The following is a 57,671-nucleotide window of genomic DNA, read 5'->3' on the forward strand; positions in this document are numbered from 1 at the left end:
GAGGAGAACTCTCTAGTTTAGAAGGAAAGCAGATGAAGAATAAAAAGCATCTTTTTAGATGGAAGAGAGGCCCGAACCGTGGATAGAAGCGGTCAGGGCCTTTTTTATTCTTGCCTGGTGGAAAACCAGAGATATGAAGAGGATAAAGGAAAAGTAGTGAGGAGAACTCTCTAGTTTAGAAGGAAAGCAGATAAAGAATAAAAAAGCATCTTTTTAGATGAAAGAGAGGATCGAACCGTAAATAGAAGCGGTTTGAGTCTTTTTATATTTGAGAGGTATGTTTCTGTTTCTTTTAATGAAAAATAACGTGAATAATGCTTAGCTTTCTGTTTTATGCGAAATATATTCTAGACAAAAATACATTTATGTTTTAAAATTAGTACCAAGTCATAATAATTGATATAAAACGGAGGGCTGCGATGTGAACGTGGGCATTTTAGGGATCGGAAGATATGTGCCAGAAAAAGTAGTCACAAATCACGATTTAGAGAAAATAATGGAAACATCCGATGAATGGATTCGTACGAGAACGGGAATTGCAGAAAGACGCATTGCCGATGATACAATAGATACTTCATATATGGCCGTAGAGGCTTCTAAAAAAGCACTTGAAGATGCAGGAATTAGCGGAGAGGATATCGATCTTATTTTAGTAGCAACAGTAACACCAGATCGTGCTTTTCCAGCAGTTGCTTGTGTAATTCAAGAAGCAATAGGAGCGAAACATGCAGCTGCAATGGATTTAAGTGCAGCATGTGCTGGTTTTATGTACGGAATGATTACAGCACAGCAATTTATTCAAACAGGAACGTATAAAAATGTATTAGTAGTTGGTAGTGATAAACTATCTAAAATTGTAGACTGGAACGATCGAAATACAGCAGTACTATTTGGAGACGGAGCCGGTGCTGTCGTAATGGGAGCTGTTTCAGAAGGTAAAGGCGTTCTATCTTTTGAATTAGGAGCAGACGGAAGTGGTGGCAAGCACCTTTATCAAGACGAGTATGTTATGATGAATGGCAGAGAAGTGTTTAAATTTGCCGTTCGTCAACTTGGTGATTCTTGTCTTCGCGTTTTAGATAAAGCTGGTCTTACGAAAGAAGATGTGGATTTCTTAGTACCGCATCAAGCAAACATTCGTATTATGGAATCTGCAAGAGAGAGGTTAAATTTACCACAAGAAAAAATGAGTATGACGATTGAGAAGTTCGGTAATACATCAGCTTCTTCAATTCCGATTGCAATGGTAGAGGAATTGCAAAACGGACGTATTCAAGACGGTGATTTAATTATACTTGTTGGTTTTGGCGGCGGATTAACATGGGGAGCAGTTGCTCTTCGTTGGGGTAAATAAGGACTGAGAGAAAAAAAGGAGTGTATTTTGTATGGAAAAAAAGAGGGTCGTAATTACAGGACTAGGAGCTGTTACACCGGTCGGAACAGATGTTGAAACAGCGTGGGAAAACATTAAAAAGGGTGTATCTGGAATCGGGCGACTTACAAGAATTGATCCAGAACTATTTCCAGCAAAAGTAGCAGCGGAAATTAACGACTTTGAAGTCGAGAAATATATTGATAAAAAAGAAGCGCGCCGTATGGATCGCTTTACACAATATGCAGTGGCAGCAGCGAAAATGGCAGTTGCAGATGCAAAACTTGAAATTACAGAAGAAAACGGACCTCGAATTGGTGTATGGATTGGATCTGGTATTGGCGGTATGGAAACATACGAAGAACAATTTAAGATTTTTACTGAGAAAGGCCCACGCCGCGTGAGCCCATTCTTCGTGCCGATGATGATTCCAGATATGGCAGCAGGTCAAGTATCAATCGCAACAGGAGCAAAAGGAATTAACACTTGTTCTGTAACGGCTTGTGCATCTGGTGCAAACTCAATTGGTGATGCATTTAAAGCAATTCAGCGTGGTGATGCTGATGCAATGATTACAGGCGGAGCAGAAGCACCGCTAACAAGTATGGCATTCGCAGGATTTAGCTCAGCGAAAGCATTAACATTTAATGAAGACCCAGCAACGGCTTGCCGTCCATTTGATAAAAACCGTAGCGGTTTCGTAATGGGTGAAGGTTCAGGTATTCTAATTCTTGAAGAATTAGAGCACGCATTAGCACGCGGTGCTCACATTTACGCGGAAATTGCTGGTTATGGTGCAACTGGAGATGCGTTCCATATTACAATGCCTGCTCCTGGTGGGGAAGGCGGAGTGCGTGCAATGCGTCAAGCTTTAGCTGATGCAGGCCTACAGCCAGAAGATATTGATTACATTAATGCGCACGGTACAAGTACTGATGCGAATGAAAAATATGAAACGATGGCAATTAAAGAAACTTTCGGCGAGCACGCGTATAAAGTAGCGATTAGCTCAACGAAATCAATGACAGGTCACTTATTAGGAGCAGCTGGTGCTGTTGAAGCGATTTTCTCTATTAAATCAATTACAGACGGAGTAATTCCTCCAACAATTAACTATGAGACACCAGATCCAGAATGTGACTTAGATTACGTACCAAATCAAGCGAGACACCAAGAAGTAAATGCAGTATTAAGTAACTCATTAGGATTCGGTGGTCATAACGCAGTGTTAGTATTTAAATCGTATAAATAATCGATGAAATAAGGAGTTTTTTCGCAATAGATTGCGAAAAAACTCCTTATTTATTTTTACGCCTTTTTCTCCTGTAGCATATACATAAGAAAAAGGAGGGATAAAGATGGGGATTGTTGAAACAGCTGAATGGCTACATTTATATTATGGACGGCCAGAAAAACTTTGTGAGAAATTTACGAAGTATATTCCGTTGCCAAAAGAAAGGTTGTATCGCTTTTTAATTTCAAAAGGGATGTATCGCCCGATCATGCGCGGAGAAAAGGAAATTAAAGAATTAGAGGAAAAGGAAATTTGGAAAGAATTGAGCCTGGAGTATGATAAACTGAAAAATTGGTTAAAAGGTCCAGATGTCCCTGTCTTTATTTTATTATCAGATTCCTATAATCGAACTGTACAAGAAGAGTATAACGGTAGGGCTGGATTATCTATGCGTCATGTTATTTTCTTATTCGTATGTGGGCGGAATTCGGTAGAAGAATTAAAAGTGTTATTGGCGCATGAATATCATCACATATGCAGGTTACATCAAATTGAGACGAAAGAAACAGAATATACATTACTTGATACGATGATTATGGAAGGGCTAGCGGAACAAGCAGTAACAGAAAGGTATACAGAAAAAAACAATGCACCGTGGACGGCGTATCTTTCAAAAGAAGAGGCTGTTTATTATTGGAAAAATGTTGTACATGAAAGAATAAGTATAAAACGAGGAACAAGGGAACATGACATCTTATTAAATGGCTTTCACTCTTATCCGAAGATGCTTGGCTATGCGCTTGGATTTCATATTGTCAAAGATTGTGTAACTTTGGAAGGAGAAGATACACTTTCTTTATTATCTATAGATGCAAAAGAAATATTGAATAAAGCAAGTACATTTCATATATAAAAAAACAGGAGTTCTATTTCCTGTTTTTTTAGTATTAATAGAAGAAAAAATAATAATTAGAATATATTTCCTCAAGTGGAATAAAGTTAAGCAAAAATGAACATAATGATTGGTACAAACAGTAGTGAAGTGAGGGGTAGTGAATGTTATATCTACATGATGTATGGGTAAATTGGTTTGAAGGTGAAGAGAATGGGTATAACGTTTGTCATTTTTACGAATGGCGGAAAGATGATACGATTGAGCTATTAGATCAAGTGCCATTATTAAAAGTAGATGCCACATTATATCATTACATCGAGAACGAATTGTTAGAGCTTCCGCAAAAAATGCTGGAAGACGTACATCATAAGGCTTATATTCGTAAAAATCATGAACGTTTGCAGCAAGAGTATTGCTTTGTTGTTACAGATGGGAAAGGCATTATTGCCATTGACACAATTGGTTACAATGTACCAATTCGCAAAAGTAGACTTATACCACGTCAAGAGCAGATGGTATATGAGATGGTAGAAAACGTACAAGCAGAAAAGTATGAGTTCCAAGTAGAAGAAACAGAAAAAGAACATCATATTTTATCACCATCGCCTTTCATTATGAATGGCTTGACTCGTAAAGAAAGACAGCTAAAACAATTATTATTTATGGCGTTAGATCAATTACATACAACGAAAAACACAGCAGAAATTCGCTATTGGTTCACAGAGTGGGATCCATCAGCATATGGAATGGTTCAACATATGGAATTTGAAGATATTTGGGCTAAGCTGTATGATGAAGCGAAAGCTGGCTGGTCTGATAAGCACGAACAATTATGCGAGCGTCTCGTAAAAGGACAGCCATTTTTTGAAAAGTTATGGGAAATGGAAAATGAGCAAAAGGTAAATTAAAAAACCGCCAATTGGCGGTTTTTTAATTTTGTAGAAATCTAGTTCCAGCGGCAAGAATGTTCGGTGGCTTCGCGCCTTCCTGCGAGGAAAAAAGCGCCTCTACGTCAGGAGCTCCATCCCCCTCACATTCTAAACGAGCCGCCTCCGCTTTATATGTAATCCAGCTCTGGCTCCTAACCCTTCGCGTCTAAGAACCTTCCCCACAAGAAGGTAAAAAGCACCTTCTGTGGGAAAGAACCTTAGCCGTCAGGGCTAAGCAGTCGCCTCCGCTTTTTGTAGAAATCCAGCTCCGGCAGCGAGCTCTTCGTGTCTAAGAACCTTCCGCATAAGAAGACAAAAAGCGTCTTCTATGCGAAAGAACCTTATCCAGTCAGAGCTGAACGAGCTGCCTCCGCTTTATATGTTACCTACGTTTTCTGCTTAGTCCCATTGCGTTTTCTACTTTGCGTAGTTGTTTGAATGCAACGCGGTTTGCTTTTTCTGCACCTTTGTCTAGGATTTCGTCTAGTTCTGGTGAGTTGATTAGTTCGTTATATTTGTCTTGGATTGGACGAATAGCTTCTACGACTACTTGCGCTAGGTCGCCTTTGAAGTCGCCGTATCCTTTTCCTTCGTACATTGCTTCGATTTCTTCAACTGTTTTTCCAGAGAATGAAGAGTAGATTGTTAATAAATTAGAGATACCAGGTTTGTTTTCCTTATCAAATTTCACAATACCTTCAGAGTCAGTTACAGCACTCTTAATTTTCTTTTCAATTGTTTTTGGCTCATCAAGCATACTAATCATTGATTTTGGATTCGGATCAGATTTACTCATTTTTTTCGTAGGCTCTGTTAATGACATAACGCGAGCTCCTACTTTTGGAATGCGAATTTCAGGCATTGTGAAGATTTCGCGGTAACGTTTGTTGAAACGCTCTGCTAAGTCACGTGTTAATTCGATATGTTGCTTTTGGTCATCACCAACCGGCACGATTTCAGTGTTGTAAAGTAAAATATCAGCAGCCATTAATGGTGGATACGTAAGTAATCCAGCTGGAACTGAATCTCTACCAGAAGCTTTATCTTTATATTGCGTCATACGTTCTAATTCTCCAACGTAAGCAACAGATTGCATGATCCATCCTAGTTGAGCGTGTGCTGGTACTTCTGATTGTACAAATAAAGTAGCTTTTTCAGGATCGATGCCGCATGCTACATAAAGTGCAGCAAGACTGCGGATGTTTTTACGAAGCCCGACGGGATCTTGAGGTACTGTAATCGCATGTTGGTTTACAATACAGAAATAACAGTCGTGTTCATTTTGAAGCTCTGTAAACTGCTTCATTGCTCCTAAATAGTTTCCAAGTGTAATCGTTCCACTTGGTTGAATACCAGAAAAGATAACTGACATAAGTAATTCCTCCTAAAATAGAATGCGTGATGTGGGGAAGAGAAGGCAAACAAAAAAGCCCATTCATCCCAAAAACTATAGGGACGAATGGACCGTGGTACCACCCTAATTATTTCACTACTGTGAAATCTCTCTAATCCATAATAACGTTTGGATATAACGCCAAAGCCTACTACTTTCGGTTCGGTTTGGTGCTCAAAAGCCCATTCCATACTGTACAATTACTTGTTCACACCAACCACAAGCTCTCTGAAATTGCCTCAATATGTACTCTTCTTTATCATCGCATACATATAAATTTATTTATTGTTACTTGAGCTCTTTTAATATGAAAGAACTAAAGTTTTATAACAAAATGTTTTGCTGATTATTATATCATATGGGATAGTGTTTGCAAACTACATCAAAATAGTAAAGCTAATGAGGGTCGAGAACAACCCAAGGAAGATACCTGTAATACAAATTGGATATGTCCATTTGAATGAATATGTTTTATAAATACGTTCTTTCTTATCTGTAGGTTCCTCGACTTCTTCAATTAAAGAGTCAATCTTTTTGTTCGTACCAAATACTCTTTGGAATGCGTAAATGGTTACATTGAAAAAACCATTTTGAAATATGTATAAAAAACCGCCGATAAGAATAAAAAACAGTGCAATATAAAACAAAATGTTGACAAAGTTCAACAAAAATTGAGATGAAATGAGGAATGCACCAATACTAGAAGCAATCATCGCTATAAAAATTAGTATACAAGTATGAAAAAAAACTTTATTCAAAATATTCCCCTCCGTCAAAATATTACTAGAATTATTATACTATAAAAGCTATAATAAGTACTAGGATTAATTTTTTTGAAAATTATACGCAATTAAAGGTCTGATTTTAAGATGATGGTAGCAATGTTAATGTATCCCTTTACGAAAAATTAAAAATATAAATATTTTATTAAAAATTTTAACAAAAAAACAAAAAACTATATTCACAATTGTTATATTATATGTATAATGAAAATTGTAGAAACTTGGAGATTATTCTTTCAATTCTACTTTTTAACAAGTGAGGGTACAGGAAGTGCAATTAGGGGAGGCAACACAACATGAAGAAAAAGATACCGTTATTACTTGCATCAACTTTAACTGCAAGTATGTTGCTTAGCGCGTGTAGCTACCAAAAAGATGACGCAAAAGCAAAAGGGAAAGAGAACGCTACGAGTAGTAGTAACGGAAAACAGATTCTTAATTTAACAGAGTTATCTGAAATTCCGTCAATGGATGCATCATTGGCATCTGATTCTTCATCTTCTACAGCATTAAATAATACGATGGAAGGTTTATATCGTATTGGCAAAGATCAAAAGAGAATGCCTGGAGTTGCAGAAGATGTCGAAAAGCTAGATGATGGGAAGAAATACATATTTAAATTAAGAAAAGATGCGAAATGGTCGAATGGGGAACCTGTAACAGCTAAAGATTTTGTGTATTCATGGAAAAGAGCAGTAAATCCAGATACAAAAGCAACGTATTCGTACATTATGTTCGATATTAAAAATGCAGAGAAAATTCATAAAAAAGAATTACCTGCTGACCAATTAGGTGTAAAAGCGATTGATGATTATACATTAGAAGTAGAATTAGACAATCCCGTTCCTTACTTTATCGATTTAACAGTTTATCCAGTATTTTACCCACTAAATGAAAACTTTGTAAAAGCACAAGGGGATAAATTTGGTTTAGAGGCAAATACAACATTATATAACGGTCCATTCGTTATGAGTGATTGGAAACATGAACAAAGTTTCCAATTCAAGAAGAATCCTTCATATTGGGATAATAAAACGGTTAAAATCGAAGAAATCAACTTTAATATTGTAAAAAATACAGCAACTGATGTAAATTTATATGAGACAAACGCGATTGATCGAGCGGCTTTAACGTCTGAATTTGTTGATAAGTTTAGAAAAAGCCCAGAGTTCCAAACAAGAAAAGAAGCAGGGGTTGCTTACTTAAGATTTAATCAAAGTAATCAGTACTTAAGTAATAAAAACTTAAGAAAAGCAATTTCAATGTCCTTTGACCGTGATAACATTGCAAAAGTTATTTTAAATAACGGTGCAATTGGAGCTTACGGATTTGTTGGAAAAGATTTCGCTGAAGGTCCGAATAAAAAAGATTTCCGAGCTGAAAATGGAAAGCTAGTTGAAACAAATCCAAAAGAAGCGAAAAAGCTTTGGGAAACAGCGAAGAAAGAGCTTGGAACTGATAAAATCGAACTAGAATTCTTAAACTTTGATAATGAAGATGCTAAAAAAGTTGGGGAATTCTTAAAAGGTGAGATGGAAAAGAACTTACCAGGTTTATCAATTAAAATTAAACAGCAACCATTCGCACAAAAAAATAAATTAGAAGATTCTCAGCAATATGATATTGCGTTTGGTATTTGGGGACCAGATTTCCCAGATCCAATCTCATATTTAGATATGTTTGTTACGAATGGTTCTCAAAATAAAACAGGGTATTCTAATCAGAAATATGATGAGTTAATCCTAAAAGCTAAAACAGATACAAAAGATTTACAAGCTCGCTGGGACAACCTTCTAGAAGTAGAGAAGATGTTAATTAAAGAGGATGCAGTTATCACTCCAATCTTCCAAAAAGGTTCAGCGTATGTAGTAAAAGGTGCCGTAAAAGATATTATCCCAATTAACTATGGTGGTAAATTAACTTACAAATGGGCATCTGTTGAACAAAAATAATCTTTTTTTCCATCGTTTACAAGGGTATATGCCTATGATGGGCATATGCTCTTATTTTAAAAAAATAAAAGTAAGAATATTTTAAACTATCTTATTGCTTTTGAGAAAAACGGGGAGGTGCTTGATATGGGACGTTATGTATTAAAACGTTTCGTGTACATGGCTTTGACATTATTTTTAATTACTACACTGACTTTCTTTTTGATGAAATTACTTCCGGGTTCTCCGCTTAAAAACCAGGAGAAGCTATCACCGGCACAAAAAGAAATCATTCTTGAAAAATACGGATTGAATGATCCGGTACCAGTTCAATACGCACGTTACTTAGGTAACCTAGCAAAAGGTGATTTAGGGGTATCATTCCAATATGATAACCGCCCAGTAACAGACATGATTGTGGATCGTATTGGACCATCAGCCCAATTAGGTTTACAAGCGATTATATTAGGAACATTTATCGGTTTAATTTTAGGTATTGTTGCCGCACTTCGTAATAATACGTGGGTAGATTATAGTGCAACAGTTATTTCGGTACTCGGAATGTCGGTACCATCATTCGTATTCGCCGCATTACTGCAATATTTCGTAGGGGTAAAACTTGGCTGGTTCCCAGTAGCATTCTGGAAAGGACCAGAGTTTACTGTAATGCCTACAATTGCATTATCGATGGGAGTTATCGCAACAATCGCACGTTTCTCTCGTGCAGAATTAATTGAAGTTATGCAAGCCGATTACATTTTAACAGCGAAAGCGAAAGGAATTAGCCAAGGCGTTATTATTGTCAAACATGCACTTCGTAATGCGTTAATTCCAGTTGTAACAATTTTAGGACCAATGGTTGCGGCATTAATTACAGGAACACTTGTTATCGAGCAAATTTATGCTGTACCAGGACTTGGGGAACAATTCGTTAAATCGATTACTTTAAATGACTATACAGTTATTATGGGAACTACGATTTTCTATAGTGCAATCTTCATTTTAGTTATTTTCATTGTCGATATTTTATACGGAATTATTGATCCTCGTATTCGTTTAGCGGGAGGGAAAAAATGATGAAAGATGTACAAAAATTATCTCCAGATTTATTTCAACAAGCCAATCAAAATAATGTTGATAATGAAGTCATTGCCCGTCCAAGCCTAACGTTTTGGCAAGATGTAAGAAGACGTTTATTCCAACATAAAGGTGCGATGCTTGGCCTTGTATTATTAGTTATCATTGCACTATTAGCGATTTTTGGACCGATGGTAAGTAAACACTCGTATAAAGAGCAAGATTTAGGTCGAGCGAAATTACCACCAAAAATTCCAGTTATTGAAAATGTTCATTGGTTACCATTTGACGGTACAGATCAATATGGTGTTGACCAATATGAAAAACGTGATATTAAAGAGTACTTCTGGTTTGGTACAGATGATCTTGGCCGTGACTTATGGACAAGAACATGGGAAGGTACACGCGTATCATTATATATCGCTCTTTTAGCAGCAGCAATTGACTTAGTAATTGGGGTTGCATACGGAGGTATTTCAGCATTCTACGGCGGTAGAGTAGATAACATTATGCAACGTATTATGGAGATTATTAACGGTATTCCATACTTAATCATCGTTATTTTAATGGTAATCATTATGGGATCTGGTATTTGGTCAATTACACTCGCGATGGCGATTACAGGTTGGATAGGGATGTCGCGTATTGTTCGTGGACAAATCTTAAAGTTAAAAAACCAAGAATATGTATTAGCATCTCGTACATTAGGTGCAACAAATACACAATTAATTGTGAAACATTTAATTCCAAACGTAATGGGACCTATTATCGTAATGACAATGTTTACAATTCCATCAGCGGTGTTTGGTGAAGCGTTCTTAAGTTTCATCGGTTTAGGAATTCAGCCGCCATTTGCGTCACTAGGTTCTCTTGTAAATGATGGTTATAAATCTATTCAAACGTATCCGCATATGATGTTCATCCCTGCGGTTGTCATCAGTATATTAATTTTAGCGTTTAACTTAATGGCAGACGGATTACGCGACGCGTTAGATCCAAAAATGCGTAAGTAAAAGAGGGGAGAGGCAAAGATGAAAACATTGTTAGAGGTAAAAGATTTACAAGTCTCCTTTGATACACATGCAGGTGAAGTACAAGCTGTACGCGGCGTTACTTTTGATTTGAAAAAAGGAGAAACATTGGCGATTGTAGGAGAATCTGGTTCAGGGAAATCAGTTACTTCTAAAGCGTTAATGGGATTAATTCCGAATCCTCCTGGACGCATTAAAAATGGTGAAATCGTATTTGAAGGTCGTGACTTAACGAAATTAACAGAAAAAGAAATGCAGCAAGTACGCGGTAAAGATATCGCGATGATTTTCCAAGATCCAATGACATCATTAAACCCAACGATGACAATTGGAAATCAAATTATGGAAGGTCTAATTAAACACCAAGGGATGAGTAAAGCAGATGCACGTAAAGTTGCTTTAGAATTAATTGACCTTGTAGGTATTCCAAATCCAGAAGCTCGTTTAAAACAATATCCTCACCAATTCTCAGGTGGTATGAGACAGCGTGTAGTTATTGCGATGGCGTTAGCTTGTAACCCGAAATTATTAATTGCCGATGAGCCGACAACAGCGCTAGACGTTACGATTCAGGCGCAAATTTTAGAACTTATGAAAGACATTCAGCAAAAAACAGAAGCAGCAATCATTTTCATTACGCATGACTTAGGTGTAGTAGCAAACGTTGCGGACCGAGTGGCAGTTATGTACGCTGGTAAAGTTGTTGAAATTGGAACTGTAGATGAAATTTTCTACAATCCGAAACATCCATATACTTGGGGTTTAATCGCATCTATGCCAAGTTTAGATGGTTCAGAAGAAGAGTTATATGCAATCCCTGGAACGCCTCCAGATTTATTGAAGCCGCCAAAGGGAGATGCTTTTGCACCACGTAACCCACAGGCACTGAAAATTGATTTTGAAATGGACCCACCTTTATTTAAAGTAAGTGATACGCACTATGCGGCAACTTGGTTACTTCACGAGCAAGCTCCAGAAGTAAAACCGCCAGCAGTCGTTGAAAAACGCATTCTTCAAATGAAAGCAGGTGAACAACATGACTAAACAACGTGAGAAATTAATTGAAGTAAAAAATGTAAAGCAGCACTTCGACGTGAGTGGTGGTGTTGTCAAAGCGGTTAATGATATTTCATTTGATATTTACCGCGGAGAAACATTTGGTCTTGTAGGAGAATCAGGTTGTGGTAAATCGACAACTGGAAGAACGATTATTCGTTTATATGATGCAACTGCTGGTGAAGTATTGTTCGATGGTGAAAACGTACATGGTAAGAAATCACGCGCAGAACTGAAGAAATTCAACCGTAAAATGCAAATGATTTTCCAAGATCCATACGCATCATTAAATCCTCGTATGACAGTAGGGGATATTATCGCAGAAGGTATTGATATTCACGGATTAGCGAAAAGTAAAAAAGAGCGCATGGACCGTGTTCATGAACTATTAAACACAGTTGGTTTAAATAAAGAGCACGCAAACCGTTTCCCACACGAATTCTCAGGTGGACAACGTCAGCGTATCGGTATCGCTCGAGCGCTTGCTGTAGACCCAGAATTTATCATTGCCGATGAGCCGATCTCAGCACTTGACGTATCGATTCAGGCGCAAGTTGTAAACTTACTGAAAAAGTTACAAAAAGAAAAAGGTTTAACATACTTATTCATCGCCCATGATTTATCAATGGTAAAATACATTAGTGATCGTATTGGTGTAATGTACCGTGGCCAAATCGTTGAGTTAACAACAAGTGATGAATTATATGCGAATCCAATTCATCCATATACGAAATCACTATTATCAGCGATTCCACTTCCAGATCCAGATTATGAGCGCAATCGTAAACGTATCGTATATGATCCATCACAGCATAATTATGGTAGTGAAGCACCAACAATGCGTGAAATTCGCCCGGGACATTTCGTACTATGTTCGGAAGCGGAGTACAAGAAATATAAAGAGATTTATCAATAAGAAAAAGAGCCATTCTTCTGTTATGGAAGGATGGCTCTTTTTCTACTATATAAAAGAATTGTATACATTTGTCGGTCAGTCGATATATTTAAAGAATCGCCGATATAAATCTCATGTATCATTAGTGATATCCATATGCAAAATTACTGAACTTGAACAGAAACATTCTCCTCTTGTTCTTCAGGTTTAACAAGTGCATAACGCTCCCATGCTCTACTTTTCCAGCGGAAGAACATAATAATGGCACGTGTCCATTCGTCGATGGCGATTGCTAGCCAAATACCAACGAGCCCCATATCTAAATGAAAGGCGAAAAAGTAACCTAGTGGTAAACTCATTAACACCATAGAGAATGCACCGATTAAAACAGGATATTTTGCATCACCAGCTGAACGAAGCGAATTAATGATGACGATATTCATCGTACGTCCCGTTTCAAGTAGTACACTTAGTAAAAGAACACTTGCGCCTAACCCGATAATGTACGGATTATCTGTAAACAGTCCCATTAATTGTGTACGGAATGTAATAACGAGAGCGACCATACATAAAGTTACACCAATCGCCCATTTTACACTTTTCCACAAGCGTTCGTATGCTTCATCTTTTTCGCCACCACCAACGAGGCGGCCAATAATAATGGCTGTTCCCATACCAATTGCAATAGCGAATAAATAAGTGAACATAGAAATGTTCGTAGCGTATTGTCTAGCCGCTAACGATTCCGTTCCTAAATATGTTGCATAGTATAAGAAGACAATTTGACAAGCTTGATACATAACTTGCTCAAAAGCAGATGGAATCCCGATTTTTAAAATTTTCCCGATATATTCTTTTGATAAGGTGAAATAATATTGTAATTTTACACGATATTCCATAACGCGGTATAGTAACCAGAAGAAAACAATAAGCGCTATAAGTCGGCTGACAGCAGAAGAAATGGCAGCCCCTTGTACACCGAGCTCAGGGAAACCAAATTTCCCGAAAATGAGTACATAGTTTCCAGCGATATGAATCATATTCATTCCGAGTGAAATAAACATCGCTTGCTTTGTGAAACCGTGTACACGGATAATTGCGGCTAATGAGTTAATAATAGCTTGTAGGAAGATGGCTCCTCCGACGATAGATAAGTAGTTTTGCGCATACGTTAGTACATCGCCTTGTAAGTTCATTGCGAGCATCATATGTTTCGAAAATAAAAGAAAACCAGCGCTTATAACGAGCCCAACTATTAAATTTAATGTGACGGCTAATGCTGATATTTTAGATGCTTCCATAAAGCGTTTGGAACCGAGGTATTGAGATACGACGATAGCTGCGCCGTTTCCGATGACTTCTAGTACCAAAATAGCGATATGGAGGTATTGATTCGCTGCACCAACCCCAGATACAGCATCGTCTGATAATGCACTTAACATGAAAGTATCAGCGATCCCCATTAACATAAAAAGAAAAACTTCTAGAAAAATAGGCCATGTTAATAAGAATAAACTTAATTTCTCAGTAGGCCCGTTTTTTGCCTGAATTGCTGCCATGTCCGTCCCCTCTTTACCGATATCTATTTTTAGCAAAATGTATCGTAACATACTTTCTTAACCTTTGCACTCATTTTAGCCTACATATTTTTATTATGAAGAGAGTGCTATTTTATGATAAAAACAAAAGGATAATTATACATAAAGTATTATGAGATATAAAATTCATTTTTCTCTGATAATTTAGAAAAGTATAAAAAATATTGTTTTTAACACTTTAGTAAGAATAATCAGCAATATGAAACGTTTACAAAGATTTATTTTTTAACAGGAAATTTTAATGAAATAGAAATATAAATATACAAAAAATATATTTGTGTGTATAATATGAATTATTAGAACATATATATATTTCTTTCTGTTTGAAAATGAAAGGGCTAACATTTTTATGGAGGGTGGAAGTATGAAAAAAAAGATGCCAGTTTTTGTAGTATCAACAGTAGCAATGAGCATGATGTTAGGGGCATGTAGCTACCAAAAAGATGAACCGCAAGCGAACGCAAAAGGGGATAGCGGGAAAAGCGGTGCGAAGCAAGTTATTAACTTAATTGAAACGCAAGAAATTCCAACGATGGATCCAGCGTTATCAGCTGATGCAGTTTCTTCAAGAGTAATGGGTAATACGATGGAAGGCTTATACAGTTTAGGAAAAGATGATAAGCTAGTTCCTGGTGTAGCGAAGGAATTCCAAAAATCAGAAGATGGTAAAAAATATACATTTAAATTACGTGAAGACGCAAAATGGTCAAATGGTGATCCTGTGACGGCAAAAGATTTCGTATACGCATGGCAAAGAGCGATTAACCCAGATACAGCTGCGAAATCAGCGTACATTATGTATGATATAAAAAATGCAGAGAAAATTAATAAAAAAGAGATGAGTCCGGATCAATTAGGGGTAAAGGCGATTGATGATTATACATTAGAAGTGGAATTAGATAATTCAATTCCATACCTTGTAGATTTAATGGTATATCCAATCTTCTATCCTGTGAATGAAAAGTTTGTGAAAGAGCAAGGTACGAAGTTTGGTTTGGAAGCGAATACAACGCTTTATAACGGACCATTTACATTAAGTGATTGGCAACATGAACGTAGCTTTAAAATGACAAAGAGCGCGTCATATTGGGACAATAAAGAAGTGAAGATTGAAGAAGTAAACTTTAATATTGTAAAAGATACATCTACGCCAATTAACTTATATGAAACAAATGCAATTGATCGAGCGTCGTTATTAGCGGAGTTTATTGATAAATATAAAGGAAAACCAGATTTCCAAACAGTAGAAGATACATCTGTATTCTTCCTTCGTTTAAATCAAAAAGATCCAGCTTTAGCAAATAAAAATATTCGTAAAGCAATTTCACTTGCTTTTGACCGTAAGCCATTCGTGGATACATTATTAAATAACGGTTCTAAGCCAGCAACAGGATTAATTCCTGATAACTTCATTAAAGGACCAGATAAAAAAGATTTCCGTGCTGTAAACGGGGATATTGTAAAACCAAACGTGAAAGAAGCGAAGAAATATTGGGAAGCTGGTAAAAAAGAACTTGGTAAAAATGAAATCGAATTAGAATTATTAAATGAAGATGTAGAGTTATCAAAGAAAACTGGTGAATATTTAAAAGGTGAATTAGAAAAGAATTTACCAGGTTTAACAGTAAAAATTAAACAACAACCATTCGCACAAAAACTAAAATTAGAAGATGCGGGCGATTATGTCATGTCATTCTCTGGATGGAGTGCGGACTTCCCAGATCCAATTACATATCTTGATATGTTTGTAACAGATGGGTCACAAAATAAGATGAAGTACTCTAATCCAAAATACGATGAAATCATTATGAAGGCGAAAAAAGATGGAAGCGATGTAAATGCTCGTTGGAAGAACTTATTAGAAGCAGAAAAAATGTTACTTGATGATGCTGCGATCGTTCCAGTATATCAACGTGGTAGAGCATATTTACAAAGAGATTCAATTAAAAATATGTATAACCATAAATATGGCGGCGATTTAAGCTTTAAATGGGCGTCAGTAGAGAAATAAAAAAAAAGCAGGTGATCGCCTGCTTTTTTTTTTAATACGTTCGTTTCTTATAAATGCCTTTTCCGCCAACTTGGTTCCAGCCAGATTGTACATCCAAACTTTTGTTAACAAACTTCATTTTTTCTTTTCCACCAAAGAGCTTTTCGCCGATGCTATTTGTAATGACACCAATCAATGCTGTTATTCCGATGATGAGGGCAGCAACCGTAATAAAATCAATAAAAAAAGCAATCATTTGAAAACTCCTCCTTTGCCTGTCTGTATGTTTATTGTATGAGATAAAAAATGAAAAAGAAAGAAATGTCAGAAAAATATTTAATTTACTTTAGAAATCGTGTAGACAGGAGGGAGGATATTTGTTAAAATAAGAACAAATGTTCCTTTTCATTCTCATTTGTATAGTCTTACATTTCTTAATTGATTTATCAAGAAAAAGTAAGAAAACGTTCTCTTTTTCATAGGGAAGATTATAGATAAATAACTATATATTATATGAAAAATCTATGAGAAGTGAGTAGTAAAAGGATTGAAAGTTATTGTTAAAGTACAGCTGAAGTGAGCGTAATCATGTTACATAGCAGTGAAATACACGGAAGAGTTTTCTCAACTAGCAGGAAATTTACTGTATATTTCTTGCAAAATCTATTGTATAATGATTATAGAAGTTACTTATTAAAAGTAATTGTTGTTTATTATAAGTTGTTGCTTACATGAAATGCGATTTTTGTACTTTTCAATAAGACAAGTTATCGCGAAAAATTGCTGAAGTTAGAAATTAAAACTGTATTTAGTACAGAATTTGTACTCTTTAAGGAGAGTGAGCTTTGTATGGTAACATTATATAGTTCTCCAAGCTGTACGTCTTGTAGAAAGGCGAAATTATGGCTAGAGGAAAATCATATTCCCTATACAGAACGTAATATTTTCTCAGATCCATTAACGATTGAGGAAATTAAAGAGATTTTACGTATGACAGAAAGCGGAACGGATGAGATTATTTCTACTCGTTCGAAAGTTTTCCAAGAATTGAATGTAAACTTAGAGTCTTTACCACTTCAAGATTTATATAAGATGATTCGTGACTATCCAGGGATTTTACGTCGTCCAATTATGATTGACGAGAAACGCCTTCAAGTTGGTTACAACGAAGACGAAATTCGTCGTTTCTTACCACGTACAGTAAGAACGTTCCAATTACGTGAAGCACAACGTCTTGTAAATTAATTATAATAATATGAAAACCTTCTACCTATTATATAGTAGAAGGTTTTTTTTAATGTTTCACATTGCGTAATCGAACTTGTTGTACGATAAAGCCGATGCATAAAATAGTGAAAATGAACAAATAAGGAATGCTTGTAGTGAAACTTGGATTGTTATGAAAAAAGGTTGCAAGTCTGTCTTCATGTGTAACCATTTTTCCTGCAGTATAGGCAAGAATCGCTGCACCGCAATAAATGAGGAATGGAAATCGTTCCATAAGTATTAAAATAAGTTTGCTGCCCCAAATAATAATCGGGATAGAAATGAGTAAGCCGATTATGACGAGTAAAAATCTCCCGTGAGCTGCACCTGCAATGGCAATAACATTATCAAACCCCATAACGAGATCCGCGAAAACAATTGTCCGCACAGCTTGAAATAAAGTTGTTTTTCCTTGAATAGAAGAAAGATCGTTGCTATTATCGGTTAATAAATTGACTGCAATTAATGTAAGTAAAACCCCGCCAATCAATTGTAGAAATGGAATGTCGAGTAAATAGACAGCTAGTATAGTAAGGATGATTCTTAGTACAATCGCTAAAAGAGTACCGATCAAAATAGCCTTATTTCGTTTCGATTCAGGTAAATTTCGGCTAGCTAGTGCGATGACGATTGCATTGTCACCACCTAATACAACATCGATACCGACAATCATTAGTACGGATGTTAAAAACTCTAAGTCCATTCGTCTGCCTCCATTTATGATGTTTTAATAAGCGAACTATATGTATGTGATGAAGAAAGTTGTTGTTAAATAATCTCTTCTAATAGAAGTTTCACTTTATTACAGTGTACGGGGGAATGTGGAAATGTATGTCCAAATTTTTTGTAAGTAAGAAATCGCTATAATAATATATTTATGTAGTTTATCGAGTAAAGATAGGCATATAACTATTTTTGTAAAATAAATCGATTTTATTTCCATTCTGGAGAATCTTATCATAAAATGAGAGTACAAGAATCTATTGATTTGTCATATGAGTGGGGAATCCCTTCATAACAATTCTAAGCAGGAAGGGAGAGTTGTATTTTGGATATTGAAAGAATTAATGATCATACGATGAAATTTTTTATTACGTACATTGATATAGAGGATAGAGGATTTAATCGTGAAGAAATTTGGTATGATCGCGAACGAAGTGAAGAGCTCTTTTGGGAGATGATGGACGAAGCTCGTGATCATGACGATTTCTTTATTGATGGACCGTTATGGATTCAAGTGCAAGCAGTCGATAAAGGGATTGAAGTACTTGTCACGAAAGCAGAGCTTTCAAAGGACGGACAAAAGCTGGAACTACCGATAGGGGTAGACAAAATTATAGATATTCCTCTAGATGAAGGCATCGAATCATTATTCCAACAAGAATTAGTCGAAGAGGTAGAAGAACAAACAGGAACAAACTTTAATGAAGATGGTACGTTTGGCTTTTTAATTAAATTTAATGATTTTGAAGATGTCATTTCATTAAGTCATCGTCTTATCTTTGAAGATATAAAAGATGAGCTGTATTCATTTGAGGACCGCTATTATGTATATGTGGAATTCGATGAAGTGCTACATGATGAAGAAGAAATCGATCGTATTTTAAGTATTATTTTAGAATATGGAGAAGAATCAACTTTAACAATTCATCGTGTAAGTGAGTATGGAAAACAAATTGTGAAAGAGCATGCGCTTGAAACGATTCGCAATAATTTTCCTGCTAAAACGTAGGCCGATTTCTGTAGTATGAAATCGGCTTTTTATATGAAGAATAGGAAAGCTTTCTTAGTTAGGAGGTAAGAGATGAAAAATACGTTAAAGCTGATTTTCTTTATACTGCTATTGTTCGCATTATTTGTTTCGTTACGTATGTTTATTGATGTAGCATTTTATTCAGATGTGATTGGGATAAAAGATGTTTCGATTTTAGGTATTATTAGTATTTTATTTACAGTATCTGCGTTTTTAATTGGTTGCGTTATTTTCTTAGAAAATCGACATCCATCTAAAACACTTACATGGTTAATTGTTTTAGGAATTTTTCCGGTATTTGGTTTCTTTGCTTATTTATTATTCGGACAAAATTTTCGAAGAAAAAGAATGTTCCAAAAGAAGGCGTTACTTGATGAACAGGCGTTTTTACAATATAAAGGGCATGAAGATTACGAAGAACGAATTTTACGCAATCATAAGCATCAAGAACTGTTATTTCGTTTAGCGGATCGATTAGGAGCTTTAAATATTTCATTTCAAACTGAAACGAGGACATTAACAAATGGAGATGAAACGTTTCGGGCTATTTTAAATGGGTTAAAACGAGCGAAACATCACATTCATATGGAATATTACATTGTGCGTGATGATAAATTAGGAACAGAAATTAAAGATATTTTAATACAAAAATCGAAAGAAGGCGTTGTTGTTCGCTTTTTATATGATGCGGTTGGAAGTTTTAAGTTATCGAAATCGTATATTGAAGAATTAAACGATGCAGGTGTAGAAATGATTCCATTCTTTCCTGTGCGCTTTCCGATTTTAAACGATAAGATTAATTATCGAAATCATAGGAAAATTGTTGTGATTGATGGGAACGAAGGATTTGTAGGCGGATTAAATATCGGTGATGAGTATTTAGGGAAAAATAAATATTTTGGCTTTTGGCGAGATACGCATTTGTATTTACGTGGTGAAGCGGTTCAAAGTTTACAACTTATTTTCCTTCAAGACTGGTTTTATATGACTGGAGAGGCTGTGCTAGCCCCTGAATATTTACAAGCAAAAGCAGTTGAGGGTGATCATTGGGGAGGAGTGCAGCTAGTTGCAGGTGGCCCCGATAATAAGTGGGAAACGATTAAGCATTTATATTTCGCAATGATCGCTTCTGCTCGGAAATCTATTTGGATTGCAACGCCGTATTTTATTCCGGATGATGATATTTTATCCGCATTAAAGGTTGCTGCACTTGCTGGTATTGATGTTCGTTTATTAATGCCGAGTAAACCGGATAAGCGTACTGTCTTTTACGCATCGAGATCGTACTTCCCAGAGCTTTTAGATGCAGGAGTAAAGATATATGAATACGAAAAAGGTTTTCTTCATAGTAAAATTGTCATCGTTGATTCTGATTTAGCTTCAATTGGGACAGCTAATATGGATATGAGAAGTTTTCATTTGAATTTTGAAGTAAATGCCTTTTTATATGATACAGATAGCATTCGAAAACTTGTTCAAGACTTTAAAGATGATTTAGAAGAATCAAGTGAAATTCATGGTGATCATTTTCATAAAAGACGTCTTCATAGACGAATTGTTGAATCAACGTACCGATTATTATCACCTTTATTATAAAAAGAGATGTCCGAAATTGGGACATCTCTTTTTTAAAAGGAATTTGTAACAAATTGTAGAATATAAGGAGCTGAAAGGGTGTGATTACGATATTTATCGCTAAAAGAGAAAACGGTGAAAAAATTCATTTACTCTATAATTGTAATGAAGAGCTTTTGCGCCGTATGCGTCAACAAGAACGATTCTTTTGTGTAGCTTGCGGAAAGGAAGTGCAAATGAAATTAGGGAAACAAAAAAGTTGGCATTTTGCTCATAAAAAAGTGGATTCATGTCTTGCCTTTTATGAAGCGGAATCAAAGTATCATATGCATGGTAAAGAATTGTTATATAGATGGTTCAAACTTCAAAACTTTCAGGTGGATATAGAGTACTACCTCCCAGAAATTAAGCAACGACCAGATGTTTTTGTAGAGAGGGCGGGTAGAAAAATTGCAATTGAATACCAATGTGCAAACCTCGCTATAGAGCAGCTGTACAAAAGAACATATTCGTATTGGCAAGCTGGTATACAGGTCATTTGGATCGTTGGTGGAAATCAATTGAAAAAGCAATCTGCATATTGGATGAAATTTTCCTCACTTATGGCTTTCTCCTTACAATCTTATCCTCAGCCACTTCTTATTTTCTTCTGTCCGAAACAAAAATCATTTATGAAATGTGCATTTGTCACTCCCTTTTCTACAAATGTTTTTTTCTCACATACTATATATTTACCAACTGATGCGTCTACTTTTGAAATGCTTTTTTCTCCTGTTCCTTTCGGGAAAGAAAGATTGGGTGAAGAGTGGAAGAAGAGAAAGAAAAACTTTCGCCAAAATGCCTTACCGATTTGGAATTATAATTATAAGTCATTATTACGCCTCTTATATCAATTTAAATGTACCCCAGCGAGCTTTCCTTCTGAAATTGGTGTTCCACTCCCTTCTGCATTTGCTTTTCAAACAAACCCATTTATATGGCAAGCTTTTCTATATATGAAGTGTATAGGGGAGCTTGCAGTGGGAGAGTGTATTTCTCTTCAATACGTGTGTAGTTATGTAAAAAGGTATACGAAAAGGCGGATACTTCCGTACTTTTCGCAGCACATATGGAAAATGGCAGTTACTGAATATATGACATTTTTATGCTATATAGGTGTTTTACGTAAAGTGGGAACTTATACGTACCGAAAAATAAGGGATGCCGTGATGTTAAAAACAGAGGAGGAAATTATGAAACATGATGAGATTTGCTTAATACATGCGCTATCTTTATTTGAGGCAAATTTTAACATGAGAGGAGGAAAAGCGGATATAATAAAGAATGATTGTGAAGGAATTACATAAGAAAAAAACGAATTGTACTTAAGTAGAGATATTTAAAGGAGGGCTTAAAGAATGTCTGAACAAAACAAAGCGAAAGCATTACCAGATCGCAACGAGATTGAAGAAGCAAGTACGTGGCGATTAGAAGATATTTTCCAAACGGATGCAGAATGGGAAAAAGAATTCCAAGCTATTAAAGAGCTATTACCGAAGTTAACTGAATTTAAAGGGAAACTTGGTGACTCTGCGGACAATTTACTTGAGGCATTGCAATATGAAGATGAAATATCAATGCGATTAGGTAAGTTATATACATATGCTCATATGCGTTACGATCAAGATACAACAAACTCTGTATATCAAGCATTAAATGATCGTGCAACAAATTTATATTCACAAGTATCTAGTAGCACAGCGTATATTGTGCCTGAAATTTTATCGATTTCAGAAGATACATTGCAAACATTCTTGAAGGAAAATAGAGATTTAAGTGTATATGAACATGCATTAGAAGAAATTACACGTCAACGCCCGCACGTATTATCAGAAGCTGAGGAAGCTTTATTAGCGGAAGCATCTGAAGTAATGAGTTCATCAAGCAATACATTCGGTATGTTGAATAACGCGGATTTAAAATTTCCATCTATTAAAGGGGAAGACGGAGAAGAAATAGAAATTACACATGGCCGTTACATTCAGTTTTTAGAAAGTGATGATCCTCGTGTTCGCAAAGATGCATTTAAAGCTGTATATGAAACATACGGGAAATTTAAAAACACATTCGCAAGTACGTTAAGTGGAGCAGTAAAACGTAATAATTTCAATGCGCGTGTTCGTAAATATGATTCTGCTCGCCAAGCTGCACTGAGCAATAATAATATTCCGGAAGCAGTATACGATCAACTCGTTGAAACAGTAAATGACAACTTACATTTATTACACCGTTACATCGATATTCGTAAGCGTGCACTAGGACTTGATGAGCTTCATATGTATGATTTATATACACCACTTGTACCAGAAGTGAAAATGAATGTGAAATACGAAGAAGCGCAAGACCTTTTATTAAAATCTTTAAACGTACTTGGTGATGAATATGTTGATATTTTGAAAGAGGCATATGAAAATCGCTGGGTAGATGTGTATGAGAATAAAGGAAAACGAAGCGGGGCATATTCATCTGGTGCATATGGAACAAATCCGTATATTTTAATGAACTGGCATGATAATGTAAATAATTTATTTACACTTGCTCATGAGTTTGGTCATTCGGTGCATAGTTACTATACAAGAAAAACACAACCGCACGTATATGGTGATTATTCCATCTTCGTAGCAGAAGTGGCATCTACTTGTAATGAAGCACTTCTAAATGATTATTTATTAAAAACGACAGAAGATAAGAAAGAGCGTCTATATTTATTAAATCATTATTTAGAAGGGTTCCGTGGTACTGTATTCCGTCAAACGATGTTTGCAGAGTTTGAACATATTATTCATAAGAAAGTACAAGAAGGACATGCTGTTACGCCAGACATGTTAACGGAAATTTACTATGATTTAAATAAGAAATATTTCGGTGACGCTTTAGTAATCGACGAAGAGATTGGTTTAGAATGGTCTCGTATCCCACACTTCTACTACAACTATTACGTATATCAATACGCAACAGGATTTAGTGCAGCGACAGCTCTATCTAAACAGATTTTAGAAGAAGGACAACCAGCAGTAGAACGTTATATTAATGAGTTCTTAAAAGCAGGAAGCTCTGATTATCCAATTGAAGTGCTGAAAAAAGCAGGAGTAGATATGGCATCTCCTGAACCAGTAAAAGAGGCGCTACAAGTATTTGAAGAGAAATTAAATGAATTAGAAGCATTATTATTTGAAGAAAAGTAATGAAAAAAGACGAGGGATTGTATCCTCGTCTTTTTGTTGAATAGATTCAATGTCGATATTTGTCGGAGAGAAAGGTGAATTTCTTTGTTTTTCTAACTGAAAGGATAGTTTTACGACTGATTTTTAAAATTAAAACCCTTTGAATCGTTTTTTATAATTGAAATAAGAGAGAGTGATAACGATGATTCCGAATAAAAGAGGTAAGGCAATAATTTTAGGAAAAGCTTGTAGTAGAGAGAGGATGTACAAGAAAAAAGAAACGATGACAGCTAGAAAGAGAAGAGCAATATAAGATTTTTTCATAAATAAACCCCCTAAATGCCCTTTTTTATAGCTTATTCAAAAATGAAAACGTTTAGAATGTGACAAAAGTGTGAAATTCGACAAAAGGGGTTGTCATCTGACGTCGAATCTTGTAATATAATAAGCGTGAACGAATTCACATACAAACATATACCCCTTTGTTTGAACGTGAAAATTTCTCCCATCCCCTTTAATATTTTTATAAGCCGTAAAGAAGAAGACCTGGTGTTTACACCAGGTCTTCTTCTTTTGCTATCCATTTCCAATAACGTTCGCATTTTACTTCTATCATTTGTACTTTTCGTTTCAGTTGTAATTTTTTTAGTTCGCGTTCAATTTCTTGTTGCGGACAATCATAAATAAATGCTACTTCTTTTGAAGATATAAATTGTGTTGCTTCTAGTAACACTTCTAAAGGTGGTAATGGTTCTGGCTCAATTTCACATTTTACAAGTTCTTTCAATAATTGTACGTATACATCGTAGGAATAATTTCCAGCGATTTTAATACCTTCTTCATCTGAGTTCGCATGAAAAAAGACGAGGGAAGGTATTTCTGTAATATGCATTTCATTCGTGAATTTCAAGTCACACTGGAAAGCTTTTTTTGCACTAGCAGAATGTAGATCTTTTTTAAATTCTTCTACATCAATATTGCTATCTTTCGCACATGCAAGTAATAGTTCGCAGTCAGGGTTTGATACATTTTCAAGGAAAATGTATTCTTGGAGTTTTCGCAAAAACTTCGAACCTGCTTTTCGGCCTTGCAACTCCGCTGCCTTAATTGCCATCGAAACTAAATATGGTGTTGATGATGCTTCTTGCATATGTACCTTTCCATCACATGAAAAACCTTGTAAACTGGTTGTCTTTTCCCACACAAATCGAATATTAGCAGGTTTATTCCATTTGTGTGAGGAAGCGTTCGTTCCATCCACTTTTCCTGTTACGATATGACGAATAGAGAAGTATTTCCCGTATTCAAGCCATAGTTTAATAATAAAAGGCTCAATTTCCCAGCAATCTTTACAAAGTGGATCAATAAATAAATATGCTTCTACAGACTTATGCTCGCATGCGGAAGGAGATGGCATATTTATATGCTTTGCTTCCTGCTTATCCATTACACTTCACCTGTTTCGTTTGGAGTATTAACCATATGCTGAGCGGTTAATGCTAAACGTTCAAAAACAAACTCTCTTATATGACCATGAACTCCAGTATCATCCATTGCTTGCTCCATACATGATAGCCAAGCCTCTGCTCGTTTTGGAGTAATCTCAAACGGAAGATGGCGTGCCCTTAACATAGGATGACCATGTTCTTCAGTGTACAAATTAGGACCACCTAAATATTGTGTTAAAAATTGCTTCTGCTTCCTAGCGGTTTCTGTTAAATCTTCCGGGAAGATGGGAGATAAGTCAGGGTGTTTACTGACATAGGAATAAAATGTATCTACTAATATTGCAATGCATTGTTCACCGCCAATTCCTTCAAATGGTGTCATCGGTTGCTTGCTCATCCTTTATAAACTCCTTTTTCCATGAAATGTATATCTATTGTAGCAATGGAATGTTCGAGAGGGCAAATAAACAGCTTTCTCAAAGATTCTTTGCTTATTCTACGGGTGTAAACTTTTTTAGTGAGATGTATCCACTAGTGAAACATATTCACTAGTGGAATTTTCACTTTAGCGTGCTTTTTTTTGTTTGGCAAGGAAAAAGCGTTTTACTTTGTTATTTGTATGGCGAACAGGTATGTTATGTTGCGTTAATAAATGAATAAATGCAGCTTTTCCTGTTTCTTCATCTTGTACTTCAAATTCAATTTCATAATCATCGTGATTGTAATAGAAACTATGATCAAAGACAAGCGTTCCGCCTTTAAATAATGTTTCTGCTCTTTCTGTTGTTAAACTACCCATATATGTTAAAGCAGAAACAGGAATTTGTAATTTGTGTAATTGATCTACTACTGCTCCTTGAATGATTGTGTTTGTCTCCATCATCATTTTTGCTTCGTCTTCTGTTACGACTTGATGCGTTTCTAATAAACCGATTTCTGCAGGTTGTTTCAACGTTAACGTATAAGTTGCTCCTTTATGACGAATACGAAGTGCAGAGCCAGCTTCTTTTAACGAGAAGTCAGGTGTTTCAAAGTAGTGATTCACTTGTTTTGTAAATGCTTCAATAGAAAACGATTTACATAATGTATCGAATTCTTCTTTTGTAACGATATTTTTGAATTCAATTTCAATTTCTTGTGTCATTGTATAATCTCCTTTTGAAAAATAATTCTTTACACATTATCGCTTTTTCATAAATTTGGTTCAATGTTTTATTTGTTTGCGTCCATGTTATGATACAATAATACTGTTAAGTAAGACAGGAAGTTGAGATGGAGGAGTTAGAGCATGCAAAATAAAATCCAAGTTAAGAGCGTAGAAAAGAGAGAGAATGCTCTTATTTTTTGTGCGGAAAATAGTGAAATAGAGGTAAAGGAGTTAAGTGCGCGTAATCACGTACTTGTAGACTCAGACAATTTATCATTTTTATATATCTTAGAAAATGAATCATCTTTCATTTATGTAAGTATTCCGCACACATGCTGGGAAGCAATGCATGAAGCGATGAATAACGATGTGGTTATGTGCGTTCGCGTGAATGACATTGAAATGGAATTAGAAGGATTAAAAGAAGAAGTAGAATATTTAGTTGAAAATATTGAAGGTAATGCAAATTACGGAGAAGAATTAGTAACTGCTGTAGAAAAAGTATTTCTATAAGCAAATGGATTGATTTTGGTGGTGGTTGAAATGAATCGAAATTGGGAAGAATTTTTAGCACCTTACCACCAAGCGGTGGCAGAGCTAAAAGTGAAACTAAAAGGAATGCGTACTCAATTTGCAATGTTAACAGAGCATTCTCCAATTGAGTTTGTAACAGGAAGGGTAAAGTCGGTTGCAAGTATTATTGATAAAGCGGAGAAGAGAAATGTACCGCTAGACCGATTGAGAGAAGATATGCAGGATATTGCTGGGCTTAGAATGATGTGTCAATTTGTTGATGAGATTAAGCCTGTTGTAGAATATCTTCGAAAACGAAATGACTTTGAAATCGTGGAAGAACGTGATTATGTCACGCAAAAGAAAGATAGCGGTTATCGTTCTTATCATGTTGTCATTAGTTATCCTGTTCAAACGATTCAAGGTGAACAAAAAGTATTGGTAGAAATCCAAATACGCACGCTAGCAATGAACTTTTGGGCAACAATTGAGCATTCTTTAAATTATAAATATAGTGGACGTTTTCCTGAAGATATTAAAATACGATTGCAACGTGCAGCTGAAGCGGCGTTTTTATTAGATGAAGAAATGTCTTCTATTCGTCTTGAAATTCAAGAAGCGCAAAAGGCTTTTTCAAGAAAGCAAGAAACGAAAGATTCCGAATCATAAACTAAAGGGTGTTGGGCGATGAAATTTACAATTATGTCAAAGGGAGATCAATCATCAGATACACTGGCAAGCACGATGAAAGAGTACTTGCTAGATTTTGGATTTATAATGGATGAAAAGGAACCCGATATTGTAATTTCTGTTGGGGGAGATGGAACGCTTTTATATGCGTTTCATCGTTATTATAATCGATTGGATGAAACAGCATTTGTTGGTGTACATACAGGACATCTAGGTTTCTATGCAGATTGGTTACCGACAGAAGTAGAGAAATTAGTAATTGCGATTGCGAAAACACCATTCCAAGTGGTGGAATATCCGCTTTTAGAAGTTATTATTCGCTATGTGAATGGAAGTAAAGAGTCACAGTATTTAGCGATGAATGAGGCGACTGTAAAAAGTGCAGAAGGTACATTAGTAACAGAAGTAGAAATACGCGGAGAATATTTTGAAACATTCCGCGGAGATGGCCTTTGTATCTCTACTCCTTCAGGAAGTACCGCGTATAATAAAGCGCTTGGCGGAGCAATTATTCACCCATCTATTGAAGCGATTCAAATTGCAGAAATGGCGTCCATTAACAATCGTGTATTTCGTACTGTAGGATCGCCACTCGTATTGCCGAAGCATCATACATGTGTGTTAAAGCCAGCTGCAGGAATGAACTTACAAATTACAGTGGATCATTTAACGATGGTTCATCAAGATGTGAAATCAATCCAGTATCGCGTCGCAAACGAGAAAGTACGATTTGTTCGTTTCCGCCCATTCCCGTTCTGGAAACGAGTTCGTGACTCGTTTGTTGCAGATAAATAGAAAGGGTTATATATTTGAACAGATTTACATTGAAATGGGATATAGGGCCGGCTGAAGAGGGAACTTTAGTTAGGGAATTTTTGAAAACGAAAGGTATTTCTAAAGCCGCTTTAACGGATATAAAGTTTCATGGCGGAGCAATTGAAGTAAATGGTCAACATGCGAGTGTTCGTCATCAGTTGCGTGCTGGTGAAGAATTACGTGTCTTTTTTCCAGTGGAGGAAAGAAGTGAAGGGATGATGGCAGAAGATATTCCTTTATGCATTATATATGAAGATGACGCGGTTCTTATCATTAATAAAGAGGCGAATATGTCAACGATTCCGTCTAGAGAACATCCGGCAGGAAGTGTTGCCAATGCGCTGTTATCTCATTATGATAAGCAGCATCTTGCAAGTACAGTGCACATCGTAACACGTTTAGATCGTGATACTTCGGGGCTTATGCTTATTGCAAAAAATCGTTTCGTGCATCATCTTTTATCGAAGCAGCATCAACAAAAAGCTGTGAAACGAACGTATGAAGCAATTGTTCACGGAAAGATTGTAGAACGAGAAGGAATGATTGATGCACCAATTGGTCGAAAATCTGATAGCATTATTGAGCGAACGGTTTGTGAGGATGGACAAAGGGCAGTTACTCATTTTAAAGTAATTGATAGTACATATCATAAGACACATGTAGCGCTTGAGCTTGAGACAGGAAGAACGCATCAAATTCGTGTGCATATGGCTCATATAGGACATCCATTACTTGGTGATAGCTTATATGGAGGGAGAAGGGATGAAATGAAACGGCAAGCACTTCATAGTAAATCTTTGACGTTTTATCATCCTATTTTAGAGAAAGAGATGTCTTTCACTATAAAGCTTCCAAGCGATATGCAAGAAGTGTTGCGGCATACTTAAAAAGGGAACAAAATTCTTATATTATAAAGAATTTTGTTCCCTTTTTTCTTAGCGGAATAATATTAAAATTTGGTTTTCACCCGTCCGCTTTATAACGAAAAATCCACTTTCGGCTTTTGTAGCAATGCCATTGTCATTTGGAAGACAAAATCCATGTGCTTCGCAAGTGCCGTCATCACGTACTAACATTTGTCCAATTAATCCGACAGGAAGCCACTCGGCGCGATCTTTTCTTGCTACATATTTGCGAGTTGGATCCCATTCTGTATTTAAAAGAGGTTGTATTTCTTCTGTTTCCGTCCATACATATTGGCGTTTTCCAAAGTTATCTGTTTTATAGCGTTTTTGCCAACTTAAAGCCCCGCTATTTCCTATAAGTGCAGGGGTTGCACTAGATATTCCTAAAATGAATGAATCGTGTGAAGTAGCTATCCGAATTTTTTCTTCGCTACTAAATGTAACGAAATAACCGATATCAATAGGTTTATAGTCTTCTGTTTCAAACATTTGTGCAAAATCCGTTCCGCTTGCATTGTAAGACGCACCCTCAATGTACATTTCTCCATTATGGGCAAGCCATTTAGCCCCGATATTATGGTCGGTGTCGCTTACACCATTTGCAATAAACCAAGAATAAGCTTCTTCTGCAGTGCCGAAGCGCCCCATAATATGGCTACCTGCAAAATGAGCTGTTGATGTATGATGACCTTCCGCATGAGAAGAGGATCCGTTAGCGATAGTTGCGGTTCCTTCTGCGTGTGCAGCTTCGCCTAAAGCAATCGTCTGTTTACCCTCTGCATGAGAATAAGCTCCGCCTGCTGTCGTTTCGCTTCCCTCACTATGCGAACTATGTCCAGTTGCTTTTGAGTTTGATCCCTCTGCATGAGAGAAAGAACCTTTTGCGTGTGTTAATAAGCCTTCCGCATGTGCTGCCATGCCCTCCGCATGAGAGTGAAGCCCTTCCGCATATGCATATCGGCCGCCCCTTTTAACTTTTGTATTTTCAGGTGTAGGTGTCTCAATTATGAGTGGTTTTTCAGTTTGTATATCATTCGATGAAGCCAATGCCTCTTTTATTTTTTTTACTTTGTTTATAATAGCAGCTGGAATTTCTGGTTCCACTTTTTTATTTATTGCTACAGAAATATTTTCTTCCGTCTTTTCTTCTGTTTGATTAGAATGTATTACCTGTTCATCTTGATTTGAGAGCTGTTTATTTTTTTGTTGCATCTTTATTTTTCTGCGATCGATTATGCGGCTCATCACAGCATTTTCTAAAGAGACATATGTTGGTTTTACTTTGCTTTTTTTTGATGACTCTTGTTCTTCCAGTTCTTCTATCGCTGCAGCCCGAATACTACACCAGTTGTTAATTCCGTACATGGGCAGATATAAAGGGGGAAATTTTCTTTTTTGTTTAGAAGATTTTTTCTTCATTCTGTCACCTCCTGCGACATTATATGTAGTGTAATTAAAAAAAGATGCACTTTATTGCATCTTTTTTTAATTACTTTACCTAGTTTTATATGAGATCTGCCTAAATAATACGGTAATCTTTCGCTAAGTAAGGTAGTTATGAAATTGGACGGAATTTCTCAGCGACAAAAGGTAAAGAAGAAGGGACAGAGATAGTCTCCATTTCAGGATAACGTAATCCGGTTAATTTGCCACCAAATACAGCACCAGTATCAATATTGACTGTCTGATTGATGAATCGAGGTTCTGCTACTGGTGTATGTCCATATACAATCCAAGCTTGCCCCTTGTACTCTTGCGCCCAATCGCGACGGACAGGTGAGCCATCGGCATGCTTTTCTCCTGTAATATCGCCATATAATACAAAGGTTTGTACTTTTTTATCTCGTCTTCCTATGTAATCTTGCCGAATCCCAGCGTGACATACGATTACTCTTTTTTCATCTAGTATGTGGTAGAGCGGTGATTGTTCATAAAGAGTGATAAACTTTTCTTTTATAATGTTTTGCTTATGAGAAGGAAGTGCCTCATATTCAGCAACAGTTGTTTCAAGTCCGTGAGCGACTGTTACATTACGCCCAAGGAAAAATCGATATAGTTTATTACAGTGATTTCCAGGAGCGTAATAAGCTTCTTTTTTATGTATGACAAGTTCCCATACAATTTCAATCATACGTAATGAATGAGGACCACGGTCTGTAATATCGCCAACGAATGCAAGTTTACGTTGGTCAGGGTGAACCGGTAGACCGCTACTCCAGTTATATCCTAGCTTCTCTGTTAAATTTTGAAACTCTTGGAAGCATCCATGAATATCTCCTATAATGTCATATTTCATATTTAAACCTCCATCGTATTTTTCATTAGTATATCTAAAAAAGGATAGAGATAAAAATATAGCGTTTTTGTGTTGTTCATTTAAACATAAAGATTTTCGTTCTTGAGCGAACATTTAAAATGAATCCAATCGCAATCATGTATGTAAGCAGTGAACTTCCTCCGTAACTCATAAGAGGTAATGTTATCCCTGTAATGGGGAGTAATCCGATTGTCATCCCGATATTTTGGAATACTTGGAAAGTAAACATTCCGATTGTACCAGCGCAAATGTAACTACCGAAAGGGTCATTACTTTCTAAAGCAATATGAATCATTCGAAAAATGAGTAAGAAAAAAAGAGAAATAATGACACTTGCGCCTAGAAATCCAAATTGTTCAGCGACATTAGTGAAAATAAAATCTGTATGTGGTTCTGGAAAATATACTTGTCCATTTTCCCACCCTTTTCCTTGCATTTCTCCGGATCCAGTCGCTAAGAATGCTTGTCTTAATTGATAGCCTTGTGCATCATATTTGTAAGGTGCTAACCATCCGTAGAAGCGATTTAATTGATACTCTTTTAAAATGTGTGCTTTAAAGAAATCTGTGTGAGTAAAAAAAATATATATTAATGTAGATCCAGCAACGAAAGTACCTGAAACTAATCCAAAAATAAAACGCCATCGTATGCCAGAAACTAGTATCATTGCTGCAAGCATCGCTGAAATGACCATTGTGTTTCCTAAATCTGGTTCTTTTGCAATAAGTAGTAGTGGTGGCAAGCTTGTCGCAAATATTTTTCCAAGTAGTAAAAAATCGTCATGTATCGTTTGGGAAAAATATTTCTCATTATGATTTGCTATAATTCGTCCAATGACGATAATTAAAAACAATTTCATAATTTCAGAAGGCTGAAAATTTCCGATGCCTGGGAGCCTGTACCAAGCGGTAGCGCCTTTAATTGTAACGGCACCTGGTACTTGAAGTTCTAGTCCAATAAGTAGTACCATTGCAAAGCTGTACAAATACCAAGCAATTTTTTGATAACGATCGAAGTCGATAATCATAATAACACCAATGGCTATAAATCCAATGAAATACCATTGGATTTGCTTTAGTACAAAATTGACGTTTTGTAAAAATGGCGGTAAAGAGGCTTGCGCACTTGCAATAGCACAACAACTAACAATCCCAATGGCAAATAAAATAAATAGTAATACGTAGTCTATTTGATATTGAGAATTTGGATCTTTCAATGTAGGTATTCCTTTCTACTGCTCTTTATAGTAATGGATTTTATCCCGCATTAATGGGCAGTAAGACCCCCACCTCAAAATTCAGCGAAAGCGAAGAAGTTAGGTGGGGGATCAACTGCCCGTAAAAGCCCGATTGGTGAGAGCTGATTAAAGTTTCACTTTATAGTATGAGAAAGAATGTATGAACTATACGAATGATTCACATATAGTCCATACACTTTTAATTTTGCAGAGTAGTTTAATTGTTTAGCTCTTTAATAATTATATCCAAACAATGAGAGAGACGTACATGTGCGTCAGGAAAAATATCTAGTTGATGAAGATAGTATTTTAAGGAACTTTTACACCATTGGTAAGCACTAAGTAGAGCTGCTCTATAGTCCGTAGTATTTTGTAAAAAGCCATATTCTTTTGCTGTTATAACAAGGTGTGTGAAATCTTCACAACCTTGAAGGAGCTTATTGTGTATTTGTTGTCCAGCATGGTAGCGAAATTGACTTAAAGGCTCAGAAATGTATATTGCATTTCCTTTAGAAAGTAAAGAAATCCATGAGGCCATATCAACACTACAAGAATATTGTCGCTCTTTAAGGGTGCCAAAAGGTTCAGTGAGCAATTCCTTTCGGAACAAAGTAGTTGTAGGCTCACCGATAATGTTGTGTCCGCCCTTTAACATCCAATTACCTAAAAATATCCCGTTTAATGGGGTGTCTTCACTATATAACCTTTGTGTTGGATGGGAATCACCTATTAGATTTCCATGATCATCAATGCGTACTCGATAAGAAGTAACAAGAGCAAGATTTTTATTGGGATCTTGCTCAAAATAGGTCATCATTTTTTGTATTTTATGCTTATAAAACACGTCATCGTCCATTAAAAAATTTATATACTCACCATTTGATTTTTCTATGAGCATAAGGTCATTGTGAAATTGTCCTAGAGTAGGGGTATTTCGAATGTATGTTATATTTTTATAATTTGGTAAGTATTGTTCGCGTATTAAAGTTGCTGTTTCATCATTTGTACTATCATCTCCGATGATGATTTCAATATTTGAATAAGTTTGTGCCAATGCACTTTCTAGAGCAATTTTGAAATAATGAGGCCGATTATAAGTAGGAATAAGGATGGAAACGAGAGGTGGATTTTTTTCATTCATCATACATAACTTCCTTTCAGAAGCTTTTTTTTGTAAGAACAATATCTTGGTAACTTGTATATTCATGTCTGCCGCACCATAAACCGTAATGCGGCTTATTGATTATTTCTAGGTCGTACTTATTCAATAGATTGCAAATATCTGTCTCAGGATAAGCAACTGCGAAATTCGGAATATCTTTATTTACAACGTAGCAATTTTCGATTCGATGATAAAAACCTAATGTACTTTGTCCTGCATTTAAATAATAGGACGATTCAGGGTTTATAAGAAAGAATGTAATGAAACATCTCCCGTCTTTTTTTAATACACGTACAATTTCAGATACGTAATGTTCTAATTCTTTTGGGAGAAGATGTGTAAATACAGAAGTTAAAAAGATAAAATCGAATGTTCCGTCTTCATAGGGAAAACGATATTGAGAGGCATCTTCTTTTCCTTCCGGATTATAGAATTGATTGTATATGTCAACATGTTCAAAGTGAAAATTATTACGCATAGTTGAAATGTTATTTTGACACCAAGTAATTCCATCTTTAAACAAATCAAATCCATAATACGCTCCATCATCATTTAAGTAATTCATTAATGGTACAGCCATTCGGCCGACACCGCAGCCTACATCTAATACTTTTTCATTTGATTTTAAAGCACCAATTTGAATAAAATGCTTTAGGAACTCTTTTCCAACCTTTTTGAAGTCGCCACCTACATATTGGACGAGTTCAGGAGGGGGGAGTAAAGTCATTTCTTTGTTAAGTTCACTCATGAGTATACCCCTTTCTTGTATGAGAAGATGCAGTAAATCTATTAATAAAATTTTCAATTTGTAGTGAGAGAATACAGGAAAACAATTGTTATATGTAAGGAGATTCCGAAAAAGAATACTTAATTGGATTAGAAGTGAGAGAAGAATGAGTGAAAATGGAATCTCCTATAGATTAAATCTTTTTTTATTCTTTTCTCCAATAAACGCCAAATACATCAATTTTAGTAATAGGGGCTTTTAAATTTCGTTGGATTCTAAAGTCTGTCACAGCCTCAGCGCATGGCGGTAGCCCGTAGTCATCGATAATTATATAGCCACCTTTAGAAACTTTATCATATAAGTTCACGAGACCATCCATTGTGGATTCGTACATATCACCATCAAGCCGTGCAATTGCTATTTTTTCAATTGGTGCTGTTGGTAAAGTATCTTTAAACCAACCTTTTAAAAATTTCACTTGATCATTTAGTAAATCATATTTTTTGAAATTCTCTTGTACTTGTTCTAAAGAGACGCGTAAGTAATCGAATGTGTGTAAATAATCACCGTAATCTTTTGGATATTGTTCTAGATTCGGTGCTGGCAAACCTTCAAATGAATCTGCAACCCACACATTACGATCCGTAATGTTGTTTGCTTGTAAAAAACCATTCATAAAAATGCATGATCCTCCGCGCCATACACCTGTTTCAATAAAATCACCTTCTATATTTTCACGAACAACGGTTTCCATCGCCTCTTGTAATTGGTTCATACGTTCTCGACCAATCATGCTATGTGCTGCTCTTGGCCAATCCATTCCATCATGACGTTCACTTTTAGAAACATTTGGTTTTACAATTTTTAAGTTATGGTTTTCAGCATATTGCTTAATGAATAAAGGGAGAGGGACTGTAACTGGTTCGAATTCTAGTTCTTTTGAAATATGTAGAGATGCGGGTAAGTATGCCTCATATTCTAACCATATTTCAAATAAAATGGTCTTCTTTAGCAATTCGAGATAAAGCTGAACAGCAGATTTACTTTCCATATTTGTGCCTCCTGCAAAATGTCATACAACAATATGATTATGTAGATAGCGAATGTTTCATGATTGAATTTGAAATTGAAAAAGCAGTAAAACTGATATCAGTTTTACTGCTAAGTAAAAAATTAAGCGATTTTTTCAATAATAATAGATGCATTTGTACCAAGAGCTAATGATAGCCCAAGTCCTGTAACGATTACTTCAACTAATGATGGAGTTGTCGTAATTTGCGTAATTGCTTGAACAACGATAGGTGCTCCAACTGAGATTAAAGTAGCCCCAGTACCTGGTACAGATACCCCATTTACTTGGATTGTAAGCCCCCCTAATACACTTATTGCCGCAGTATATACGATAACAGTGATTTTATAGAATCCAGTTTCAGCAATAACGAAAGTATCAGCATCTAATTGAGAAATTGCTGTACCAAACTGAGATCCAACAGTATTAAATGGTACTGGAGCATTTAGTCCAAGATCTAAAGAAATTCCAGCGGAGTTAAATGCATACAATCCTGCTGGAAGTCCTAGTCCGGATGGTCCAGTCGGTCCAGTCGGTCCAGTCGGTCCAGTAGCCCCAGTCGGTCCAGTAGCTCCAGTAGCTCCAGTGTCACCAGTCGGCCCTGTAGGTCCAGTAGCCCCAGTGTCACCAGTCGGCCCCGTAGGTCCAGTAGCCCCAGTGTCACCAGTCGGCCCCGTAGGTCCAGTAGCCCCAGTGTCACCAGTCGGCCCCGTAGGTCCAGTAGCCCCAGTGCCACCAGTCGGCCCCGTAGGTCCAGTCGGCCCCGTAGGTCCAGTTGGTCCAGTTGGCCCGGTAGGTACAGTCGGCCCTGTAGGTCCAGTCGGTCCAGTCGGCCCGGTCGGCCCAGTCGGAAGGGTAAACGGTGGTATCGGTGGTAATGTTGGTCCTACAAGATTAGGGTCAAATGCACTAGCTGATAAAGATTCATCGGGATTTAATCCATTTGAATAATTATTATTTGACATAAATTCACCTCCATAAAGCGTTCATTATATAGTAGATGCAAAACCGAAAGAAAATGACACGGACATTTGAATTATTGAAAAGAAATCTTAAACTACTTGAACAATTTAAAAAAATGGAAAGTTTAGTATATGTATAACATATGATTGATTTGGAAGAGGGTGATTATGTTGAACAAGCAAGGAATTACAATTAGTTTATGTATGATTGTTCGAGATGAGGAGGAGACAATAGCCCGTTGTTTAGAAACAGTTGAAAAAATTGTGGATGAAATTATAGTAGTTGATACAGGTTCCGTCGATCGAACGAAAGAAATCGTAGAGAAATATACTTCTAACATATATGATTTCCAGTGGATTGATGATTTTGCAGCAGCAAGAAATTTTTCTTTTTCAAAAGCGACGCAAGAGTATATATTGTGGCTAGATGCAGATGATGTCTTATTAGAAGATGCTCAAGAAGCATTGAAACTTTTAAAAAGAGAATTAGATCCTAAAATTGATGCTGTTTCGATGCCTTATCACCTTGCAATGGATTCTAACGGGAAACCTTTATATTGTACAAAAAGAAATCGACTTGTAAAGCGTGAAAAACAATTTCAATGGTTTGGAAAGGTTCATGAGTATTTAGCTATTTCTGGTGAGGTTTTTAGTAGTAATGTTGCTATTACACATAAAAAAGAAAAAAAAGTAACAAATCGTAATTTGAAAATTTTTCAAAATACTGTAGCGGCAGGTGAAGAATTAAGTCCGAGAGATTTATTTTATTACGCAAATGAATCTACAGATAACCAAAAATATGATGATGCAGTTCTTCTATATGAAACATTTCTTAATCAAGACGAAGGATGGTATGAAGAGAAAATTTATGCATGTGGTAAGTTAGGAGATTGCTATGCAAAGCTCGGAATGTGGGAGAAGGCAATCGAATCTTGTGTGAAGTCGTTTCGGTATGACGTCCCTAGAGGAGAGAATTGTACAAGAATAGGATATATATATATGGAACAAGAAAAATATAATGAAGCGATATTTTGGTTTAAACTTGCTACGGAAGTACCAATGGCAACGGAAAGTCCTTTCCATAGTCCAGCTAGCTACACATGGCTACCCTATTTACAAATGTGTATTTGTTATAGCAGGTTAGGGGAGCAGGATAAAGCGTATTATTACAATGAATTAGCAGCTTCTTATGTTCCGAATAATGCTGCAATTGAATATAACCGTAAATATTTTCGGGGAGTTTTTGATAAACCATATAAAGTGTAATAGGTTTCGTTTTTTAGAAATGATTTATCGCTATTCTAACTCTAATAGATTGGTTATATATTAGAGTATCAGTAACGTAACCAATATAAATAAAAGATTTTATACTGCTATTTGCGGGCTAATAATCATTGGGGGATGAACAAAATCTGCACTTTATAGAATTCATATGAGATTTATATTTCTAATTCAATTTGCATAAGGAGTGTGTGAAATGAATCGCGAAAAAAGTTCTTTATATGAAGAAAAATCCGAGCATTATTATAATGCAGCGAATCCGAATTTATTAAAGCATATAAAAAAGGAATGGAAAGAAGTTCTTGATATTGGTTGTTCGAGCGGTGCATTGGGAGCAGCTATTAAAGAAAACGGTACACGTGTATCAGGAATAGAGGCATTTCCAGAGGCGGCAGAAAAAGCGAAGGAAAGACTAGATCATGTTATTTTAGGGGATATAGAAAAAATAGATCTTCCTTATGAGGAGGGGCAATTTGATTGCGTCCTATTTGGGGATGTATTAGAGCATTTATTTGATCCGTGGGCTGTGATTGAAAAGGTTAAGCCATATATAAAGCAAAATGGTGTGATTTTAGCAAGTATACCAAACGTTGCTCATATTTCAGTATTAGCTCCCTTACTTGCTGGAAATTGGACGTATACAGAATATGGTTTATTAGATAAAACACATATTCGTTTCTTTACATTCAATGAAATGCTAAGAATGTTTTTAAAAGCAGGATATTCAATTAGTAAAGTAGATCGTGTATATGTTGATCATAAAATGTATGAACCGCTTATTGAGGAGCTATATGGAATTTGTAAAAAATATCGTCTTGGAAGTGGCTTCATGGCTGAGACAGTTGTATTTCAGTATATTATTGAAGCTGAAAAATCACAATTATGAGTGCTGCAGACAAAACAATATTATTTGTTACATGTATAAATGATCGGAAATTGTATGCAAACTGCGTGCGACATATATTGCAATTGTTAGTACCGCCAGGGTATATTGTCCAATTCATGCCGATTCGAAATGCGAAAAGTATGACGAGTGGATACAATCAAGCCATTTCGCATCCAGCGAAGTATAAAGTGTATTTACATCAAGATGTTTTTATTATAAATAGGGCTTTTTTATATGGATTACTTCAATTATTTGAGGAACATGAACACCTTGGGATGATCGGGATGGTTGGAGCGCAATATGTTCCTCCGACTGGTGTATGGAACGAAGGGCGTGGCATTGTAGGAAAAGTCATTGGTTATATGAATGATTTGTTTTATATGGCAAGTTTAGAACAACCGTATCATGAATCAAAAACATTTATTCCTGTAGAATGTATTGATGGTTTATTAATGGCGACACAATATGATGTTCCGTGGCGAGAAGACTTATTTGACGGATTTGATTTTTATGATGTATCTCAATCATTTGAATTTAGAAAAGCAGGATATACAGTCGGTGTACCTGTACAGCGCGATGCTTGGTGTATCCATTATCATTTTGATGTGAATATGACGAACTATGAAAAGTATCGGAAAATATTTGTGGAACACTATATGTCAGATGTAAATAAGGAAGAATAAAAGGGGGGACAAAAATGAAAGATCATACAATATTAGTCGTTGTTTGTGTAAATAATGAGGAGCTTTTCAAACAATGTGAGAGCCAAATAAGAAACATTTTTGTTCCCCCAGGTTATGTCGTGCAAATTTTTCCGATACGAGATGCACAAAGTATGGCAAGTGCATACAACCGAGCCCTTTCATATCCAGCGAAATACAAAGTATATATACATCAAGATACATATCTTATTAATCGAGACATGTTTTCTACACTTATATCTCTTTTTAAAGAAAATGAAAAGCTTGGTTTAATAGGAGTCGCTGGGGCTCAGTTTTTACCGAATAACGGGATATGGTGGGAAGGAAAAAATTTAGTAGGGAAAGTGATTGAGTATAGAAGACGGAATTATCAATTATTAAATTTAGATCAGGTTTTTTATGGTAATCAACCATTTTTGTCAGTTCAGGCAATTGATGGCTTATTCATGGCAACGCAGTATGATATTCCGTGGCGAGAAGATTTGTTTCAAGGGTTTCACTTTTATGATGTGTCACAGTCTTTAGAGTTTCAAAGGGCTGGTTATTTAATTGGTATCCCAAATCAAGCAAATTTATGGTGTATTCATTACAACGGGGATGAGTTTGATGCGGATACATATGAGAAGTACCGGAAAGTGTTTGTAGAACATTACAAAGATATATTATCTCCATCATAAAGGAGAGATGCAAAGTGAAAGGGATTATTTTAGCAGGTGGTACTGGATCGAGATTATATCCAATAACGAAAGTAACGAATAAACATTTACTTCCTGTTGGTCGGTATCCGATGATTTATCATGCGGTATATAAGTTAAAACAATGTGATATTACAGATATTATGATTATTACAGGTAAAGAGCATATGGGGGATGTTGTTAGCTTTTTAGGAAGTGGTCATGAATTTGGAGTATCCTTTACGTATCGTGTGCAAGATAAAGCGGGCGGGATCGCACAGGCGTTAGGGCTTTGTGAAGATTTCGTCGGGAATGATCGTATGGTAGTTATATTAGGGGATAATATTTTTTCAGATGATATTCTTCCGTATGTTGAAGAGTTTGCAAATCAAGAAGAAGGTGCGAAAGTGCTATTGCAATCTGTAGAAGATCCCGAAAGATTTGGCGTAGCACATATTCAAAACCGAAAAATAGTTGAAATTGAAGAAAAGCCGAAAGAGCCGAAAAGTTCTTATGCGGTTACGGGAATTTATTTGTATGATTCGAAAGTCTTTTCTTATATTAAAGAATTAAAACCTTCTGCGCGGGGAGAACTTGAAATTACAGATATAAATAATTGGTATTTAAAACGAGGGGTACTTACTTATAATGAAATGAGCGGTTGGTGGACTGATGCGGGAACTCATGCTTCGCTTCAAAAGGCGAATACGTTAGCGCGTGATATTAATTTTGGGAAACAGTTTAACGGAGAATAGGTGAGAATATGAAAGTTGTAGAAACAAATTTTACCGATGCAAAATTGTTAGAACCGAGGTTGTTTGGAGACGAGCGTGGCTTTTTTTCAGAGAGTTATAATAAGCAGGTGCTAGAAACATTAGGGATAACGTATTCATTTGTACAGGATAACGTATCTTATTCGGCTAAGGCAGGAACGATTCGGGGACTACACTTTCAAAAAAAACCGAAAGCACAAACGAAACTCATTCAAGTTATGCAAGGGGCAATTTATGATGTTATCGTTGATTTACGAAAAAAATCACCAACATTTAAACAATGGAAAGGATATATTTTAAGTGCAGATAACCATCGGCAATTACTAGTGCCAAAAGGGTTTGCGCATGGATTTTGCACGCTTGTTCCGCATACTATCGTTATGTATAAAGTAGATGAATATTATAGCGCAGAGCATGACTCAGGATTACTTTGGGAAGATAAAGATTTAGCAATTCCTTGGCCAGTAACTGATCCTATATTGTCTGATAAGGATCAGATATTACCATTACTAGAGGAATATGAAGATAGTTTTTAAGTAGGAGCGTTGTTTATGAATATATTAGTAACAGGTGGGGCTGGATTTATTGGAAGTAATTTCGTTCATTACATGCTACAAAGTTATGAAACTTATAAAATTATTAATTACGATGCGCTAACATATAGCGGGAATTTAAATAACGTAAAATCTCTTCAGAATCACCCGAATTACTCTTTTGTAAAAGGAGAAATTCAAAATGGAGAGCTATTAGAACATGTTATAAAAGAGCGGGACGTACAAGTGATTGTAAATTTTGCAGCTGAATCACATGTGGACCGTAGTATTGAAAATCCGATCCCTTTTTATGATACAAATGTAATTGGGACGGTCACTTTATTAGAACTAGTTAAAAAATATTCGCATATAAAACTTGTGCAAGTGTCAACAGATGAAGTGTATGGCTCTTTAGGAAAAACAGGGAAGTTTACAGAGAAAACACCGTTAGCTCCAAATAGTCCATATTCTTCAAGTAAGGCGAGCGCGGACATGATAGCTCTATCTTACTATAAAACATATCAATTACCGGTTATAGTAACGCGTTGTTCTAACAATTATGGGCCGTACCAGTATCCCGAGAAATTAATTCCATTAATGATTACGAATGCACTAGAAGGAAAAAAATTACCGCTATATGGTGATGGTTTAAATGTAAGAGATTGGTTACATGTAACGGATCATTGCAGTGCGATTGACGTTGTTTTGCATAAGGGACGTGTAGGAGAAGTATATAATATAGGTGGAAATAATGAAAAAACAAATGTAGAAGTTGTGGAACAAATTATTAATCTTTTAGGAAAAACAAAAAAAGAAATTAAATATGTTACAGATCGTTTAGGGCACGATCGTCGTTATGCGATTGATGCAGAGAAAATGAAGAATGAATTTGATTGGGAACCGAAATATACGTTTGAACAAGGATTACAAGAGACGGTGAAATGGTATGAAAAGAATAAGGAATGGTGGAAACCACTAAAAGACCAGTAAGGGGCATGTTAAATGAAAGAGAGGGTTATCATAACAGGAGCAAACGGTCAATTAGGAAAGCAACTATTTGAAGAGTTAGACTCTGAAGAATATGATATATATCCATTTGATAAAAAATTATTAGATGTGACAAATATATCCCGAATACAACAAGTGGTACAAGAAATAAAACCACATATAATTATTCATTGTGCTGCCTATACGAAAGTAGATCATGCGGAGAAAGAACAGGATCTTGCATATAGAATAAATGCAATCGGAGCTCGAAATGTAGCGGTTGCTTCACAATTAGTAGGGGCAAAGCTAGTTTATATTAGTACTGATTATGTATTTCAAGGCGCCAGACCAGATGGATACGACGAATTTCATAGTCCAGCGCCGATAAATATATATGGGGCCTCTAAGTATGCGGGGGAGCAGTTCGTCAAAGAGTTACATAATAAATATTTTATCGTTCGCACATCGTGGCTATATGGTAAATATGGGAATAATTTCGTGAAAACGATGATGCGATTAGGAAAAGAAAGAGATGAAATATCTGTTGTAGCGGATCAAATTGGCTCTCCTACGTATGTGGCGGATTTGAATATGGTTATTAATAAGCTCATTCATACTTCTTTATACGGTACATACCACGTATCAAACAGAGGTTCATGCTCTTGGTTTGAATTTGCACAAAAGATATTTTTGTACGCCAATATGAAAGTGAATGTATTACCTGTTTCAACGGAAGAATTCGGGGCTGCGGCTGCGAGGCCCAAATATTCTATTTTTCAACATAACATGCTAAGATTAAATGGTTTTTCACAAATGTCGTCTTGGGAAGAAGGATTAGAGCGTTTTTTTATAGAAACCAAAAGTCATTAACAAATTTCTGTTAATGACTTTTTTGTTTGCCTTTAAGCGGTTTTATGGTACTATAATTATAGTATCAGGTACTAATAACAAGTATAAGTATTTCTGGGAGGATATATCATGGAACTATTACAAGGGAAAACATTTGTTGTTATGGGCGTTGCGAACCAAAGAAGTATTGCATGGGGAATTGCTCGCTCTTTGCATAATGCAGGTGCAAAATTAATATTCACATATGCAGGAGAACGTTTAGAAAGAAACGTTCGTGAATTAGCGGACACATTAGAAGGACAAGAATCACTTGTATTACCTTGTGATGTAACGAATGATGAGGAACTTAAAGCTTGCTTTGAAACAATTAAACAAGAAGTAGGTACTATTCACGGTGTAGCACATTGTATTGCTTTTGCAAATCGCGATGACTTAAAAGGTGAATTTGTAGATACTTCTCGCGATGGATTTTTACTTGCACAAAATATTAGTGCATTCTCTTTAACAGCTGTAGCAAGAGAAGCGAAGAAAGTAATGACAGAAGGCGGAAATATTTTAACGTTAACATACCTTGGTGGCGAGCGCGTTGTGAAAAATTATAACGTTATGGGTGTTGCGAAAGCTTCATTAGAAGCGAGCGTGAAATATTTAGCGAACGATTTAGGTCAACACGGTATTCGTGTTAACGCTATTTCTGCAGGACCAATTCGTACGTTATCTGCAAAAGGCGTAGGCGATTTCAACTCAATCTTAAGAGAAATTGAGGAGCGCGCACCACTTCGTCGTACAACAACGCAAGAAGAAGTTGGCGATACAGCAGTATTCCTATTCAGTGATTTAGCACGCGGTATAACAGGAGAAAACATTCATGTTGATTCAGGGTATCATATCCTAGGATAAATATAATATTAATTTTTAAAGGACAATCTCTAAATGCTGAGATTGTCCTTTTATTTGTTCTGAGAAAGAACGATTTTTAACGAAAGTTCTTGCCACGTGATGAATATAACTATAATAGTACACGATTTATTCAGCTACGTATGGAAGTGGGAGGGACGAGTGTGAAGAATAAAAATAAAAGTTCAACAGTTGGAAAACCGTTGTTATATATTGCGCAAGTAAGTTTAGAACTTGCTGCACCGAAAATAAAAAGGATTATTCTGACAAACTTTGAAAATGAAGATCAAAAAGAGCAAAGTAATAAACAAGAAAATATTGTAAGCGGTGCTGTGGAAGAGGTAATAGAACAAGAACAACAAGAAGAGCAGCAAGTGGAAGAAAAAATAGAAGAAGAGGAAAAAGAAGAACACGCAGAACAAGAAGAGCAAGAACAAGAACCAGTAAGAACCGTCCCACATAATAAATCATTTAAGGATATGAATAATGATGAAAAAATTCATTTTTTACTAAACCGCCCTCATTATATTCCGAAAGTAAGGTGCAGAATAAAAACAGCTACAGTTTCTTATGTTGGATCGATCATATCGTATCGTAATGGCATTGTATCTATTATGCCGCAAAATAGTATGAGAGATATTAGGTTGTCTATAGATGATATCCAATCGATTAGTATGGCCGGCTTTTAAATATGTAAAGGTGGTAGAAACTTTCTACCACCCCAATAGTTTTTTAGTTTACTTCACTTATTAGATAGTAACGTCGCGTAAGCATTGAATCGCACAGAAACAGCTTAAATCAACAGTAATGCAAGTAGATGTTGATACTAGTCTTGCATTTGGTACAGCTAAAAACGTACAAATTGGGTCATCAGTAGGTGGTACAGGAGAGCTATCACCTAATACTACACTTAATACACGTAGTACAGCACAGCTATCATCATCTACACTTTCCACACGGAAAATGGGAGATCTGCAGCTAGTAAGGCTTGAAGATGGTGCAAATGCTTCAAAAGGATCTCCAGTTTTTGTGTATAAAATAAAAGGGCGTGTATTCGCTACTGATGCAGTATTGTGTGCACCTAAGAATGGGATTTCACAACCAGATCCACATGTTGTTGTAGAACAATCTTGTAATTCATTGATGAATTTTACAACGTCAACTACACAATGAGAAGAGCCATGGTGTTTATTTTCGTTACAACTCATTAATGTCACTCCTTATCTTCTTGTTTGTATTTACATTAATAAGATATTGGAGTCGAGGAGATTTGGTCACAATCTCAAGACCTTTTTTTTTAAATAGGCGAAAGAGGATAAGGGAAGGTGGAATTATGCTGTTTACAAGCTGGCTTTTATTTTTTATTTTTGCGTTAGCTGCTTTTAGGCTCACTCGTTTAATTGTTTATGATAAAATTACAGCCTTTTTGCGAAGACCATTTATTGATGAATTAGAGATTACGGAGCCGGATGGAAGTGTATCAACGTTTACAAAAGTGAAAGGTAATGGATTAAGAAAGTGGATTGGCGAATTGTTAAGCTGTTATTGGTGTACAGGTGTATGGGTTAGTGCTTTTTTATTAGTCTTATATAATTGGATCCCTATCGTTGCGGAACCGTTACTTGCATTATTAGCTATTGCAGGAGCGGCAGCCATCATTGAAACAATTACAGGATATTTTATGGGAGAATAATATATTTTCATAATACGAGAAAAAGCGGAGTTTAAAAGAATGAGGGAACGGAAATAAAGAGTTGTTCATATAGTAAATAGACAGAATTGACAGTAGAGGAGATGTTTGCTGTGAGCAATAATCCAAGGCAAAATTCATATGACCTGCAGCAGTGGTATCATATACAGCAACAACACCAAGCACAACAACAGGCATATCAAGAACAATTACAACAACAAGGATTTGTGAAGAAAAAGGGATGCAATTGTGGGAAAAAGAAGAACACAATAAAACAATATGAAGAATGAAACACTCATGTTATTGTGAGTGTTTTTTATTATACATATAAAAAGCGGTATTTCTGTATTAGAAATACCGCTTTTTTACTAGCTAATTTGTGCAACTGTTAATGCTGCAGCACGAATGTCTACAGTTCCAATTAACTCAACTGGTACAATTTGAATTAAGTCACCAGGATTTAAGTTAATAAGAATAACACCGCTGGATACGTCTACTTCACCAGTACCAATAACGTTAGAACGAACTGCTGTACCTGATCCAGGAATAATGTTAGCTGGTGTATTTAATGATAAGAAGAAACGACCAGCTTCTGGTGCAGTAGGTACGTTATCAAGACTAATTGTTAATGTATAACTGATTTGATAAATACCAGCTCGTAGAATTCGAATGCCATCTCCGACACTTACTGTATCATTTATTACAGGAACAGTAATATTTGGGTTTGGACTTACGCTAGGTAATAATAGTGGTGTAAATAGTGAAGCAAACTGAGGTGCAGACGCGTTGAAAGCAAAACCGAAGGCAGGTAATGTACTAGCTGGCTTCGCCTCGCAATCGATTTTAGTAAATTCGCAATCAGAAGAGAACATGTTTTTCACTCCTTTATCTGTTTCTACTTTCAGTTAATGAAAAGGACAGGTTCTATGTTCTAGACAAGTTCCCAATTTTAAGAAATTTACATAAGAATACTCTTTAAGCATGGATTGGGTGGCAGAATACTCTGCCACCCAATCCATGCTTAACTCATTATTTAGTTTTAAATAGAAACATCGCGTAAGCATTGAATAGCACAGAAGCAACTTAAATCAACAGTAATGCAAGTGGAGGTTGATACTAATCTTGCATTTGGTACAGCTAAAAATGTACAAATTGGGTCATCAGTAGGTGGTACGGGTGAGTTATCACCTAATACTACAGTTAATACACGTAATACAGCACAGTCATCATCATCTATACTTTCTACGCGGAAAATTGGAGATCGGCAACTAGTAAGGCTTGAAGATGGTGCAAATGCTTCAAAAGGTGCTCCGGCTTTTGTGTATAAAATAAAAGGACGTGTATTCGCTACTGATGCAGTGTTATGTGCTCCTAAAAATGGAACTTCGCAACCAGATCCACATGTTGTCGTTGCACATTCTTGCAGTTCATGTATAAAGCGAACGACATTAGATACACAGTTGAAATCACAATCATGTTCATGATGGTCTTCGTTACAATTGCAGCTCATTATGTTCACTCCTTCTCGTGAGTTCTGACATACACTATTACAATATGAGTGGGATATGGCTGATATTACGTTAATTCTCACGATAAAAACAAGGAATTTATATAGGAGGGATGTACATAACGTGATATAAAAAAAGACAACCTTATTTAGTGGATGTCTTTTCAGGCAAATCTTTTCGCACAGTATATAAAAAACGAGATATGTCTAATTTCTTTCCTCTGAAAAATTGCGGAGAAGAAATGTAAAGTTCTTCTTTCGCACGTGTAATGGCGACATACAGTAATCGGCGTTCTTCTTCTAGCGCTTCAGAAGTTTCCGTAATACGATCATTTGCATCTTTTAAAGAAGAAGTATGGGGCAGGATTCCATCACTCGCTCCAAGTAAAAAGACACATGGAAATTCAAGGCCTTTTGCGTTATGGATTGACATAAGTGAAACGGCATCTTTTTGCGGCATTGTTTTTAATGCTTCCATTTCTTTTTGACCTTGAATCGCCTCGTCGATAAATTGTAAATAAGCTGGAATATCGGTGAAACGAGTTGCAGACTCCATTAATTCTTCCAACATTTCTTCTTGTATGTCTTTATGCATCGTAAAGGAAGAACGATCGTTACTTTGTAAGTACTCTAAATATTTTCCTTTACCATGAATGATTTCTTTTAATGCTTTTTTCGGTTCTAATTCTTTAATAAACTTAATAAAATCGATGCGCTCATTTACCTTTTTCACTTGAAAAGGTTTTAAGCTTGGATTTAATAGTAAGAAATGAAGAAGAGAAGGGAAGCGTCCCTCACCATATTTCCATTGTTCACGTTCAATAAATGAAATACAATCATCACGTCCGATATACATCGTCGGCAATATGTTTGAAAGTGATTCTAGTCGAAACGGCTCAATCACGAGTCTTAAATGATCTAATACAGGCTTAATTAAAGAATGTTCATAAAATGATTGGCTCGCCCCGTGTTTAATAAACGGGATTTTATGAATGGTAAGCTGATCAAGTAACGAACGACTTACAGAATGTGTGCGATACAGTAAACAAAAATCTTTATAGTTTCGTTCACCGCTATCTACTTTTTCTTGAATGAGCTGTAAAATTTGATTTGCTTCATCAAGAGTCGTAGCAGGTCTTGCATAAAAAGGTTGTACACCTTCCTCACGAACGGAGTATAGCTCTTTATCAAAACGTTCTTGATTTAATTTTATAACTTCATTTCCAAGCCCGACGATAAAGGGATTGGATCGATAATTCGTATTTAGTGCAATAATTGTTGTGTTATCAAATTCTTTTGGAAAAGATAAAATAATTTGGTGACTTGCCCCTCGCCAGCCATAAATTGCTTGATCATCATCACCTGCGATGAACAAATTATTTCTTGGCGTGGCTAACAATTTTACAATTTCATATTGTGCATAGGATGTATCTTGAAACTCATCTACTTCAATGTAGTGAAAACGTTGTTGTAATTGAGTTAGTAAAGGAGCATTATTTTCTAACATATAATATGTTTCCAATAAGATGTCATCGAAATCAATATAATTGTATCGTTGTTTTACCTCTTCAAAACGTTCATATACTTCTTTAAATTCTTGTTCCACTGGTGTTTTCACTTTTACATCTTTCGGACGATTTAATTTGTTTTTTTCAAGTGAAATCATCGCGAGCATCGTTTCCGCATCATAATCGTCTTTTAAACGCAATTCTTTTAAGATTTTCTTTATCATAATTTGTTTATGTTTTTCATTTGCTAAAATTTGCTGATTATACCCTTGACTACGAAGTAATTTTAAGAAAACAGAGTGGAATGTACCAGCAACAACGTAGCTACTTGCTGCATGATTCATACCTGGTAACTTCGCAACACGACTTCGGATTTCTTCAGCTGCTTTTTGTGTAAATGTAAGTAATAAAATATTTCGTGGATGAACTTGTTTTACATTTACTAAATAACCAACGCGAGTTGTTAAAACAGATGTTTTCCCGCTTCCGGCACCAGCTAGTGTAAGAACAGGACCTTCTGTTGTGCGCACAGCTTCTAATTGTTTTTCGTTTAAAAAAACATTTTGTTGTTCTAGAGCGCGGAAATAAGCCGCATCTACATCTTCTTCCATAATTAAATGGGTAGATGTTTTCGGAATATGATATGTCGCACGCGGAATATCAGCGTGTGTTAACGATTTTTGTGAAAATTTTTCTTGTGTCATATGTTCACCTTCAAAACTATAGCATCAACATTTAACTTTAGCGGAAGAAAAAGAAAATAGCAATGTAAAAAAACAGGAGGGGTCACCTCCTGCTTTCAAATTACAATTCTTTTATCATTACGACGTGCGGGATATTTGCTTCCATAAATACATCAGAACTTGTTACATATCCAAGTTTTTTATAGAAATCTTCAGCATGTGTTTGAGCATGAAGTTTCAATTTCGGTAGCGAATTTTCCTTTGCATACGCTTCAAGAGAATCCATAACAATTTTTCCAATCCCTTTTTTGCGATGGGAATTTAGCACGCAAATGCGTTCCATTTTTCCTATACCATCAAGGATGCGAAAACGTCCAGCACCAACTGGAACATCATTGTCATATATAACAACGTGTGTTGAAGTTTCTTCAAACTCATCGTACTCTTCTTCAGCAGAGACACGTTGTTCATTTACAAACACTTGTTTACGTACAGAGAATGCATCTCTTAGTTGTTCGTCCGTTTGTACAATCTGTGCGTGCAAATTAGTTGTTCCCCTTTCCAAGACGGAATGTTTCGTGTACAGTCCATGTTCCATTTTCTAATTGATATAGAAGATGGAAACGATCAATTGGTTGTTCGTAATAGAAATCTTTCATACGTAATCGGCCCAACACATCAGCATGCTCTGCATCTGATAAGCCTTGTCCGATTGTTAGATGAGGTACGAAAGCATATTCGCGTTCTTGCGTGAATAACCCGCTATGCATTTCTTCATTTAAGAAAGTAAGTTCAGGTGTTTTTTCTACTTTAAAGTAAAGGACGTTATTAACAGGTGCGAAAGAACCAACTTTCCCAACATGAAGGGTGAAAGGGTTCGTTTTACTTGCGATTGTATGTAACTCGTTTACAATCGACTCTAATTGTTCATCTTGCGCCTCAAAGGGTGTTTTCAATGTAATATGTGGCGGAACTAATGCGTAGTGCGGGTCATAACGTTTACGCAATCCGTTCGCTTTATCTTGAATCATTTTAGATGGAAAAATTACAATGCCTAATTTCATGTTCCAATTCCTCCCTTTGTAAGTCTAGTTAGATTTTGAGATAAATAAATCTCTTTATCTATTATATCAAATTATTCTGAATACTGCTCTCTATTATTTCATTGATAGAATATGAGAGAAGGCTTTCGGTAAATCAGTCTGCCAATATTTCCAAGTATGATTGCCTTCAAATTCCTCGTAATGCGTGATGAAGTTTCTATCTGTAAGAAGCGTATTTAACTCACGGTTCGGCCCTACGAAATCAGATACTTGTCCATCAGTACGCTTTACAGCCGTTTCTTCTGTACCGATGACGTGATACAGTTCTAACGCCTGTGGATCTTTGAATTCTTTTGCTAAGTTCATCACTGTCTCATCCACAAATGGTGATTGCATAACGACTTTACCGAATGTATGCGGATACATAAGTGCAGTCATAAAGGAAACTGTTCCGCCAAGAGAATCACCAATTAAAACACGACCTTTTCCCATTTGATACGTTGGATAATTTTCATCAATATATGGTGCAAGTTCATGAGCAAGGAAACGAATATATGCAGCATTTTTCACTTCATTTGGGAAATATTTTTCTTTACGATCATGTACATTTTTATATGGAATACCGACAATAATTGTACGGTCAATTTCTTCGGTTTCACGAAGGCGCTCAATTACACGGTGCGCTTTACCGAGCTGAAAATAATCTCTACCATCTTGTGCAATTACAACTGTATGTTTGTGCAGTGGTGTGTAATTTACTGGTAAATAAACGAGAAGTGTAACATCTTCTTGAAGTGATGCGCTATAAAATGAAATTTCTTCAATTCTCCCTATTGTTTGACTCATGTAGATCCCCCTAAATAAAAATTTACTGTAACGATTGTAAGAGCGACGCTTGTAGTGAAAAGGAAAGAAATATTCACTAATTGGTGCCTTAATTTCTATTTTACCATAATGGTACGAAGAATCTAAAAAATTAGTATTTAAGTTACGAAAGAAAACGGATATAATGAAGTGGGATTTTTGACAGGTGAGAGGGGAGACAGGATTTGAAACAAGAAAAATCAATCGCACTACCATTGGCTATTTCTATAATTGCCATTTCCTTTGCAGCAGTTTTTGTAAAGATGTCCTCAGCACCATCTTCAATATTAAGTATGTACCGCTTATGGATTATCGTACTTATTATGCTGCCTATCGTATGGAAAAAAAGAGAGGAATTTAATAGGATTCAAATGAAAGATTGGGGCTTTTTAATTGGATCTGGTTTCTTTTTAGCACTTCATTTTCTTTTATGGTTTGAATCTTTAAAGCATACAACAGTTGCTAGTTCAACAATTATTTTGGCGCTTCAACCAATCGTATCTTTAGTTGGAGGTTTTTTTCTATTTAAAGAAAGAACAACATATTCAGCCATTGCAACGATGGGAATCGCTATTTTAGGAGTAATGTGCATTGGTTGGGGAGATTTAGGTTTAAGTAAGCAAGCAATTTATGGTGACATATTATCCTTTCTAAGTGTAATAGCAGTTGTCGGTTATTTATTTATCGGGCAAACGACAGTGAAGAAAGTATCGCACTGGATTTATAGCTTTACAGTCTTTGCGTTCGCAGGTCTTTTTATGGGGATTTATAATGTCATATTACAAGTTCCCTTTACAGGTTATACGAGGTGGGATTGGACTGTTTTTCTTTTACTTGCAATTGTGCCAACAGTGTCACATGTAATTAATAACTGGCTATTAAATTATGTAAATGCAACGACAATTTCAATGAGTATTTTAGGAGAACCTGTTGGAGCATCTATACTTGCGTTCTTCTTACTTGGAGAAAAATTAAATGCAATGCAAATTATCGGTAGCATGCTCGTATTGTTTGGTGTATCTGTTTTCTTACTGCAGCAACAAAAGCGAACAGCAAAAAATGTCGTAAACGAGCCGGTGTATACACAGGAATTATAGTGTTAGGGGAGAAAAGAGAAGTTGTGATACTTCTCTTTTTGTTTTATAGAAATACGGGTGTAGAAGGGGGAGGAAAATGGAATTTCCATCAAAAAAAGATGTATGGTTACATCCAATTTTTTTTTATTGTTGTAGGCGCCTGTTTTGCTCCTATATTTGCAGGGAGAGAATATTTCCTTTTGCTTTTTACAATTCCATTAGCAATGTTGTTTAGTTGGAGTTGATTTTTGGCAAAATATATTGCCGGGAAAGAAACAATTACGATTAGATCGGGTCTCGTTACAAAACGTATATTTATACGAGATATAAAACAAATTTCAAATACGAAAAATCCAATAGCAGCTCATGCATTATCATTTGAACGACTTGAAATTGTTTACGATACACATAAAAACAGAAATTATTTCTCCAAGAAATAAAGAACAATTTATTAACCTTGTAAAAAGTAAAAACTCAAATATTGAAACAAAGTAAAAGAGTGGCTACGAAGCCACTCTTTTACTTTGGGTTTGTCATATAAGGTTGTACGTGAATGACACATAGGTCACGGAATTTGCCTTCAGCAGTTGTGACAATTACGACTGCTTTACCTGCACTTTTTCCAGTAATCGTCACGGTGTCACCTTTTGGATATATGGTGATGATATCAGAATTCATATTTGACCAAATAAGCTCTTTATTCGTTGCTTGTATTGGCAAAGTAGAAGCTGCTAACACAATGTTTTGTCCCGTTTTTATTTTTAATTTATGTTTTTCCATATGAACACCGATGACTGAAATAACAGAAGGAGCAATTGAAATTTTAGGCGGGTTAGGTTGCATGTTTAAACAAGACGCAGAAGTATTTGTGATAGGTGAAAATTTTCGTGTTTGTTGTTGCTGGAAAGCTGCTAACATGTTGGAGTCCCCTTTCTGTATAAGTGCTGATACTCATACTATAAAGGAGTAGTGTTATGTTAAATTTAACGAAACATAAAGAATTTGTTAAATTTGATAAGAAGATTGTCGAACTGTAAAAAATCTCTGCTGTTACGATAACAGCAGAGATTTTTTTATAAATTATGACGATGTTGTTTTTCGAAATCCTCAAATTGCTCTTCAACTTCTTTTGAAGGTTGTGTTAGTAAACTAACAATTACGATGGCTAGTAAACTAATAGCGAAACCTGGAATCATTTCATATAAGAAATCTTTTAAGAATTTGAATTGAGTCCAGATAATAACAGTAGCGGCACCAGAAATCATACCAGCAAGCGCGCCCCATTTCGTCATACGTTTCCAATATAAGCTTAATAAAATAGCAGGTCCGAATGAAGAACCAAAACCAGCCCAAGCGTATCCAACAAGAGCTAAAATCGTATCATTTTGTTTAAACGCTAAAGCGCACCCAACTAATGCAATAACAAGTACAGCCATACGACCGACAAATACAAGTTCTTTATCAGTTGCAGAACGTTTGAAGAATGTACGATATAAGTCTTCCGTTACGGCACTAGAAGTAACGAGTAACTGAGATGAGATTGTACTCATAATCGCTGCTAAAATTGCGGCTAATAAAAATCCAGTAATAAGTGGGTGGAATAAAATTTTCCCAAGTTCAAGGAAAATTGTTTCTGGGTTAGATAATGTTAACTCTTGTTGTGAATAGTAAGCAATACCAATAAGACCAGTAAACATAGCTCCGACAACAGAGAAAATCATCCAGCTCATACCAATTCTTCGTGCGCTTTTAAGTTCTTTTACAGAAGCGATTGCCATAAAGCGTACGATAATATGAGGTTGTCCGACATAACCAAGGCCCCATGCGAATAGAGAAATCATTCCTAAAGTAGAGGCACCTTTAAAAATATCTAGACGTGTTGGATCTACAGATCGAATTGTATCAAATGCAGGTCCAAGTCCGTTCGAATTCATAATTGTTACGATAGGAACAAGAATAAGAGCAACTACCATAATGATTCCTTGCACGAAGTCTGTCCAACTTACTGCTAAGAAACCACCAAATAATGTGTAAGCTACAACAACGCCTGCTACAATGAATAATCCAACATGATAGTTCATGCCAAATGAATTTTCAAATAATACAGCGCCTGAAACTAACCCTGAAGCTACATAGAAAGTAAAGAAAATCATAATAACAAGTCCAGATACTAAACGTAGCATATGAGATTTGTCGTGGAAACGGTGTTCCAAAAATTCTGGGATAGTAATAGAGTTATTTGCAATTTCTGAGTAGGTACGTAAGCGAGGAGCGACATAAAGCCAATTTGCGTATGCGCCTAGTGTTAGGCCGATCGCAATCCAACTACTACTTAATCCAACGCTAAACATTGCACCGGGTAATCCCATTAAAAGCCAACCACTCATATCGGATGCTCCAGCACTTAATGCTGTTACTGCGGGGCCTAGTGTACGCCCGCCAAGCATATAATCTGTTAAGTTGGACGTTCGTTTGTAGGCGAAATAGCCAATTACTAACATCCCGAGCATGTAGATAGAGATCGAAGTTAAAGTTAACATCTGCGTACTCATGTAGTTCCCCTTCCTTTTGTCATATCTTTTGATGCGTTATGCATATTTATAATCTATCATGATTATTCTGAAAAATCCATATAGAAATATGAATTTTCAGAAATGTAAGCGTTTTTTGATGTCATTTTACTTTTTTAATATATAATATTCATACAAAAAACCTTATTTTTAATAGAGTATTTATTATATTTACATAAAAAGAGGTTGTTTTGTCAATATAATATTGAAAGGAAAGAAAAATAAAATTTTTAAAAAAGTATTGACTTGTGAAAAAAGTCAGGTCTATAATGAGTGCAACTTAAAAAAATGCAAGCGTTGATGAAGAAGAGTACACATGATGAACATGTCAGAGAGCTGATGGTTGGTGCGAATCAGTATGGAATTGATGTGGAATGGGCTTCGGAGCTTCCAAACCGAAACGAAAGAAGTAGGCTTTGGCGACATGATCTCATCGATACAAGAGACACGTATTGTTTTTGATACGGTAAAGTGCGTTACATTTGTAACGAATTAAGGTGGCACCACGGGAGTACCCGTCCTTTCTATAGGATGAGTACTCCCTTTTTGTGTATAAAAAATTAAATAAATGAAATCGTTTAAGTAAGAAGAGTACGTATATTGGAGACGTTACAGAGAGCCGGGAATAGGTGGGAGCCCGGTACGGTGCCATATACGGAATGGGCTTACGAGAGGTATGCTGAACAATTATATTCAGTAGGCAACCCGGGTTCCGCCGTTACAAGGATAAGGTATAAATTTTGTACCTGAACAAAGCGGGATGCTTTTGCATCCAACACGAGGTGGTACCGCGGTATATTTATCGTCCTCTACATATTTTCGATATGTAGAGGACTTTTTTATTTTTCAGAGCGAGGTGAAGGACATGATGACGAAAGAAGAATTTATAAAACAAAAAAGAGAGAGAAAGACATTTTTAGTAATCGATGAAGAAGAAGGAGATAGCATTACGCCAATTTCTTTATATAGACGTATGAAAGGGAAGAAGAAATTCTTATTAGAAAGTTCACAGCTTCATCAAGATAAAGGGCGTTATTCTTACTTAGGATGTAATCCTTATGGAGAAGTGAAAAGCGTTGGTACGGAAGTGGAACGAACGATTTTCGGCCGGGCAGAAAAGTTACAAGGTAACGTACTACAAGTGTTAGAAGAAGTAATTGCACCATCACAAGTAGACAGTCCATTTCCATTTTGCGGAGGAGCAGTTGGTTATATTGGATATGATGTCATTCGGCAGTATGAAAACATTGGAGCGGATTTACACGACCCATTAAATATTCCGGAAGTGCACCTTTTACTATATCGTGAGTTTATCGTTTACGATCATTTACGCCAAAAGTTTTCGTTTGTATATGTATGCAGGGAAGATGATTCAGCAAATTATGAGGAAGTATACGAAAGACTACGAGTATACAAAGAAGAAGTGCTACAAGGAGAAGAAGCTGAAGTAAATGCAATACCATCCACATTATCATTCACTTCTTCTATAACGGAAAAAGAGTTTTGTGAGATGGTAGAAATGGCGAAAGAATATATAAGAGCGGGAGACATATTCCAAGTTGTACTGTCACAGCGTTTACAAAGTGAATGTATTGGTGATCCATTCGCGTTATATCGAAAACTTCGAATTGCAAATCCATCACCATATATGTTCTATATCGATTTTCAAGATTATGTTGTACTCGGTTCTTCGCCAGAAAGTTTACTATCAGTAAGGGAGGATAAAGTGATGACGAATCCAATTGCTGGTACAAGGCCGAGGGGGAAAACGAAGAGGGAAGATGAGGAAATCGCAAAAGAACTGTTAGGCAATGAGAAAGAGCGAGCAGAGCATATGATGCTTGTAGATCTTGGGCGAAACGATATTGGTAGAGTGAGTGAAATCGGCTCGGTTACGATAGATAAATATATGAAAGTAGAAAAATATTCTCACGTTATGCACATTGTATCCGAAGTTTACGGAACATTGCAAAAACAAATGGGCGGATTTGATGCGTTAGCGTATTGCTTACCAGCAGGGACGGTTTCTGGAGCTCCGAAAATTAGAGCGATGGAAATTATAAATGAACTAGAGAATGAAAAAAGAAATGTATACGCTGGTGCAGTTGGATACGTTAGTTTTTCAGGAAATCTTGATATGGCGCTCGCCATTCGAACGATGGTCGTAAAGGATGAA

General features: G+C 36.1%; 58 protein-coding genes, 1 pseudogene and 3 other annotated features (1 of these 62 running past the window's edge). Of the genes and pseudogenes, 34 read left to right on the forward strand and 25 right to left on the reverse strand.

Going from position 1 to position 57,671, the window contains the following annotated elements:
• The first annotated feature begins 421 nt into the window (after positions 1–421).
• From fabH to ACTFN4_RS06925, 4 genes are all read left to right on the forward strand, one after another.
• Positions 422–1,354 carry a beta-ketoacyl-ACP synthase III gene (gene fabH / locus ACTFN4_RS06910; protein WP_001100547.1) on the forward strand — a complete coding sequence of 311 codons (933 nt, stop codon included), beginning with the start codon at positions 422–424 and terminating at the stop codon, positions 1,352–1,354.
• Between the two features lie 31 nt (positions 1,355–1,385).
• A complete protein-coding gene (gene fabF / locus ACTFN4_RS06915) occupies positions 1,386–2,624 on the forward strand; it encodes a beta-ketoacyl-ACP synthase II (RefSeq protein ID WP_000412656.1) in 1,239 nt (412 codons plus the stop codon).
• A 106-nt stretch (positions 2,625–2,730) separates the two neighbouring features.
• A complete protein-coding gene (locus tag ACTFN4_RS06920; protein ID WP_000513278.1) occupies positions 2,731–3,519 on the forward strand; it encodes a DUF2268 domain-containing protein in 789 nt (262 codons plus the stop codon).
• Between the two features lie 143 nt (positions 3,520–3,662).
• On the forward strand, positions 3,663–4,409 hold the full coding sequence (locus ACTFN4_RS06925) for a YjbA family protein (RefSeq protein ID WP_050252206.1): 747 nt from the start codon (positions 3,663–3,665) through the stop codon (positions 4,407–4,409).
• 403 nt (positions 4,410–4,812) lie between these two features.
• Here the strand turns inward: ACTFN4_RS06925 and trpS are convergent, their stop codons facing one another.
• Positions 4,813–5,802 carry a tryptophan--tRNA ligase gene (gene trpS, locus ACTFN4_RS06930; RefSeq protein WP_000110982.1) on the reverse strand — a complete coding sequence of 330 codons (990 nt, stop codon included), beginning with the start codon at positions 5,800–5,802 and terminating at the stop codon, positions 4,813–4,815.
• A 76-nt stretch (positions 5,803–5,878) separates the two neighbouring features.
• Positions 5,879–6,095: a binding site (T-box leader), on the reverse strand.
• Positions 6,096–6,200: 105 nt separating this feature from the next.
• A complete protein-coding gene (locus tag ACTFN4_RS06935) occupies positions 6,201–6,581 on the reverse strand; it encodes a DUF3899 domain-containing protein (protein ID WP_001044997.1) in 381 nt (126 codons plus the stop codon).
• Between the two features lie 320 nt (positions 6,582–6,901).
• On the opposite strand from ACTFN4_RS06935, the gene ACTFN4_RS06940 reads away from it, so the two are divergent.
• The 5 genes from ACTFN4_RS06940 to ACTFN4_RS06960 all read left to right on the forward strand — a co-directional run bounded on the left by ACTFN4_RS06940 (position 6,902) and on the right by ACTFN4_RS06960 (position 12,616).
• On the forward strand, positions 6,902–8,557 hold the full coding sequence (locus ACTFN4_RS06940) for a peptide ABC transporter substrate-binding protein (protein ID WP_000727217.1): 1,656 nt from the start codon (positions 6,902–6,904) through the stop codon (positions 8,555–8,557).
• Between the two features lie 126 nt (positions 8,558–8,683).
• The gene (opp3b, locus tag ACTFN4_RS06945) at positions 8,684–9,613 is read left to right on the forward strand and encodes an oligopeptide ABC transporter permease (protein WP_000534167.1); all 930 of its coding nucleotides are present in this window, start codon (positions 8,684–8,686) and stop codon (positions 9,611–9,613) included.
• Positions 9,610–10,626, forward strand: a complete 1,017-nt coding sequence (opp3C, locus tag ACTFN4_RS06950; RefSeq protein WP_000974106.1) for an oligopeptide ABC transporter permease — start codon at positions 9,610–9,612, stop codon at positions 10,624–10,626. The genes opp3b and opp3C overlap by 4 nt, the downstream gene beginning before the upstream one ends.
• 18 nt (positions 10,627–10,644) lie before the next feature.
• Positions 10,645–11,688: an ABC transporter ATP-binding protein gene (locus ACTFN4_RS06955; protein ID WP_000854346.1), complete on the forward strand. Its 1,044-nt coding sequence runs from the start codon at positions 10,645–10,647 to the stop codon at positions 11,686–11,688.
• Positions 11,681–12,616: an ABC transporter ATP-binding protein gene (locus tag ACTFN4_RS06960; RefSeq protein ID WP_000166348.1), complete on the forward strand. Its 936-nt coding sequence runs from the start codon at positions 11,681–11,683 to the stop codon at positions 12,614–12,616. The genes ACTFN4_RS06955 and ACTFN4_RS06960 overlap by 8 nt, the downstream gene beginning before the upstream one ends.
• A gap of 143 nt (positions 12,617–12,759) precedes the next feature.
• Here ACTFN4_RS06960 and ACTFN4_RS06965 read toward each other — a convergent pair whose 3' ends face one another.
• Entirely contained in the window at positions 12,760–14,205 is a 1,446-nt protein-coding gene (locus tag ACTFN4_RS06965) for an MATE family efflux transporter (RefSeq protein WP_439962170.1), read from the reverse strand.
• A gap of 352 nt (positions 14,206–14,557) precedes the next feature.
• On the opposite strand from ACTFN4_RS06965, the gene ACTFN4_RS06970 reads away from it, so the two are divergent.
• Complete coding sequence (locus ACTFN4_RS06970; protein WP_000728609.1) at positions 14,558–16,204, forward strand: peptide ABC transporter substrate-binding protein; 1,647 nt, start codon at positions 14,558–14,560, stop codon at positions 16,202–16,204.
• Between the two features lie 31 nt (positions 16,205–16,235).
• Here ACTFN4_RS06970 and ACTFN4_RS06975 read toward each other — a convergent pair whose 3' ends face one another.
• Positions 16,236–16,439 carry a hypothetical protein gene (locus ACTFN4_RS06975; RefSeq protein ID WP_000559971.1) on the reverse strand — a complete coding sequence of 68 codons (204 nt, stop codon included), beginning with the start codon at positions 16,437–16,439 and terminating at the stop codon, positions 16,236–16,238.
• Between the two features lie 593 nt (positions 16,440–17,032).
• On the opposite strand from ACTFN4_RS06975, the gene spx reads away from it, so the two are divergent.
• Positions 17,033–17,428, forward strand: a complete 396-nt coding sequence (gene spx / locus ACTFN4_RS06980) for a transcriptional regulator Spx (RefSeq protein ID WP_000258267.1) — start codon at positions 17,033–17,035, stop codon at positions 17,426–17,428.
• 49 nt (positions 17,429–17,477) lie between these two features.
• On the opposite strand, the gene ACTFN4_RS06985 is transcribed toward spx, so the two are convergent.
• Positions 17,478–18,152 (reverse strand): TerC family protein, encoded by a 675-nt coding sequence (locus tag ACTFN4_RS06985; protein ID WP_000362607.1) that lies wholly within the window; start codon positions 18,150–18,152, stop codon positions 17,478–17,480.
• Between the two features lie 345 nt (positions 18,153–18,497).
• Here ACTFN4_RS06985 and mecA point away from each other — a divergent pair, with 345 nt between their 5' ends.
• From mecA to pepF, 4 genes are all read left to right on the forward strand, one after another.
• Positions 18,498–19,181 carry an adaptor protein MecA gene (mecA, locus tag ACTFN4_RS06990; protein WP_000350713.1) on the forward strand — a complete coding sequence of 228 codons (684 nt, stop codon included), beginning with the start codon at positions 18,498–18,500 and terminating at the stop codon, positions 19,179–19,181.
• A gap of 72 nt (positions 19,182–19,253) precedes the next feature.
• The gene (locus ACTFN4_RS06995; protein ID WP_000799194.1) at positions 19,254–20,798 is read left to right on the forward strand and encodes a cardiolipin synthase; all 1,545 of its coding nucleotides are present in this window, start codon (positions 19,254–19,256) and stop codon (positions 20,796–20,798) included.
• Positions 20,799–20,878: 80 nt separating this feature from the next.
• Entirely contained in the window at positions 20,879–22,123 is a 1,245-nt protein-coding gene (locus ACTFN4_RS07000; protein ID WP_439962171.1) for a competence protein CoiA, read from the forward strand.
• 51 nt (positions 22,124–22,174) lie between these two features.
• Positions 22,175–24,001, forward strand: a complete 1,827-nt coding sequence (pepF, locus tag ACTFN4_RS07005; RefSeq protein WP_000003348.1) for an oligoendopeptidase F — start codon at positions 22,175–22,177, stop codon at positions 23,999–24,001.
• Positions 24,002–24,130: 129 nt separating this feature from the next.
• Here the strand turns inward: pepF and ACTFN4_RS07010 are convergent, their stop codons facing one another.
• The 4 genes from ACTFN4_RS07010 to ACTFN4_RS07025 form a co-directional block, all read right to left on the reverse strand.
• On the reverse strand, positions 24,131–24,304 hold the full coding sequence (locus ACTFN4_RS07010) for a hypothetical protein (RefSeq protein ID WP_000750355.1): 174 nt from the start codon (positions 24,302–24,304) through the stop codon (positions 24,131–24,133).
• A gap of 229 nt (positions 24,305–24,533) precedes the next feature.
• Positions 24,534–25,427, reverse strand: a complete 894-nt coding sequence (locus ACTFN4_RS07015; protein WP_000360644.1) for a ClpXP adapter SpxH family protein — start codon at positions 25,425–25,427, stop codon at positions 24,534–24,536.
• Entirely contained in the window at positions 25,427–25,825 is a 399-nt protein-coding gene (locus tag ACTFN4_RS07020) for a globin domain-containing protein (RefSeq protein WP_000043390.1), read from the reverse strand. The genes ACTFN4_RS07015 and ACTFN4_RS07020 overlap by 1 nt, the downstream gene beginning before the upstream one ends.
• 168 nt (positions 25,826–25,993) lie before the next feature.
• Positions 25,994–26,572 (reverse strand): CYTH domain-containing protein, encoded by a 579-nt coding sequence (locus ACTFN4_RS07025; protein WP_000191116.1) that lies wholly within the window; start codon positions 26,570–26,572, stop codon positions 25,994–25,996.
• A 144-nt stretch (positions 26,573–26,716) separates the two neighbouring features.
• On the opposite strand from ACTFN4_RS07025, the gene ACTFN4_RS07030 reads away from it, so the two are divergent.
• Genes ACTFN4_RS07030 through ACTFN4_RS07045 form a run of 4 tightly spaced genes read left to right on the forward strand, consistent with a single transcriptional unit; the run spans position 26,717 to position 29,481 of the window.
• On the forward strand, positions 26,717–27,088 hold the full coding sequence (locus ACTFN4_RS07030; RefSeq protein WP_439962172.1) for a hypothetical protein: 372 nt from the start codon (positions 26,717–26,719) through the stop codon (positions 27,086–27,088).
• A gap of 30 nt (positions 27,089–27,118) precedes the next feature.
• Positions 27,119–27,757, forward strand: coding sequence for a GTP pyrophosphokinase (locus ACTFN4_RS07035; protein ID WP_001081482.1), 639 nt, complete (start codon positions 27,119–27,121; stop codon positions 27,755–27,757).
• 18 nt (positions 27,758–27,775) lie between these two features.
• Positions 27,776–28,573, forward strand: a complete 798-nt coding sequence (locus ACTFN4_RS07040; protein ID WP_000673190.1) for an NAD kinase — start codon at positions 27,776–27,778, stop codon at positions 28,571–28,573.
• Between the two features lie 14 nt (positions 28,574–28,587).
• The gene (locus ACTFN4_RS07045; protein ID WP_001079136.1) at positions 28,588–29,481 is read left to right on the forward strand and encodes an RluA family pseudouridine synthase; all 894 of its coding nucleotides are present in this window, start codon (positions 28,588–28,590) and stop codon (positions 29,479–29,481) included.
• Positions 29,482–29,529: 48 nt separating this feature from the next.
• Here ACTFN4_RS07045 and ACTFN4_RS07050 read toward each other — a convergent pair whose 3' ends face one another.
• The 7 genes from ACTFN4_RS07050 to ACTFN4_RS07080 all read right to left on the reverse strand — a co-directional run bounded on the left by ACTFN4_RS07050 (position 29,530) and on the right by ACTFN4_RS07080 (position 36,976).
• Entirely contained in the window at positions 29,530–30,918 is a 1,389-nt protein-coding gene (locus ACTFN4_RS07050) for a peptidase G2 autoproteolytic cleavage domain-containing protein (protein ID WP_439962173.1), read from the reverse strand.
• Positions 30,919–31,054: 136 nt separating this feature from the next.
• On the reverse strand, positions 31,055–31,795 hold the full coding sequence (prpE, locus tag ACTFN4_RS07055; protein ID WP_000872697.1) for a bis(5'-nucleosyl)-tetraphosphatase PrpE: 741 nt from the start codon (positions 31,793–31,795) through the stop codon (positions 31,055–31,057).
• A 76-nt stretch (positions 31,796–31,871) separates the two neighbouring features.
• The gene (locus ACTFN4_RS07060) at positions 31,872–33,032 is read right to left on the reverse strand and encodes an FtsW/RodA/SpoVE family cell cycle protein (protein ID WP_000654702.1); all 1,161 of its coding nucleotides are present in this window, start codon (positions 33,030–33,032) and stop codon (positions 31,872–31,874) included.
• 238 nt (positions 33,033–33,270) lie between these two features.
• Positions 33,271–34,197: a glycosyltransferase family 2 protein gene (locus ACTFN4_RS07065; RefSeq protein ID WP_000980807.1), complete on the reverse strand. Its 927-nt coding sequence runs from the start codon at positions 34,195–34,197 to the stop codon at positions 33,271–33,273.
• Between the two features lie 13 nt (positions 34,198–34,210).
• Positions 34,211–34,963, reverse strand: coding sequence for a class I SAM-dependent methyltransferase (locus ACTFN4_RS07070; RefSeq protein ID WP_001292842.1), 753 nt, complete (start codon positions 34,961–34,963; stop codon positions 34,211–34,213).
• 184 nt (positions 34,964–35,147) lie between these two features.
• On the reverse strand, positions 35,148–35,993 hold the full coding sequence (locus ACTFN4_RS07075; protein WP_439962174.1) for a TylF/MycF family methyltransferase: 846 nt from the start codon (positions 35,991–35,993) through the stop codon (positions 35,148–35,150).
• Between the two features lie 122 nt (positions 35,994–36,115).
• Positions 36,116–36,976, reverse strand: a complete 861-nt coding sequence (locus ACTFN4_RS07080) for a BclA C-terminal domain-containing protein (protein ID WP_439962175.1) — start codon at positions 36,974–36,976, stop codon at positions 36,116–36,118.
• 165 nt (positions 36,977–37,141) lie between these two features.
• Between ACTFN4_RS07080 and ACTFN4_RS07085 the strand changes: the two genes are divergently transcribed.
• From ACTFN4_RS07085 to ACTFN4_RS07130, 10 genes are all read left to right on the forward strand, one after another.
• Positions 37,142–38,239, forward strand: a complete 1,098-nt coding sequence (locus ACTFN4_RS07085; RefSeq protein ID WP_000932913.1) for a glycosyltransferase — start codon at positions 37,142–37,144, stop codon at positions 38,237–38,239.
• Positions 38,240–38,450: 211 nt separating this feature from the next.
• A complete protein-coding gene (locus ACTFN4_RS07090) occupies positions 38,451–39,140 on the forward strand; it encodes a class I SAM-dependent methyltransferase (RefSeq protein ID WP_001078432.1) in 690 nt (229 codons plus the stop codon).
• Positions 39,137–39,823, forward strand: a complete 687-nt coding sequence (locus tag ACTFN4_RS07095; RefSeq protein ID WP_001271184.1) for a glycosyltransferase family protein — start codon at positions 39,137–39,139, stop codon at positions 39,821–39,823. Before ACTFN4_RS07090 ends, ACTFN4_RS07095 begins: the two co-directional genes overlap by 4 nt.
• 14 nt (positions 39,824–39,837) lie before the next feature.
• Positions 39,838–40,518, forward strand: a complete 681-nt coding sequence (locus ACTFN4_RS07100) for a glycosyltransferase family protein (protein ID WP_000651527.1) — start codon at positions 39,838–39,840, stop codon at positions 40,516–40,518.
• A 14-nt stretch (positions 40,519–40,532) separates the two neighbouring features.
• Positions 40,533–41,270 (forward strand): sugar phosphate nucleotidyltransferase, encoded by a 738-nt coding sequence (locus tag ACTFN4_RS07105; protein WP_000676156.1) that lies wholly within the window; start codon positions 40,533–40,535, stop codon positions 41,268–41,270.
• An 8-nt stretch (positions 41,271–41,278) separates the two neighbouring features.
• Positions 41,279–41,824, forward strand: coding sequence for a dTDP-4-dehydrorhamnose 3,5-epimerase (gene rfbC, locus ACTFN4_RS07110; protein WP_000869415.1), 546 nt, complete (start codon positions 41,279–41,281; stop codon positions 41,822–41,824).
• Positions 41,825–41,839: 15 nt separating this feature from the next.
• Positions 41,840–42,811, forward strand: a complete 972-nt coding sequence (rfbB, locus tag ACTFN4_RS07115) for a dTDP-glucose 4,6-dehydratase (protein ID WP_033695711.1) — start codon at positions 41,840–41,842, stop codon at positions 42,809–42,811.
• Positions 42,812–42,823: 12 nt separating this feature from the next.
• Entirely contained in the window at positions 42,824–43,678 is an 855-nt protein-coding gene (gene rfbD, locus ACTFN4_RS07120) for a dTDP-4-dehydrorhamnose reductase (RefSeq protein WP_033695712.1), read from the forward strand.
• A 108-nt stretch (positions 43,679–43,786) separates the two neighbouring features.
• Complete coding sequence (gene fabI, locus ACTFN4_RS07125; protein WP_439962176.1) at positions 43,787–44,557, forward strand: enoyl-ACP reductase FabI; 771 nt, start codon at positions 43,787–43,789, stop codon at positions 44,555–44,557.
• A 140-nt stretch (positions 44,558–44,697) separates the two neighbouring features.
• Positions 44,698–45,243 carry a spore coat CotO family protein gene (locus ACTFN4_RS07130; protein WP_078214848.1) on the forward strand — a complete coding sequence of 182 codons (546 nt, stop codon included), beginning with the start codon at positions 44,698–44,700 and terminating at the stop codon, positions 45,241–45,243.
• A gap of 60 nt (positions 45,244–45,303) precedes the next feature.
• Here the strand turns inward: ACTFN4_RS07130 and exsY are convergent, their stop codons facing one another.
• Positions 45,304–45,762, reverse strand: a complete 459-nt coding sequence (gene exsY / locus ACTFN4_RS07135) for an exosporium assembly protein ExsY (protein ID WP_001277738.1) — start codon at positions 45,760–45,762, stop codon at positions 45,304–45,306.
• Between the two features lie 125 nt (positions 45,763–45,887).
• Here exsY and ACTFN4_RS07140 point away from each other — a divergent pair, with 125 nt between their 5' ends.
• Together ACTFN4_RS07140 and ACTFN4_RS07145 are read left to right on the forward strand one after the other, a co-directional pair.
• Positions 45,888–46,247, forward strand: a complete 360-nt coding sequence (locus ACTFN4_RS07140) for a DUF1360 domain-containing protein (RefSeq protein ID WP_000899664.1) — start codon at positions 45,888–45,890, stop codon at positions 46,245–46,247.
• A gap of 101 nt (positions 46,248–46,348) precedes the next feature.
• Positions 46,349–46,534, forward strand: a complete 186-nt coding sequence (locus ACTFN4_RS07145; RefSeq protein ID WP_029948404.1) for a hypothetical protein — start codon at positions 46,349–46,351, stop codon at positions 46,532–46,534.
• Between the two features lie 78 nt (positions 46,535–46,612).
• On the opposite strand, the gene exsF is transcribed toward ACTFN4_RS07145, so the two are convergent.
• The 6 genes from exsF to ACTFN4_RS07175 form a co-directional block, all read right to left on the reverse strand.
• Complete coding sequence (exsF, locus tag ACTFN4_RS07150) at positions 46,613–47,116, reverse strand: exosporium protein ExsF (protein WP_000492942.1); 504 nt, start codon at positions 47,114–47,116, stop codon at positions 46,613–46,615.
• Positions 47,117–47,283: 167 nt separating this feature from the next.
• On the reverse strand, positions 47,284–47,754 hold the full coding sequence (cotY, locus tag ACTFN4_RS07155) for a spore coat protein CotY (RefSeq protein ID WP_011109914.1): 471 nt from the start codon (positions 47,752–47,754) through the stop codon (positions 47,284–47,286).
• Between the two features lie 142 nt (positions 47,755–47,896).
• Positions 47,897–49,963, reverse strand: coding sequence for an ATP-dependent helicase (locus ACTFN4_RS07160; protein ID WP_439962177.1), 2,067 nt, complete (start codon positions 49,961–49,963; stop codon positions 47,897–47,899).
• Positions 49,964–50,063: 100 nt separating this feature from the next.
• The gene (locus ACTFN4_RS07165) at positions 50,064–50,486 is read right to left on the reverse strand and encodes a GNAT family N-acetyltransferase (protein WP_000543295.1); all 423 of its coding nucleotides are present in this window, start codon (positions 50,484–50,486) and stop codon (positions 50,064–50,066) included.
• A 1-nt stretch (position 50,487) separates the two neighbouring features.
• A complete protein-coding gene (locus tag ACTFN4_RS07170; protein WP_000765863.1) occupies positions 50,488–51,006 on the reverse strand; it encodes a YjcG family protein in 519 nt (172 codons plus the stop codon).
• A 93-nt stretch (positions 51,007–51,099) separates the two neighbouring features.
• A complete protein-coding gene (locus ACTFN4_RS07175) occupies positions 51,100–51,831 on the reverse strand; it encodes an alpha/beta hydrolase (RefSeq protein WP_000084013.1) in 732 nt (243 codons plus the stop codon).
• A gap of 203 nt (positions 51,832–52,034) precedes the next feature.
• Here ACTFN4_RS07175 and ACTFN4_RS07180 point away from each other — a divergent pair, with 203 nt between their 5' ends.
• Positions 52,035–52,946, forward strand: a complete 912-nt coding sequence (locus tag ACTFN4_RS07180) for a DMT family transporter (RefSeq protein WP_000806943.1) — start codon at positions 52,035–52,037, stop codon at positions 52,944–52,946.
• A gap of 76 nt (positions 52,947–53,022) precedes the next feature.
• Positions 53,023–53,420: pseudogene (locus ACTFN4_RS07185) on the forward strand (PH domain-containing protein).
• Between the two features lie 24 nt (positions 53,421–53,444).
• Here ACTFN4_RS07185 and ACTFN4_RS07190 read toward each other — a convergent pair.
• Together ACTFN4_RS07190 and putP are read right to left on the reverse strand one after the other, a co-directional pair.
• A complete protein-coding gene (locus ACTFN4_RS07190) occupies positions 53,445–53,843 on the reverse strand; it encodes an Ig-like domain-containing protein (RefSeq protein WP_000878731.1) in 399 nt (132 codons plus the stop codon).
• A gap of 155 nt (positions 53,844–53,998) precedes the next feature.
• The gene (putP, locus tag ACTFN4_RS07195) at positions 53,999–55,477 is read right to left on the reverse strand and encodes a sodium/proline symporter PutP (protein WP_439962178.1); all 1,479 of its coding nucleotides are present in this window, start codon (positions 55,475–55,477) and stop codon (positions 53,999–54,001) included.
• 306 nt (positions 55,478–55,783) lie between these two features.
• Positions 55,784–56,021, forward strand: a binding site (T-box leader).
• 42 nt (positions 56,022–56,063) lie between these two features.
• Positions 56,064–56,308 (forward strand) — a binding site (T-box leader).
• A gap of 52 nt (positions 56,309–56,360) precedes the next feature.
• Between putP and trpE the strand changes: the two genes are divergently transcribed.
• Positions 56,361–57,671 carry the 5' portion of an anthranilate synthase component I gene (gene trpE / locus ACTFN4_RS07200; RefSeq protein WP_439962179.1) on the forward strand. 108 nt of this gene lie beyond the right edge of the window, so 1,311 of the gene's 1,419 nt are visible here — the first part of the coding sequence; it begins with the start codon at positions 56,361–56,363; its stop codon lies off the right edge, out of view.

It is taken from the genome of Bacillus cereus group sp. MYBK95-2, from assembly GCF_051915225.1.
Lineage (GTDB): Bacteria > Bacillota > Bacilli > Bacillales > Bacillaceae_G > Bacillus_A > Bacillus_A cereus.

Coding starts and splice junctions, on each gene's coding strand:
- exsY (WP_001277738.1), bottom strand. CDS start 45,762: ATGAGTTGTAACGAAAATAAACACCATGGCTCTTCTCATTGTGTAGTT.
- fabI (WP_439962176.1), top strand. CDS start 43,787: ATGGAACTATTACAAGGGAAAACATTTGTTGTTATGGGCGTTGCGAAC.
- ACTFN4_RS07025 (WP_000191116.1), bottom strand. CDS start 26,572: ATGACACAAGAAATTGAAATTGAATTCAAAAATATCGTTACAAAAGAA.
- putP (WP_439962178.1), bottom strand. CDS start 55,477: ATGAGTACGCAGATGTTAACTTTAACTTCGATCTCTATCTACATGCTC.
- pepF (WP_000003348.1), top strand. CDS start 22,175: ATGTCTGAACAAAACAAAGCGAAAGCATTACCAGATCGCAACGAGATT.
- fabF (WP_000412656.1), top strand. CDS start 1,386: ATGGAAAAAAAGAGGGTCGTAATTACAGGACTAGGAGCTGTTACACCG.
- ACTFN4_RS06940 (WP_000727217.1), top strand. CDS start 6,902: ATGAAGAAAAAGATACCGTTATTACTTGCATCAACTTTAACTGCAAGT.
- ACTFN4_RS06920 (WP_000513278.1), top strand. CDS start 2,731: ATGGGGATTGTTGAAACAGCTGAATGGCTACATTTATATTATGGACGG.
- ACTFN4_RS07010 (WP_000750355.1), bottom strand. CDS start 24,304: ATGAAAAAATCTTATATTGCTCTTCTCTTTCTAGCTGTCATCGTTTCT.
- ACTFN4_RS07035 (WP_001081482.1), top strand. CDS start 27,119: ATGAATCGAAATTGGGAAGAATTTTTAGCACCTTACCACCAAGCGGTG.
- exsF (WP_000492942.1), bottom strand. CDS start 47,116: ATGTTCTCTTCTGATTGCGAATTTACTAAAATCGATTGCGAGGCGAAG.
- rfbC (WP_000869415.1), top strand. CDS start 41,279: ATGAAAGTTGTAGAAACAAATTTTACCGATGCAAAATTGTTAGAACCG.
- spx (WP_000258267.1), top strand. CDS start 17,033: ATGGTAACATTATATAGTTCTCCAAGCTGTACGTCTTGTAGAAAGGCG.
- ACTFN4_RS07020 (WP_000043390.1), bottom strand. CDS start 25,825: ATGAGCAAGCAACCGATGACACCATTTGAAGGAATTGGCGGTGAACAA.
- prpE (WP_000872697.1), bottom strand. CDS start 31,795: ATGAAATATGACATTATAGGAGATATTCATGGATGCTTCCAAGAGTTT.
- ACTFN4_RS07090 (WP_001078432.1), top strand. CDS start 38,451: ATGAATCGCGAAAAAAGTTCTTTATATGAAGAAAAATCCGAGCATTAT.
- ACTFN4_RS07065 (WP_000980807.1), bottom strand. CDS start 34,197: ATGATGAATGAAAAAAATCCACCTCTCGTTTCCATCCTTATTCCTACT.
- ACTFN4_RS07040 (WP_000673190.1), top strand. CDS start 27,776: ATGAAATTTACAATTATGTCAAAGGGAGATCAATCATCAGATACACTG.
- ACTFN4_RS07050 (WP_439962173.1), bottom strand. CDS start 30,918: ATGAAGAAAAAATCTTCTAAACAAAAAAGAAAATTTCCCCCTTTATAT.
- opp3b (WP_000534167.1), top strand. CDS start 8,684: ATGGGACGTTATGTATTAAAACGTTTCGTGTACATGGCTTTGACATTA.
- ACTFN4_RS07170 (WP_000765863.1), bottom strand. CDS start 51,006: ATGAAATTAGGCATTGTAATTTTTCCATCTAAAATGATTCAAGATAAA.
- ACTFN4_RS07080 (WP_439962175.1), bottom strand. CDS start 36,976: ATGTCAAATAATAATTATTCAAATGGATTAAATCCCGATGAATCTTTA.
- ACTFN4_RS07145 (WP_029948404.1), top strand. CDS start 46,349: ATGTTTGCTGTGAGCAATAATCCAAGGCAAAATTCATATGACCTGCAG.
- ACTFN4_RS07160 (WP_439962177.1), bottom strand. CDS start 49,963: ATGACACAAGAAAAATTTTCACAAAAATCGTTAACACACGCTGATATT.
- trpS (WP_000110982.1), bottom strand. CDS start 5,802: ATGTCAGTTATCTTTTCTGGTATTCAACCAAGTGGAACGATTACACTT.
- ACTFN4_RS06970 (WP_000728609.1), top strand. CDS start 14,558: ATGAAAAAAAAGATGCCAGTTTTTGTAGTATCAACAGTAGCAATGAGC.
- ACTFN4_RS06960 (WP_000166348.1), top strand. CDS start 11,681: ATGACTAAACAACGTGAGAAATTAATTGAAGTAAAAAATGTAAAGCAG.
- ACTFN4_RS07030 (WP_439962172.1), top strand. CDS start 26,717: ATGCAAAATAAAATCCAAGTTAAGAGCGTAGAAAAGAGAGAGAATGCT.
- ACTFN4_RS07190 (WP_000878731.1), bottom strand. CDS start 53,843: ATGTTAGCAGCTTTCCAGCAACAACAAACACGAAAATTTTCACCTATC.
- ACTFN4_RS07070 (WP_001292842.1), bottom strand. CDS start 34,963: ATGAGTGAACTTAACAAAGAAATGACTTTACTCCCCCCTCCTGAACTC.
- ACTFN4_RS06995 (WP_000799194.1), top strand. CDS start 19,254: ATGAAAAATACGTTAAAGCTGATTTTCTTTATACTGCTATTGTTCGCA.
- opp3C (WP_000974106.1), top strand. CDS start 9,610: ATGATGAAAGATGTACAAAAATTATCTCCAGATTTATTTCAACAAGCC.
- cotY (WP_011109914.1), bottom strand. CDS start 47,754: ATGAGCTGCAATTGTAACGAAGACCATCATGAACATGATTGTGATTTC.
- ACTFN4_RS07085 (WP_000932913.1), top strand. CDS start 37,142: ATGTTGAACAAGCAAGGAATTACAATTAGTTTATGTATGATTGTTCGA.
- ACTFN4_RS07075 (WP_439962174.1), bottom strand. CDS start 35,993: ATGGAAAGTAAATCTGCTGTTCAGCTTTATCTCGAATTGCTAAAGAAG.
- rfbD (WP_033695712.1), top strand. CDS start 42,824: ATGAAAGAGAGGGTTATCATAACAGGAGCAAACGGTCAATTAGGAAAG.
- rfbB (WP_033695711.1), top strand. CDS start 41,840: ATGAATATATTAGTAACAGGTGGGGCTGGATTTATTGGAAGTAATTTC.
- ACTFN4_RS06975 (WP_000559971.1), bottom strand. CDS start 16,439: ATGATTGCTTTTTTTATTGATTTTATTACGGTTGCTGCCCTCATCATC.
- ACTFN4_RS07140 (WP_000899664.1), top strand. CDS start 45,888: ATGCTGTTTACAAGCTGGCTTTTATTTTTTATTTTTGCGTTAGCTGCT.
- ACTFN4_RS06965 (WP_439962170.1), bottom strand. CDS start 14,205: ATGTTACGATACATTTTGCTAAAAATAGATATCGGTAAAGAGGGGACG.
- ACTFN4_RS07100 (WP_000651527.1), top strand. CDS start 39,838: ATGAAAGATCATACAATATTAGTCGTTGTTTGTGTAAATAATGAGGAG.
- ACTFN4_RS06985 (WP_000362607.1), bottom strand. CDS start 18,152: ATGGACTTAGAGTTTTTAACATCCGTACTAATGATTGTCGGTATCGAT.
- ACTFN4_RS07015 (WP_000360644.1), bottom strand. CDS start 25,427: ATGGATAAGCAGGAAGCAAAGCATATAAATATGCCATCTCCTTCCGCA.
- ACTFN4_RS07130 (WP_078214848.1), top strand. CDS start 44,698: ATGGAAGTGGGAGGGACGAGTGTGAAGAATAAAAATAAAAGTTCAACA.
- ACTFN4_RS06925 (WP_050252206.1), top strand. CDS start 3,663: ATGTTATATCTACATGATGTATGGGTAAATTGGTTTGAAGGTGAAGAG.
- ACTFN4_RS07175 (WP_000084013.1), bottom strand. CDS start 51,831: ATGAGTCAAACAATAGGGAGAATTGAAGAAATTTCATTTTATAGCGCA.
- ACTFN4_RS06955 (WP_000854346.1), top strand. CDS start 10,645: ATGAAAACATTGTTAGAGGTAAAAGATTTACAAGTCTCCTTTGATACA.
- ACTFN4_RS07095 (WP_001271184.1), top strand. CDS start 39,137: ATGAGTGCTGCAGACAAAACAATATTATTTGTTACATGTATAAATGAT.